Raw genomic sequence first — 57,671 nt, forward strand, 5'->3', positions numbered from 1 at the left:
TGCAGCGACTTGACAGCTTTTTCTAAGTGCTGGTCTTGAATCAGTACAGACACTTTGATTTCGCTGGTCGATATCATTTGGATATTGATGTTGTTTTCAGCCAATGTCTGGAACATTAGGCTAGCAACCCCTGCGTGTGAACGCATACCAACACCGACTAGTGAGACTTTGACAACTTCACTATTGCCTGAGATTTCTTTGGCACCAATCTCGTCTTTGACTTCTTCATTGAGCACTTTTAGGGTCTTGTCCAAGTCAGTGCGGTTTACGGTAAAGGTAAAGTCAGTAGTGCCATTGTCTGATAGGTTTTGGACAATCATATCGATTTCGATATTGGCGCGACCAATGGGACTCAAGATAGCAGAGGCGATACCAGGATGATCGGGCACACCGCGTACTAAGATTTTTGCTTCGTCTCGATTAAACGCGATACCTGAGATGATTGCCTGTTCCATATTGTCTCCTTCGTCTATCGTAATTAGGGTGCCCACATTGTCTTGAAATTCTTGGTCAAAGCTGCCGTCAGTATTTTCATCAAAGCTAGATAGTACGCGTAGAGGTACACCGTACTTGCCAGCAAACTCTACTGAACGAATCTGTAGAATCTTTGAACCAAGGCTCGCCATCTCTAACATTTCTTCAAAGGTGATTTTTTCGAGTTTTTTGGCTTTTGAGGTCACACGAGGATCAGTGGTATAGACGCCATCGACATCAGTATAGATCTGACACTCATCAGCACCCAAAGCTGCTGCAATCGCCACACCTGTCGTATCAGAGCCGCCGCGTCCGAGTGTGGTCGCGTTGCCTTCTTCATCAATACCTTGAAAGCCTGCCACAATAACGATATTGCCAGCATCTAGTTGCTCGCGTATGTTTTTATCATCGATGCTTTCGATACGTGCTTTATTATGGGCGTTGTCAGTTTTGATAGCGACTTGACGACCAGTAAATGAGCGAGCACCAATACCAAGCTCTTTAATCGCCATAGCGAGTAGAGAGATAGAGACTTGCTCACCCGTTGAGACCATTTGATCGTATTCACGTGCGTCAGGATTGTTGCTAATTTGGCGTGCTAAATCAATTAAGCGGTTGGTTTCGCCGCTCATAGCTGAAACCACAACGACCACTTGGTGACCATTGTCATGCCAGCGTTTGACTCGTTTGGCGACGTTTTTGATGCGGTCGATACTGCCCATCGAGGTGCCGCCGTATTTTTGTACTATTAACGCCATAAAAATCTACCTATTATTCAATAATGACTTTTTATGATCAGTGATGAGTGTCAATGTGAGACTTATCAATGCTTGTATACATAAAGCCAGATTATAAAAGTGATGCCCTAGGTTTTTGTTCATCTGGTTGTGTCTACCATCTTCAATGAACGAAAAACATGCCCAAACGTTGACCTTTATACCATATCTACAGCACAACTTTAAGTCTCAGTACTGCCTAGATATATGGCGATTGGTTATAGTGGTTATAACCAATCGCGTATTTGGTGCGTAGTCGAGTAAAGCTATGCGATAAATATAAGGTATATTATGACGCGCTATACCAATATACTCGCTGGTCTAATATTCACTAGCTTAGCTTAGCTTAGCTTAGCTTAGCTTAGCTTAGCTGGGTTTCAATCCAAGCAGGTAGAGCGCTAACGACCGCGTTGGTGTTGCCAGACTTCGGCGCGCCGCCTTGGGCGTAGTCAGGCTTACCACCGCCCTTACCACCAAGCTCACTCGCCAAATGACGAATGATATCACCAGCTTTTATCTTAGCAGTGACAGACTTCGCTACGCTCGCTGCGAGCGCCAACTGCTCGTCTTTATCACCGACGAGTACAATCACGCTATCAGGCAGTTTTGATTTGATATCGTCCATCAGCGTACGGATAGATTTACCATCGATGCCGCTTAGGGTGCTGATAAGAACTGGTGTACCTGCGATAGTCTGCACATCATCAAGTAAGTTAGCTGCTTGAGCACTGGCCATCTTTTGCTGCAGACGCTCTAGTTGTTTTTCAAGATCGCGCTGCTTATCTGCCATGGTGCGGACACGCTGCGCCACTTCAGGACGTTTTACTTTGAGCTGACTTGCCAATTCACCCAGTTGCTGCTCGCTTTGCTGCATGTTTTTGACAGCGTTCATGCCAGTAACTGCTTCGATACGGCGAATACCAGCTGCGATACCTGATTCACTGGTGATCTTTAGCACGCCGATATCGCCAGTACGCTGCACATGTAAGCCGCCGCATAGCTCAATAGAGAAAGGCTTTCGCTGACCGTCTACGATACTGTCTGTACCCATGGTTAGGACTCGAACGTCACTACCGTATTTTTCGCCAAACAGTGCCATAGCGCCTTGGTTCATGGCCTCATCAATCGACATGTGCTCGATGCGGGCAGGGGTGTTGGCTTGGATTTGTTCATTGACGAGGCGTTCGATTCGCGTGATTTCAGCGGCACTGACAGGCTTATCATAAGCAAAGTCAAAACGTAGTACTTCGCTTGAGACCAATGAGCCTTTTTGCGTAACCGCATCACCTAATACTTCTCTTAGCGCTGCATGTAATAGGTGAGTAGCAGAATGGTTTTTTGCACTAGCGGCACGGATGCTTGAGAGTACATGAGCGTCAGCCGTCTGCTTAGGGCTAATCTCACCCATAGTCACGACACCATAATGAATAATCGCCTGCCCAGACTTTTTGGTGTCTTGCACTTCAAAAACGCCTGATTCGGTACGAATTTCACCAAGCTCACCAACTTGACCGCCGCCTTCTGCATAGAATGGGGTGCGATCAAGTACGACAACGCCTTCCATGCCTTCTGTTAAGCTGTCTGCTGGGTTACCATCCTGGTAAAGGGCATCAACAGTGACACCTTCTTCTTCAAGCTGCTCATAGCCGATAAATGTCGTTGGCGTTTCTACTTGGATGACGCTGCTGTAATCAACGTCGAATTTGCCAGCATCACGGGCACGCTCACGCTGCGCTTGCATATGCTCATCGAATTCTGCTTCATCAATGACAATACCGCGCTCACGAGTGATATCGGCAGTCAAATCAAGCGGGAAGCCGTAAGTATCGTAAAGCTTAAAGGCAGCTTCGCCAGATAGGGTATCGCCATCTTGTAAGCCTTCAAGTTCGCTGGCAAGCAAACGCAAACCTTGGGCTAATGTTTTGGCAAACTGTGCTTCTTCTTTTTGAATGGCACTTTCAATGGCAGTTTGTTTTTCTTTTAAATCTGGATAGGCGTTGCCCATTTCTGCGACGAGCGGCGCAACCATCTTGTAGAAAAACTCACTATCTGCACCAAGTTTGTTGCCATGACGTACGGCACGGCGAATGACGCGGCGTAGGACATAGCCACGACCTTCATTGCTTGGCGTAACGCCATCAGCAATCAAAAACGCTACGGCACGAATATGGTCTGCAATGACTTTTAATGATGACTGTTGCTCATTATCAATCTCTAGGATTTCAGCCGCCGCATCCATCAAATGGACAAATAGGTCGATCTCATAGTTGCCATGGACGCCTTGCATGATGGCACTAATACGCTCAAGTCCCATGCCGGTATCGACACTCGGGGCAGGTAGCGGTAATAGAGTGCCGTCTTTTTGACGATTAAACTGCATGAAGACACAGTTCCAAATCTCAATAAAGCGGTCGCCATCTTCTTCAGGAGTACCTGGCAAGCCGCCTTCGATATCGGCGCCGTGGTCATAAAAGACTTCGGTACAAGGACCACAAGGACCAGTATCACCCATGGTCCAAAAATTATCAGAAGCGTAAGGCGCACCTTTGTTATCGCCAATACGAATGATGCGATCGCTTGGAATACCGATGTTTTTATTCCAAATCTCAAACGCTTCATCATCAGTTTCATAAATAGTGACATACAGACGATCTTTATCAATCGCGAGCCACTCTTTTGACGTCAAAAACTCCCAGATATACTCGATACCTGCTTGTTTGAAGTAATCGCCAAACGAGAAGTTGCCTAGCATTTCAAAGAATGTATGATGGCGGGCAGTGTAGCCGACATTATCTAGATCGTTATGCTTGCCGCCAGCACGGACGCACTTTTGAGAAGTTACAGCACGGGTGTAGTCACGTGGTTCCATACCCAAAAAGGTTTCTTTGAACTGATTCATACCGGCATTGGTAAATAGTAATGTCGGATCATTATGAGGAATCAAGCTAGACGATGAAACTTGGGTGTGCTGCTTGCTTATGAAAAAATCGATAAAGGCTTGGCGAATATCGGCTGAGCGAAATGGCTGGCTCACAGCGGCTCCTTACTGACGGATAGAATTGAGTAAATAACATAAAATAATTTTGCAAGCGATTTTAGCACAAACGCCTAAGCTCTTGGTACAAGAGTTATAACTGCTAGGTTATTATGCGCATGCTTACCGCTGCTTGATTGGTAGCGCATCAAGATTGGCGGTTTAAACAAGCCAGTCGTGCAACCAGGTCAGTCCAATGGACAAGCTAGTTGGTCAAAATAGCAGCATCAGTTTCATCTAGTTTATCTTTTATCACGGGGTCAGACTCAATCACTTGCACGGGCAGATAGCGTAATTGCAACTTGATGGGTAGATACTCAGGAAAATTGTCTACCATATCTTGGGTAATGACTGCCTCGATTTTACGGACATCGGTTGAGGTTGGTGTCGTCTCACCGCGTACGACTGCACGTACGACTTGATTCTCATCTGATGTGTCAAATTGAGTATTGGTCAGCACGTTGCCTTGATCGATAAAGTAGCTGTTGATGGCTTCTTTTACACTACTTTCAAACACCTGCTGCTTGGCATTGGTCTGTAGGTTGATGGTCAAATAGGTACCCAAACCACCCAGTAATAACAAAGTCACCGCGTTACGCTGCAAAAAAGTCAGATAGTTGTTTGATTTATAGTCGTTGTCGACCAAGCGGCGAAAACCCAAAACCCATAACACAAGTGCATTAGTAAACTGAATAGCAATGATGTTGGTTACTGCCAATAAAAGCGCACCAAATCCAAGCTGTAGCTCACCGTTAGCAAATAAAATACCACTAGCAGCAAGCGGTGGCACCAACGCAGTGGCTACTGCAACGCCGACTACCGCGACTGATAAATGCGGAGACACCATCGCATAGGCACCAGCCGTACCACCTGCCAATGCAATCATAAGATCCATAGAGGTGGGCTGGGTACGCGATAGTATTTCAGCGGTCAAGGGTTGATCTTTGTGTAGCCAGCCGACGATAAAGCCGACGACTAATACCAATGACACACCTAAAAACACGGTGACTAGTGACTTACGTAGTAGGGGCATACGGTAGTCGATGATCGCTAACGCGACGCCAGTGATGGGACCTAGCATCATCGCCACCAGCATCGCGCCAATCACGACCGCTGCTGAGTTGGTTACTAGACCATAGCTTGCGATGATGGCAGAGAGGATATTCATAATGAAGTACATTCTGCTGGGCAGTGCATTGGCTTCAATCCTAACCCGCACCTCTGGATAATCTACTTTTTTGTTATTGAACTGCTCAGCGACAAACTGCTTATAAGACTCGAGCTTGGCTTCTTTTTCTTCCTGAACCTCTTCTTCATCGCTTTCGTGTTCTTTATGTTCATCTACATTGGGGCTGTTGTCTTTTTCCTCGTTCTGATCGTTACTTTGATCATTGTATTGATCATCGCTTTGCAAACTATCGTGCTCATGTACACTTTTATCTTTCAATGTATTATTCGTTTTCGCTTGACTGTCTGCTTGCTCATCAGAGCTGTCTACGGGTGCGTGTTGAGCATCGACAGTTAGGTCGTCGTCTGTTGATTCCGTTATGTCAGCATTTTTTTTGTCTTGAGCGCTCATCTCTGATGTATCAGTCGCATCTGACTGAAAGAAATCTGATTTGGATTCAGATGAGTCTTCAGGGTTCTGCTGTTTAGGATTGGACTGCTCAGAATTGGGCTTATTAGGGTTAGGCTGCTCAGAGTTGGACTGGGACATAGGTTCAGTTGTCTCCAGCGTGGCTACCACTACATCTTCACTGATTGACTCTATCTTAACATTGGCTTCAGGGTTTTCAGCACAGGCTAGATCTTCATTTTCTAGTGCTTCTTGAGTCATGTTGGTCATTTCAGTGTCACTTATCGCCGTATCCGCTACTGAATCAGTCAAAGCATCTTGATCGTTTTTAGGATCAGCATTGGCTGAAGTTTTATTCTGCTGAGCTGAGTCAGTAGATACGTTTTTTTTAGATGAGGTCATAACAGATAACTTTCTCAACGAATGAAGAAAGTCACTATTGTAATGATAAACGGACAAAGGTATAGGGGTTTTTTGCGATTAGGCAAAGGAGAGTATAGATAGGTAAGCGTGTGATAAAAGAGCAGTTTATTAGCATTCATCTAAAACCTTAAAGCTAACATGGTTTTGAATAAAAGTCATCTGATATAGGTGATATAAGCGTTCAGATTAAATACTTACTAAAATTGTGGAATTAAAGTATAAATAGATTATACCCACAAAAAAAGTAAGGATTAAATCATGAATTGGTCATTATTTGCTGTCATTTACATCATAGCAGGCACGGTCACCACAGGCGTTGTCATCATTGGTACGCTCATTATGGGGTTCGATGAGATTGCTCATATGCAAATAGCGGTCGCGGTGGGGGCTTTGGCTTCTATTCCTGTAACGATGTTCTTTGCCAAAAAAATTGGCAACATTACGGGTGATGAGGAGGGCTACGAGGCGTAGTTAATAAGACCTACGTTTTGTAAGTGAGAAGCTGTGCTAAAACGCTTTGATTCTAAGGCAGCTTTACAACAAAGTGATTCTATAAAAGGTCGCTATATATAAGGCGACTATATGGAAAGTGATGTTATAAATAAGCAGAAAAAAACAAGTAGGTATCAAAAAGACCTCACGATGGAGGTCTTTTTTGTCATGATTTTTATGATGGATTGGGATAGTCAGTCAGACTTACTGAAGTTCGACAACCGCGCCATTTTCAACATTGGCATAAACCTCTAACACATCCCAGTTGGTCAAACGAACACAACCTGCTGATCCTTGGCGACTGATACCTTCAGGTACTGGTGAACCATGTAACCCATAAGAGGGCTTAGATAAGCCCATCCATACCACACCCACTGGATTGTTCGGTCCTGGTGCTATCATATGGACTTTCTTTTGAGCGCCTTCACCGACAGTTGATTTATACCAAGGCATTTTTACTTTATTGATGATCTTAAATGACCCTTTTGGTGACGGTGTGGCGTCACTACCGACGGTCGTTGGGTAGGTAGCAACCAGTTTATCACCGTTATATGCATAAAGTGTCTTATCTGCTTTGTTGGCAACGATACGGTTGATACGTTGGTTGAGCTTGCCACGATTGTTCAGTACGGTGATCGTCTCACCAACTTTGTACTCTTTATTCTTATTCAATTTATCAAGGTAGCGTACGTCCATATGGAAACGTTCACCTAGCATCTCTTTGATGTCTTGATAATACAAACCTTTCATTTTTGACTTGGCTTCTGAACCAGAAGGCGTGGTTGCAAAATTGGTATTAAGATCGTCTTCAGTCAGGGTATAAGTGACCAATACAGGTTTGGTTGCAGGAATATTTTTTACTAAGGCATCCCACGTTTTTTGGTCCATTTTACCTGTCTTTGGCAGGCCTCTCATCGCTTGAAAGTTGACCAAGGCTTTTTTGCTGTTCATGCCCCAACCGCCATCGATAGGACCAGGAGACGCATGGTTCCAATCAAGTAGTGCTTGTATTTTGATGGTCATTGCTGAGTTGACGTTCATGTTTGGTGACCAGACAGCACTATTCACTTGCTTAGCATAGTTTGATAAGTTTAGTGTGGTGTGTCGTTTACCATCTTTGTCTTCAATGCTTTTGATGGTTGGATCATCACTGAAGTCTTGACGTTTCTCACTCTCTGGCAGCTCAAAAGCAAGTGGATCAGATGAATTGATAGATGACAAATCGCTAGGAGCAGCAACAGCTTGGCCTTCAGTTATATCATCATCACGGTCAGCTTGCTCATCTTTACGTGTCAATTCTGCCGCGCTCATGTTGTCGGCAGCCTTTGACTCACTCTTTGAATCAATAAGCTGAGTCATACGATCAGCTGGCAAGCGACTGTCTAACGAGCTGCTACGATTTTCTTGTACATCCAAGCTCACCTTTTGGGCAAGGCTCGGCATCGTATCTGATGTGCGTACTGGCAATGTGCGAGTAGCATCAGCAGGCGCAGCTAGCGCGGCAACGCTAGCACTTATGGTGGCAATAGATATAGCAGTAATAATAGGCTTTATTTTCATCATGTTGAATCACTTGTGGTTGCTACTAATGCGGCTATTATGCGCATAATTTGTCGCCATCGCAAACTTTTGACACATGTTTTTGTATTTAACGGTTGCCAAACGTCAGCTGCTGACGTATTCGCTACAGTTGGGTAATAATTTAACGAATATATGTATGGCATGGTGCGCGATTCTTACGCAAATGATCTGATACTGCCCCTGTTTTTTGTTGCAGTAATAGTGACACTGATTGGCGCTATTAGGTGTTTACGTCTATAATGTAGGATTAAATTTTTGGTTAATAAACCGACTTTTAGCAAAAAGCAGTTTTTAGCAAAAAGCAATTTAATCCGCTATGTAGTTAATCCATAAGGTGCGATATGTCAGAAGACCAAACAATGAGTGCAGAAGAGTTTCAAAACCAATACTTTAACGATGAGTCTGAGGGCTTAGACGGCGAGATGGAGTATGATTTAGAGACTGGACTTCTTGGTGAGCACGATGAATTTGCTAACCTACAAGCAGAGCTGAATGAAGCGCGTGAGCAACTGGTAAGTATCCGCGACTTTATTCGTTTTTCGGTCACGCAGTTGCGTAACTATGATGTGGTTGTCGCGCAAGGCACTACAGATGAGTTTGCAGAAGCCTCAGCCATCGTATTGCATTCGCTATCGTTAGACTGGTCAGCCAATGAGCAAATTTTAGACTGCCGTTTGACCACGTCAGAGAAGCAGGCAGTACTTGGATTATTAGAAGAGCGTATCGCTGAACGTAAGCCATTGAGTTATCTGATTAACTTATCTTATTTCTGTGATTTGCCTTTTTATGTGGATGAGCGTGTCCTTATCCCTCGCTCGCCAATCGCAGAGTTGATTCGCCAGCAGTTCCATCCATACTTTGATGTGACTGAACTTGCCAAGCCTCTAGGCGTTAGTCCAAATGAGCAGTCAGCGGTGTTTTATGACCATGGTTTAGACGTGAAGCAGTTGTCACAGCCTGAGCGTATCTTGGATCTGTGCACTGGTTCTGCTTGTATTGCGATTGCGCTTGCGACCCGTTTCGTCGACGCGTTGGTTGATGCGGTCGATATCGACAAGGGCGCGTTAGAAGTGGCCATGGTCAATGTCGATCATCATGACCTTGGACATCAAGTCAATGTGATTGAATCAGATCTGTTTGCTAAGATACCTGCTGAGAACCAGTATGAGCTTATCGTCACCAATCCGCCATACGTCGATGCCGCTATCATGGCAGATTTGCCCCCTGAGTTTTTGTATGAGCCTGAGCATGCGCTAGCCGCGGGTCAAGATGGTTTGGACTTGGTGCATCGTATCTTGTTTGAAGCGCCAGATTATCTGAGCCCAGAAGGATTGCTGATCTGTGAAGTGGGTGATAGCGAATGGGCATTAAAACAAGCTTATCCTGAAATTCAGTTCGATTGGTTGAAGTTTGCACATGGCGGACATGGGGTGTTTGCCATCACTTATGATGAGCTGGTATCACATCGTCAACTGTTTGCCTCTTTTGTTCAGCTATTGGACAGTATTCAATAGCCAAGCATTGGGTTGCATAGATATCTGTAATCGATAATTATAAGCACTAATCATAAAAGATGAATCAAATAGTCATCAGTAACGTTTACTTGTTTAAGGATAGTTATGGCAGGCAATAGTATTGGGCAGGTTTTTACGGTTACCACTTGCGGTGAGTCGCATGGCGCAGGCCTTATGGCGATTGTTGACGGTGTGCCACCAGGTTTGGCGTTATCTGCAGAAGATTTGCAAGTAGACTTGGATCGCCGCAAGCCAGGATCGTCTAAGTACTCAACCCAGCGTCGCGAGTCTGATGAAGTCGAAATCATCTCTGGTGTTTTCGAAGGCAAAACCACGGGGACGTCTATCGGTCTATTGATTCGTAACACCAATCAAAAATCAAAAGATTATAGCGACATCAAAGATACCTTCCGCCCTGGGCATGCTGATTATACTTATAGCATGAAATATGGCTTCCGTGATTATCGTGGCGGTGGTCGTTCATCTGCTCGTGAGACTGCCATGCGTGTGGCAGCGGGTGCTATTGCAAAGAAATACTTGCAAGAACGTCTGGGCGTACAAATTCGTGGTCACGTGACCCAAATCGGTAGTGAGCACAGTAATGTCCTAGAGCCCAGCCAAATCGATTGGGCGTTCGTAAATAGCAATCCGTTCTTTTGTGCTGATAAAGAAGCGATTGGCCGTTTTGAGACTCTCATTGATAGTCTGCGCCGCGAAGGGACCAGTTGCGGTGCCCGTCTTGAAGTCATTGCAAGCGGTGTACCCGTAGGTTTGGGCGAACCAGTGTTCGATCGTTTAGATGCCGATATCGCGCATGCGATGATGAGTATTAATGCGGTCAAAGGGGTTGAGATTGGTGATGGTATGGACGTGGCAGGTCAATTCGGACATAGTGCTCGTGATGAGCTGACGCCAGATGGGTTTGCGGCCAATCATGCAGGTGGTATCTTGGGCGGTATCTCATCAGGGCAAGATATCCGTGTGAGTATTGCGCTAAAACCAACGTCTAGTATTACCACGGCTGGTAAGAGTATCAATACGCAAGGCGAGGCAGTCGATATGCTGACTAAAGGTCGCCATGACCCATGCGTTGGTGTACGTGCGACGCCCATCGCAGAGGCGATGCTAGCAATTGTAGTGCTCGATCACTATCTGCGTCACCGCGGTCAAAACGCGGACGTGAAACCACCAGTGCAATCAATCACCTAGTATTTCCGTCGTAGAGTAATCAGCCCTTCATCGTTTTTAGTATTCAATTACTAGAGGCGATAAAGGGCTTTTTTGTGGCTCGTTATAATATCGATTATGTTTAAATACATTCAGCGTGTTGAACTGTTAAGGTATTAGGCTGCCAATTGATACGCATCAATAGCCACATATTGCTGATGCCGAAAGACCAGTAATAATCGCTGACTGGGAATTGCTAACCAGTGCCCAAAATCAATGCTACTCAGCCCTTGGTTTGATAATATCTCTATACAATGATAACGGCTATGACCTACTAAATTTCTAATAGTAAGGCTGTCAGTGAGTAATTTTGCCATTTGATATCTTTTCCTAATTTGCTTTACGAATTTGGCTGTTCAACAGCCTATAGCGCTATCGTAAAGTGAAGAGATAGAAATCATATGCAGTCATGATGGAAAATTGATGAACTGCCGTATATGTTTATTTTTAAGCCAATGGCAGGGTGATGCTAACGATAACGCCAGAACGTTGCTTTTGATGGGTGCTGAGTTTACTAGCACTAGGTTTACTCTTGTCGGCATGGGTGTTGCTAATAGTGACTTGACCACCGTGATGTTCGATGACTTGTTTTACCAAAGTCAGTCCAAGCCCTGTACCTTTTTTGAGCGTACTACCAGCGTTAGTAGCCGGTTTTGATTCAGCGGTTTGGTAAGTGGGTTGGCTCTGATGCGATAAGCTAAAATAACGCTCGAAAGCTTTTGCGATAGCATAATCCGGTAATAGCTTGCCATCATTAAATATGTCGATAGTTACCGTCCGCGCTGTACCATGCAAAGAAACTTCAACAATGCTGTCAGCAAAATGAATGGCATTATCTAGTACGTTCTGTAGCACTTGTATCAACCAAAACTCATCAGCGAACACGCTAGTAGACGCTAAGATATCTGCTGGCAAGTCTATGTTGTTGGTCACTTGCTCATTATCAATATAGATATCAATAGGTTTAAGGTTCTGCTGCTGCTGTTTAGCTGTATTGTCTTTTATCAGGCTCTGCAATAATGGCAGTAGGGACGTTGGCTGACGATTGAGCTTAAAGGTAGGCTGCTCCACTTTAGCAAGTAATAGCAGTCGATCGATAAGCTGCTGCATTTTTATACTTTGTTCACCTATCGTTTCGATAAGCATCTGCCGATCATCATGATCAAGGGCATTTCCATCGATGCCATCATCCTCTAATAGCTCACCACTGGCGCGTATCGCAGTCAGCGGGCTTTTAAGCTCGTGCGTCAACGTATGCACATAGTCAGTGACGTAAGCACGATTCTCCAAGCGATGTTTCATGGATTCGATGGTGTCTGTCAGGCTGTTTAGTTCATGACCGAGATAAAAGTAGGGCTTTTTGGTGTCTTCTGCCAGTGCGCTGGTATATTGGGTGACTAAGGTGATACTTTGCTTAAGCCACCATGCTACTAGTCCTGCCAGAATAAGGGCTGCGATGCTCATAAATAGCGCGGTGATGAGCATGCGATTACGCGTATCGTCTAAGTAGGGCAATATGCTAGCGACAGGCTTGCCGACACTGACCACGCCCATAATGTCACCAGACGGATTTTTGATGGGCTGAGCCACATACATGACTGAACCATCACGCCGTTGGTAATCTTTTAGCGTACTTCTTGCGCCGTACTGACCTCTTAGTGTGAGATAGACATCGTTCCAGCGTCCGTAATTCTGTCCTTCGTTGTTATCAGGTTTGGGGAGCGAATCGTAAATGACCTTGCCACTACTGTCTGTCACATATACTCGAAAGCTGGTATGGTTTTTGGTCTGGTAGACAGGGCCCAGACTATCGTCAGTCGTTGACATATCAACAAACGCAGCATCAAGCTGTGCCTGATAAGCTTCATCATAAAGCTGACCTGTAGATAGAGGTACCTGTAGACTAGCAGCAAGTAATTTACTGGTATCTAGTAGGGTATCTTCAATGACTTGCTGTGCAGTGGGCTTGACGTAGCCAAATAACTGAGTAAAGGCAACCACACCGCAGACAATGAGTACCAAAGCGACCGCCAACCAAATTCTAAAGAATATACTCAGATTGAGCAGTCGTTTGCGTTTAGGGACTTGCTGCGCAGTACCAATAGGGTGCAGCTTGGCATACCAATTGCTTTGATCATCGTCGATGTTGTGATCACGATTGATGTCACTATTGCTATTACTATCACTACGGTTATCGGCTTTGTGATTCATAGGTTCAAAGCCATTATCAAGCAGGACATAGTGCGTAACCCAGTCCGCGATGTGTGTGAATCACATCGATACTCGCATCGACGGTCGCCAACTGCTTACGAATCGACTTAACATGACTGTCTATGGTTCGCGCCAAGCGATGATCGGGATAGTCACTTACTGCATTAAGCAGTTGTTCGCGACTAAACACTTGGTTCGGTGCTTGTAATAATGACAGTAAGATTTTGCGTTCTGTATTACTGAGCTCAAGCTTTTGTTCTTGCCATCTCAATGAGTAATTAAGCGGCTGATAGTGCCAAACACCAGATTGATTTTCGAACGTCAGTGCCTGCCCAGTTAGGTTGCTTGCGGGCGTGTTTTCAACTTTGTCATTAGTTGTATAAGATTCAGACTGCTGAACCAGTAACTGCTCACGTCGCCAAATGGCTTTTAAGCGTGCGACTAGTTCACGTGGACTAAAGGGCTTGGCACAATAGTCATCACCGCCCATCTCCAACCCCAAAATACGATCGACCTCATCGCTACGAGCAGTCAAAAAAACGATAGGTAAATCTTTTAGCGTATCGATATCAGTTGCATGGCGTATTTGTTGGCACAGACTCAGACCATCACCATCTGGCAGACCGACATCCATAATAATCGCCGATAGGTCGCGAGCCTCATCACTATGCAGCATGGGTAACACACTACTGGCATTATCTAACCATGTCATATCCCAGCCTTCACGCTTGCAAGTCACTTTGAGTGACATGGCAATAGCAGGATCATCTTCTACTAGTAAAATATGGGTCATAGTCTCTACATCGTCTTATAAGCTTATTAAATTATCGTAGCACAAAAGCGTATATTGCTATTGCTGCCATGAGTCAAATGATGTGAAAAGTTAATGGAAAAGGGAGGTGCTAAGTAAACCGTTTATGACGTTACTCCCTTAATGCATTCAATAAAAAAGGTCAGCTCAATGAACCAGCTGACCTTGATAATAAAGATTAAGCGTGATTGTCTATTAACAGATTAAGCGAAAACCTATTTCAGACCTTTGCAGTTGGCATAGTAACTCACTGTAGCAGGCCAATCTGAAAAAATACCCTGAACACCAACGTCTTGTGCTAGTACGTCAATATAATTCATCATATCACCATCATTGTTGATAGCATCACCAAGACCGCTATAGTACCAATCACCACCATCAGTTAATGGTCCTGAACGCTCTATTGACCACGTAATGATTTTAAGACCATTAGCTTTGGCTTGTTTTGCGTATTCTGATGGTTGCATATTTCCCTTACCGTCAGTAGTGACTAATAGCCAAAGTGCTGGTGCAATGGTGTTGATGCCACGTGCTTTGATATCAGCCAATGAGTGCTTCCAAGTGGTTGCGTCATCTTTATCAAACGTTTTATCGTCAGCGGTCTCGTTGCTGTCATCAATGAGGTAGACGGCATTGGCGCCATAAGCTGGCTCTTTTTTGATCCAGTAATCAAGATCTTCTATATTGAATGACTGAGCAAACACATCGCTTGCAGGTACGTTGGCAGCTTTATAAGTGTCTATCAGCTGTTGGCGATAGTCATCTAAACGATAGCCATTAAACGGCATAGCTACTGCAGGCGCTTTTAGCTCAGGTGTGTGCTTCATACCCAGCTGGCGTGCCAATGCAATATGCTCTTTTAACGTCATCACCTTGCCGTTTTGTGAGTACAAATCCGTTCGCCAAGGCGCGGTTGCATTCATATAGTCACTAATGCTGGTCGCTTCTTTATTGGCAGCATCCATTTTACCTGTCAAGGTTTTAAACTCAGCACCGCTAATATCTGAGGTGCGGCATTCGATACTGCCGGCATTGGTAAGTTTGCCTTTAGCATCTAAGATGGGCGGTACGGTACATTGCTTGGCCAGCGGCGTGGTCAAAATATTAGTAGTGGTGTGCAAATCGTTTTGGGCATGACGACAGACAAGCTCCCCATCATTGGTAAACGCCACATCACATTCCAAGATGCCAGCACCCATTTGCGCTGACGCCACGTAGCTGTCATAGGTATGTTCAGGCAGTTGTAATGGCGCACCTCGATGGGCAATAGAGAAGTCAGTCTTACTTGGCAGTTGCCCTCTGCAGGCCTGTAGCTCTTCTTTTAGTGGTCCCTCGTCCATATCATTGATCAGATAAAACGGACGCACGCCATAGGTGTATGCAATAGGTGAAGACGATTGCGGTTGCGTCGTCGATGAAGGGGCTTTTGATGTGAGCATTGAGCGGCTATCGGCAGTGCAACCTACTATCAATAATGAGCTGATCAGCGTTAAAGGTAAGGCGAGATTAATCTTATTAACCTTGGCCGGCGTCTGCTTACTCAGCTCAAGCGCTGATTTATTAGAAATTGTCATGTAAAATGTTCCTGCAAAATTATAAAAATCCCATCGGTTATATGGATAGGAATTAAAAAAATAACGTTTTGCTAAAAAGCACTAAAGTCAATGTATTCTTGTAAAAGCTTAACCGTGTAAGAATTTAGCATTAATGCGGACACTATTGTAGGCAAGTGTACTAAAGAATAGACAGTTAACAGTATTTAAGCTTGATAGTATTGAACCTATCGGTCTTAAGATCATATGTGTCTTTTTCTAGAGTTCACATTTTTGCTATGGTCTGTTTCATGCTGCACTATTGACCATACTCTCAAACTAACAGATGATATTGACCATATAATGACACACACATTATTTTGGCAAAAAAGATAGAAATGCTTAAGGCATATCTCACTACATTATTAAGGATAACTATGAGTAACTATTTAGACGCAGTCGTCGTTGAGCACAATCCCTCTCAAAAAAAGATAGATCGCGCAGTGATTTGGCTGCATGGCTTAGGTGCTAGCGGTCATGATTTTGAGCCAGTGGTACCGCAGCTTGGCTTGGCTGATGATATGGCAGTACGTTTTATCTTCCCACATGCACCTAAACGCCCAGTCACGGTAAATGGCGGCATGGTGATGCCAGCATGGTACGACATCATAGAGATGAGTCTGGAGCGTAAAGTAGATGTGGCTCAGATTGAAGAGTCTGCTCAGCAGATACAAGATTTGATCAGTCGTGAGATAGAGCGCGGCGTGTTACCAGAGCATATCGTTATTGCAGGGTTTTCGCAGGGCGGGGCAGTGGCATATCACGTGGCACTTGGCTATCCAGAACGTTTGGCTGGCTTGATGACGCTCTCTACCTACTTAGCGACCAATGATAATATTGAGTATAGTGCCGCGAACAAAGACATGCCCATTTTGATTGAGCATGGTTCTCATGATCCAGTCGTGCCTGTCATCCTAGGTGAGCAAGCGAAGCAGTTATTGTCAGCAAAGGACTATAATGTGTCTTACAATACGTATCCGATGGCACATCAAGTTTGTATGCCGCAGATTCAAAATATTGGTCAGTGGTTAAACACTGTTTTGGCGTAAATTATTAAGCTGTAACGTAATGTAATGCAGGCTACTTATAGGTTGAAACATAACCGATATCTCCTATATAATAGGCGACCTTATTGGGGATGTTCTGGCTTCGACGCTGGTGATGAAACTCAATGATGCATGTCGAGAGTGTATGTCCTCTCGTTAATCAAACATATATTGTTATAGTCGCAAACGACGAAACTTACGCTCTAGCAGCATAAACCCTGCTTACTTAGTTGCTGATCACCTACAGTTGGTTAACTAAGTTGAAGCGTCCGCATGTAGGCTCGCCACAAGGGATTGTCTCAATCGCTTGGGTTCAAAAGTAGAGAATCGTCCAATCCATCCTGACTGTCGGATCGGTGCGGACTAAAATTAAAGACAGAAACTAAACATGTAGATTCATGAGCGTAATGCTGGCGGACGCGGGTTCAACTCCCGCCATCTCCACCAAACATTGATAAAGGGCTGACCGTCATAGACGATCAGCCCTTTATTTTGCCTGTTTTTTAGGTTTTAATTTCTATCTTGTTCTATAATGATCTATATAGAATGTTGGTATTACTAGTAGTACCGAATATTATAAACCTGCTCAATATCAACAAAAATAGTTTGACCCTCCCACGCTATCCTATCATCAAATCGCATAGTTTCTGGTCTAATAAATCATGTCAGTTGTACCATTTTAATCAACGAAATCTCTATCTTAAGTGATGAGGTTTGCGCTCTAATACGCCCATTCAAAACTTCTGAGTCTAAAAAATATATTGCAGAAAGTGAATTTATAGGTAAAGTAGAGACTCAACGGGTCATATTTTAAGGATTAGAGATGATTATCGAACTACAAGGAAGTAGGTTGACACAAGCGATCCTAGAACGCAGCGATACCGGTGTATGGTGTGCTGTGAGCAATGTTAATGACGATCATGCGATGGCAACTATCGATAATGAGTATTACGAATTATTGGTCACTATCGTATCTTTTGAACAAGATAAGTTTTTCTGCGATCAAGGCAATTTATGGCGCTATGCTGTACCGATTAAAAAAGTTGAGCTTACTCAGGATGAAGTAGGACTATAAGCGGTTATTGTCTAAAACAGTTAGGCCTTGTGGGTCTGAGCATGAGGATTTATAGTCATTCAACGATGCGCTTGGACTACTTTAGTTGCTTCTTTAGCGGTTAATTGTATGTCATGATGTTTATGTAGAATAACAATGGCACGCATAAAACAGTTAGGACATCGGAACTCTAAGATATATTCAGGTGGCTGCTCCTATTATCCCAATTGTTTAACTGAACAATCATATTCATCGTAGGAGTCGTCATTATGGATAGGGGAGTTGTAGGAAGCGAGTTGACCCGTTCAATGCTTAAGAATGGTCACCAAGAAGTATGGTGTGCAGTGAGCGACATAAGCGATGAAGATGCGTTAGATGACCAAGCGGATAACGATTTTACAGCTTGTATTGTAAATTTTGAAGAGGGGCAGTTTTATTGTAATGCTGATAGGACGTGGCTTTATGCTGTGCCAATCGAGATAAGTGAACTGACACAAGATGAAGCTGGTTTCTGAGTAATAGACATAAGTCAGATAGTTGTTGATGAGAGTCATTTGTAGTGATATATTTTCGATTATATTGCGCAACTATTGAGGGTGTTATGATGAAATTGTGGTCAGCGTTTATTGTATCGTTATTACTCATGGCACCCGCCATGCAGGCGAATGCTCAGAATAAGCCATGCTCTGGTAAAATGGGCGGTGTGTCTCATTGCGAAGGTGGCAAGTTCGTGTGTAAGAATGGCAAAATTAGCCAGTCGAAGAGAGTATGTAATGGCTAATAACGCAAACACATTTCGGCATCGTCTGTTACCTTTGTAATTAAAAAAGTAGCTATAGCGCCCGGCTCAAAAGTATGTCGCACCATACTTAATTTTGATGACATTATAAGTTGAGCACTCGTTTACTGTCTTTGCTCATGACTACTAAATATCAAAAATCCGATCACTTAAGGTGGTCGGATTTTTTGTTTTACTATTACTTGTTGAAAGCGTTAACAGCAGGGGGGCTTATAAATCTCTGTTAGAGAAGTCATAAATAAAAGGCGTGATTTTAATAATCTAGCACTAGATGCTTGGTAGTAGGCTTTTGTTATCTAATCAGCTCATAATATTCACTTGTCATCATCCATAATTCTGATTATTCTTAGTTGTGGCCTAATTTTAGCATCAGAAGATGTACTCATAAGAGTAAGGTGACATTAAAACAACTACAGGGAATGTACTATGTTAGGAAAAATGATGTATCAGCCATTGCTGATCAGCGGTCTTATCGAACACGCCGCGCGCTACCATGGCGATACGGCGGTTTTGTCCAAAGAGGTAGATGGTCAGATGACTCATACCAATTGGCAGAGTATTTCGGATAACTCAAAACGACTGGCTAATGCCTTGTCTGCCCTTGGACTCAAGTCTTCAGAGCGCCTTGCGACACTAGCGTGGAATAACCATCGTCATCTAGAAGCGTGGTACGCCATTTCAGGCAGTGGGATGGTTTGTCATACCATCAATCCACGCTTATTCCCTGAGCAGCTAAGCTACATTATCAATGATGCTGATGATCGTGTGCTTTTCTTTGATGTCACCTTTTTGCCATTAATTATGGCAATTAAAGAAGATATTAAAGGTATTGAACACTTTATTTGTCTAAGTGATCGAGATGATGATGTTGTCGCAAAGCTACCGAATGTATTATTCTTTGACGAATTACTAGCAGATCACTCTCCTGACTTTGAGTGGCCTCAGTTCGATGAGTCTACTGCCAGCTCGTTGTGCTACACCTCAGGTACGACAGGCAACCCTAAAGGGATATTGTATACCCATCGCTCGTCTGTACTTCATGCGATGGCACTGTGTATGCCTGATGTCTCAGCGCTATCTGCTCAAGATGTCTTGCTGCCTGTCGTGCCTATGTTCCACGTCAATGCGTGGGGCACACCTTATGCCGCTGCGTTGACTGGTTGTTCCTTGATGCTTCCAGGTCCCAATCTTGATGGCGACAGCTTAGTTTCCCTCATTGACGATTATCACGTAACCGTCGCTTTGGGTGTCCCAACAATTTGGCAAAGCTTATTAACGGCAGCTAAAGCCAGAGGAAGTAAGCTAGACAGCATGACACGTACTATCGTTGGCGGGGCTGCCTGTCCACCATCAGTAATCAAAACCTTTAGAGAGGATTTCAACTGCGATGCGGTACATGGCTGGGGTATGACGGAGACCAGTCCGCTTGGAACAATGAACCAAATCAAAGCTAAGCATAAATCTTTGAGTAAAGATGAGATTAATGAATTACGTAACTCTCAAGGTCGTCCGCCTTATGGCGTGCAGTTACGCCTCATAGATACTGATGAGCCGCTTAAAAAAGTGAAAGAAGATGGTATCTCACAAGGTCGCCTACAAATCAAAGGTCACTGGATTATCAACGACTACTATACAGAAAACCCTGATGCCATTACGGAAGATGGCTGGTTTGATACCGGTGATATTGCCACCATTGATTCTGATGGTTATATGAATATTCGTGATCGATCAAAAGACTTAATCAAATCTGGCGGGGAGTGGATATCTTCAGTAGAACTTGAGAATATTGCAGTAGCACATCCACAGATAAAAATGGCAGCCGCAATTGCTGCAAAACACAAAAAATGGGGTGAGCGTCCAGTATTAATTGTAGTTAAAGAAGAAAATGCAGAGCTCGACGAGGCACAAGTACTGAGTTTTTATGAAGACAAGATTGCTAGCTGGCAAATACCTGACAAAGTTATCTTTACAGACAGTATTTTGCTCAATGGTGCTGGAAAAATGGTGAAAAAAGATTTACGTGATGACTATGGTGATGCATTACTAGAGATGTGATGGCGTGTTCTTAGACCATGGCATCAGTATCATCTTAAAAGGCTCTAATATGATAACGACATAGGTTTTGCTGAGTGTAGTGGTACAGGTTAGGATATTTAAATGTTTTCTGACTTGTACCGCAACTTTAATTGCTATGGCAATGGCGCATGGAAAATTAATGGACGGCGCTTTTGAATAAACTTCGATAGAGCAGGACAGTATAGAACGCCAGATACAACAAAGCCCCTGATATCAGGGGCTTTAGCTGTTCTATAAGATAGTATAGGACTATGTAATGGTACCCGGAGCCGGACTTGAACCGGCACGCTATTGCTAGCGAGGGATTTTAAATCCCTTGTGTCTACCAATTTCACCACCCGGGCAAAACTTGTTTTATCTAATATGTAAACCAGCTGATAGACCATCTGGTTACTAGATAAGTGGTCGCTATTATAATCGGTTGGGATAATAATGCAAGCCAAAATTAACGTAAAGTTAATAAATAATTGGAGGCTGGAGTCGGAATCGAACCGGCGTTAACGGAGTTGCAGTCCGCTGCATGACCACTCTGCCATCCAGCCAATCAAGGTGGACTATATTAGCAAAAATATGCCAAATTACAAGTCATTTTTCATGCAAACAAAGGTTATTTTTGATTAATATATATTTACCCTTTATTTTCAACTGGTTGAGTCGCTAGTCATTTAGTTATGATTAGATAATAAAAGGATAAAGATGTGTTAAATATCAAATGTCAATTTGATGACCAATCTCTTTATCATTACCTTTAGCCTTTTTATTTTTTTTGGCGTCGTTTGTATCTATGGATAATCATACCTGCGAGTAGTAAGTGACTCGGTTATTACGCAAAAATCCCGCTAATCCAAGACCGTAACGTTCAGCGACACGCACGGCTGTACTGGTAGGAGCAGACATACCGACGAGCCAAGGTATGCGACTTCGAATAGACTTCTGCACCAGCTCAATCGATAGGCGTGAGGTCATGAGTACGCAATCCACCGCTACTTTTTGGCGTAGTTGCCAACCGATTAATTTATCAAGCGCATTGTGGCGCCCTACATCCTCAAACAAGTATAACTGCTGATTATATATTGTTGCTGCAGCATGCACAGCACCCGTTAATTGATGGGTGTGCTGTGCGGCATCCACTTGCTGACGTAATGCCAATAGATAGTCAAGGCTTGGTGCAGTCGCCTTAGAACTATGTATGTTTGCTCGTGAGTGATGGCTCAAGTCGGGCAACGCCTGTGTCAGGCCAGTAATACCGCACATACCGCAGCCTGTACGCCCTGCTAGTTGACGTTTCTGAGCTTGAATGCGTTGATGGCAACGCTGGCTTAAGACCAGCTCTACGACATAGATATCATAATCTTGAAATTGTTGTAAGCTTTGCTCCAATGATGATGGTTCGAAATTCTCATCTCTTGAAGCCTGAGCAAACTTTTGGTAGCTATCAATATCCATAAGATGAGTTACTTCCCAGTCGAGTAACTCGTGACTGTGCTGGATCAATCCTTCACTAAATAAGAAGCCAACAGCCAGGTACTCTAGCTGATAAGGGCTAGCCATCAGTACCGCATAATGAATCCCATTAATGATAATTGAAACCGCTGCTTCTATGGCCAAACTGGTGGTCTGAGATTCGATATAAGCTTGAGCAGTATGGTCCTCACTATTAAGTCCGTCATTATCTGATGAGTAATAATGCTTATGCGCTAAGTGGTTACGAGCAAGCAGCATCTCAGATACTACGTTATCCTCAGATGCGCCAGTCATAACCACTTTAGTTTCAGCTGTATCATTGATCATAGCAGTAGTGCTAGGCAACTCATTTTGCTCAATGCTATCTTCAGTTATCGTAGTCATTTACGCAGGCTCAGCTATTCGAGCACCTGCATTGACGCGCTCCAAAATAACGGTCGTCGACTTGTACGCTGGAATATGAGAGTCTGGCGCATGTGTGTCTAAATCGAATAGGTCATTACATTCAGGATAGTAAGCGGCAATGGCGTTAGAGGCAATGTCCATCTCCGTTAATATCAGTGGACCTAGTATGCGTGGTTGTCCTGAACGGTCTTTAGCACGTTGGCGAGTCACCATAATATGGTCACCTTTTTGCCAGCCTAGGCGGCTTATCTCATCTGGATGCATAAATAGCACATCGCGGCGATTGGTTTGGCGATAGCGGTCTTTGAACCCGAATATCATGGTATTGAACTGGTCATGACTACGGACGCTGGTCAATTGCCAAACTTTTTGCGTTACGTTCTGCGTTGTATTCTCGTCATCAATGCCCTGCGCATCTTCCATTTGGGCTGCAACATACGTAATGGGGTACTGCGGTATTTCAAACTGCGCTTTGCCGCTCTCAGTATTCCATACGCGGTGACGCGCCGCATGATACAAATGAAAACCGCGTTCCGAGTTGCGAATGCGCTGATTGAAATCTTCAAAACCGTTAATAGCTTGGGCGATATAGTCGCGAATAAGGTCAAAATCTTCGCTCATCGCAAGCCAAGGAATAGAGGAGTCGGCGCCGAGCACATGAACCGCGATATCTGCCACAATTTGTGCTTCAGATTTTAAAGTGTCGCTCACAGGTTTTAGCTTGCCTTGAGTGGGAACGATCTGACACATTGAGTCTTCGATCGTGGCAAACTGCTCACCTTTTGTCGTCGTAATGCGCTCAGTACGACCTAGGCACGGCAAAATTATATTATTTGCACCTGGATATAACATCGTCTCATTAAGCTTAGTGCCGACAAATATATTGAGCTGAGTAGTGGTTAATGCTTGTTCTATAGCGCTCGTATCAGGGGCTGCTACCGCGTAATTACCGCCCATACCCATAAAGACTTTTAATTGACCCGCGATAAGCGCTTTGGCACCTGTGACGACGTCGTAGCCATGCTCTTGCGGCATAGGGCGCTCAAAGACACGTTCAAGATTGTCCAGTAGGCTCTTGCTAGGGCGCTCGTGGATACCCATGGTGCGATCGCCCTGTACGTTGGAGTGACCACGAACGGGAGAGGCGCCTGCACCATCAATACCGATCATACCCATCAGTAGCAGCAAATTGGTAATCATTGCGACATTGTCATCGCCTTGCACATGCTGGGTGATGCCCATGCCCCAAGTACAAATCGTCGCTGGGCTGTCAGCAACCAACTTAGCGAGATTAACAATATCTGTTTGAGTGATACCGCATCCAAGCGTGATATCTTCCCAAGTTTGCGCTGTTAGCCATTGTTTTAGCGGTTCAAAACCTGAGGTATGAGTGGTGATAAAGTCATGGTTGATTCTATCGTTTTCAATCAGCCATTTGGCAATGCCCGTCAATAGCGCGGCATCCCCGCCGATTTGAATCTGAATGACATCATCAACCATGTCAGCACTTTGACCAGCTGCCATATGCGTTGGTTTTTGCGGATTTCTAAATTTATTTAAACCTTGCTCACGCATCGGATTGATTGAGATGATTCGGCACCCTTGCTCATGTGCGTATGCAAGCATCTCCAGCATACGTGGATGGTTTGTTGCTGGGTTTTGCCCAAACATCAAAATAAGCTTGGCTTGCTCAAAGTCTTCTAGCATGACCGTCGCTTTACCAATACCTAACTGTTTGCTGAGCATGACCGATGTGGGCTCATGACACATATTGGAGCAATCAGGTAAATTATTGGTACCAAAACAGCGTACAAATAACTGATATAAAAAGGCTGGCTCGTTGGTCACGCGCCCTGATGTGTAAAATAGGGCTTCATCGGGTGAATCAAGCTGTCCTAGTTGTTCAGCGATCAAGCTATAAGCCGTTTCCCAAGGAATAGGGACGTAGCGATCTTGCGCGGTATCATAATAGACAGGCTCTGATAAACGACCACTATGCTCAAGCTCGTAGCCAGACCATCCTTGTAACTCGGTGACGGTATGCTTCGCAAAAAACTCAGCATCTGCTTTGTGAGTCATGGTCTCACTAGCAATGACCTTGATGCCGTTTTCACAAACATCGATGGCTTTATGCGACTTATGATCAGGCCATGCACAGCCTGGACAGTCAAATCCGCCTTGAGGTTGGTTACTTTTGAGCACGCTAAGACCACCTCGTAAAAACGTCTGATAGTCCATCAGTTTTTGAGTCGATGAGATCAGCGCAGGCCAACCAGCAGCAGGGTGGGAATAAATAGGAATTTTGCGCATGACAGACCTCATAGATAGATGACAATAGCGAAGCATTGATAGACAACAACTATATAATGGTCAACAGAAACTTCATATGATCATTAACTATAGATAACAAAAAACCTTCAAGAAAAATCAATTCTCTTGAAGGTTTTAGGAGTTGCTAAAACAGTTATATCTGCTACGTAAGATTTATAAGTTGAAAGGTTTTAGCTTAAAATTAAGCTGTCGTCTTCAACCTTTTCGCCGCGTGTTTGCTCAAACATATCTAGTAGATCGTGTACGGTCATGCCTTTACGAATATCTCCAGACACATCCAAGACCACTTGCCCTTGGTGCAGCATTACGGTACGCGTACCATGTGCCAAGGCTTGCTGCATAGAATGCGTCACCATCATGGTGGTGAGTTTGTTGTCGGTGACGATTTTATCTGTCAATTCTAAAACGAAAGCGGCGGTTTTTGGATCGAGGGCAGCAGTATGCTCATCGAGCAATAAAATCTTAGAGGGCTGCAATGATGCCATAAGCAAACTTACGGCTTGACGTTGACCACCAGAAAGTAAACCCATACGGTCTGTCAGACGATTCTCTAGACCTAATTTCAATACTGATAACTTTTCTCGGAACAAGTCACGGTTGTCTTGGTTAAGTGCAAACTTCAAACCGCGCTTGCCGCCACGCTTGTAAGCCAATGCCATGTTTTCTTCGATGGTCAGCGCTTCACAAGTACCTGCCATCGGATCCTGAAAAACGCGAGCAACCCAGTGTGCACGTTGATGGGCGGATTTTTTGGTGACATCAATGCCATTTAGCAAGATTGAGCCACTATCGACGCGCGTTGTACCGCTGACGGCATTCAAAAAAGTCGATTTGCCTGCGCCATTGGTACCAATGACGGTAACAAACTCACCATCAGCGATATTCAAACTGATACCACGTAGGGCAGGGTTTTCGATAGGTGTGCCCGGATTAAAGGTCAGCTGTAAATCAGTGGCTTGCATCATAATCGTTATTCCTTATTGTCTCTTCAAGCATTGCAAGTGCTGTGAGCACTTGCTTTAACTGTCATTAGGCGCGAACCCTGCGTGATAAAAACTTCGTTTTTGCTTTTGGCAATACTAAAGCCAATACCACGAGTAGAGCAGTAATCAAGTTCAAATCCTGCGGACCAAAACCGATACTACGTAAGGTATCGCTTGATAGCGCTACCTGAATGAACAGCTTGTACAATACCGCACCGACCACAACAGCAAAGGTAATCAGCCAAATACGCTTGGCAGGAATGATGGTCTCACCAATGATGACCGCTGCTAGACCGATGACGATGGTACCGATACCGATAGAGATATCAGCGCCGCCTTGGGTCTGGACAAATAGCGCACCCGCTAAGGCAATCAAGCCGTTAGAAATCGCCATACCGATGATGGTCATCCATGAGGTATTGATACCTTGCGCCTGTGCCATTCTTAAGTTTGAGCCAGTAGCGCGCATCGATAGCCCGGTTTCGGTGCTATAAAACCAGTTTAAAAATAACATCGCGAGCGCGACGACGACACCGATAATCAGACAGCGCATCCAATAGCCATTACCGTCAGTGACTAAGCTACTAAATACTGTCGTTTCACCAAGTAAGGGTAGGTTTGGCGCACCCATAATACGTAGGTTGACAGAATATAGAGCGACCATCACCAAGATACTAGCGAGCAGTTGCAGGATACCGAGCTTGACGTGCAGCCATGCGGTGACGATACCAGCGACTGACCCTGCTAACATACCAAAAGCACAGGCGATCCACGGGTTGATACCAGCGACGATAGAGATACCAGCGACGGCGCCGCCTAACGGAAAACTACCGTCAGCGGTCAAATCAGGAAAGTCGAGCGTACGAAATGAAATCAGCACACCGAGTGCGACTAGGCCGTAAATCAGACCACTTTCAAGCGCACCAAAAAAAGCAATTAAAGACATAAGAGATCAGTAAGTCATAACCCAGTGTCTAGCGTATGGTATCAAGATAGGTAAGTGGCAATGGCCAAAACCTCTACATGCTAAACAGCTAAGCGGTGAATTTAACAGATTAAGCAATCTGCGGTTAGGGTAAACCAAAACAGGTCACGATTAATAACGATCATAAGTTACCTTGGTTTAAAGCTCTGATTCAAGCAACAGCAATATTCGATGAGGTAAAGTGTATTTTACGCAACAAGTACCAGATAAGCCACAAGCTAAATACCGCAATATACGAAACAAGCTTATTGAAATAGGCGTTACTGAAACAAGAAGCCCAGCCTACTGATTCATAGCTGGGTTTCTTGTCTAACATTTAACATCGAAGCATAAGATAGACGATCAATTAATAAGCGTTACGGCTATCTTATAACGGCTGCTACTCTGAGCCAAATATAAAGGTGCGTTATTCTACCACTTCTTTTGCTTTATCGATAACCGCTTGTGACAAAGTAATGCCTTCTTCTTTGGCATGTTTTGGGCTGACATATAGATTAAGCGCTTGCGGGGTATAAACAGGGATAGCGCCTGCTTTTTCACCGTTCAGGATACGCACGACGATTTTGCCCGTTTCACGGCCAAGCTCATAGTAGTCCACGCCTAATGCTGCAACTGCACCGCGCTCAACCGAGCTGGTATCCGATGCGATAAGCGGGATTTTGCTTTCTCTTGCGATTTGATAGAGTGACTCGTACGCAGATACCACGTTGTTATCAGTCGACGTATAGATCATATCGACCTTGCCTTCAAGACTACGGGCTGCCATCGCAATATCATTACTACGCTGTGCTGGCGCTTCGAGTACATTGATACCTAGCGGCGTTAGTTTCTCTTTTAGGTTCTTTAGGATAATAGTCGAGTTGACCTCGCCTGGGCTATAGACATAACCGACGTTCTTTAACTCTGGAATGATTTGACGCATTAACTCGATTTGTGGCTCATATGGTAGGGCGTCTGATGCGCCTGTGACATTGGTACCAGAACCATCTAGAGTAGGTACGAGCTTGGCCGCTACTGGGTCAGTCACAGCAGAGAATACTAGTGGAATGCTGCTAGTAGAAGCGGCAACAGACTGTGCAGATGGTGTGGCGATGGCAACGATAACATCTGGTGCATCAGCGACGAATTGCTTGGCAATCTGTCCTGCAGTCGCCGTATTACCCTGCGCGCTTTGGAAGTTAACCGTTAGGTTTTCGCCGTCCTTGAATCCTGCTTCGTTCAGTTCATCAATGACCCCTTTACGCACATCATCAAGCGCTGGGTGTTCGACGATAGCAGTGATAGCGACTGTCTTCATCGCTACCGTATCACCGCCTACTGCACCATCAATAGTATCTGGATCATCTGTGGGTGACTGATTACAGCCTGTCAAGATAGCGGTGCAGACGCCGCCTAATAAGATAGCTTTGCCAAAATTAAAACGACCAAAACGATTTTGAGACAACATGGGTTTTACTCCTAAAATAATAGTGTGTCCATACACTATATAAATAATGAATGTGCTAATGGATAGCTGAATACTTTTTATTTGGTATCAGTATCAACATTGATGGCATTTTTTAACAAGTCTGCCGGCAAGTTGGCACCTTGTGTTTTAGCGTGCTTAGGACTGACATACAAGGTCAGATCGTTCATGACTTCAGGTTCGATAGTATTGACGGCTTCACCGTTTAATACACGATATACCATTTTGCCTGTGGTACGTCCAAAGTCATAATCGTTGACACCCAAAGCAGCGGTGGCGCCGCGTTTCACACTGAATTCATCAGATGCGATAATCGGTAGCTTTAGCTCATTTGCTGCTTGCGTCATTGCTTCAAAGGCAGATGCAACGTTGTTGTCAAATGAGGTATAAATAATATCTGCACGTCCCTGCAAACTACGTGTTGCCATACCGATATCGGTTGGGCGGTTGGCAGGAATATCTAATAACGACAGACCTCGTGCTGGCAAGGCTTGTTTGAGACTCTCTCGCAATGATACTGAATTGGCTTCGCCTGGACTGTAGACATAGCCTATCGTTTTTAGGTCAGGCTTTATCTGCTGCAACAAATCTAACTGCGGCTCTAGCGGGAGCTGACTTGATAGTCCGGTCAAATTGCTTTGAAAAGGCTTGCCATCTTCGGTGATGAGCTTGGCACCTAGTGGGTCTGATACCGCGGTATAGATAATAGGAATCGTGGTGGTCGCCGCTACAATCGACTGAGCTGATGGTGTAGAGATTGCCACGATGGCATCTGGATTGTCTCCTGCAAACTGCTTGGCAATCTGTCCGGCTGTCGCTGTATTACCTTGCGCACTTTGAAAATTAACCGTTAGGTTTTGACCTTCGACATAACCATTATCTGCCAATTCATCAATAATACCGCGGCGCATATCATCTAATGAGGGGTGCTCAACAATTTGGGTAATGGCAATGGATTTGGCGGGTTTGTCTGTAGCGCTACTATTTTCAGTTGTCGCTGCAGTATCAGTAGAGGAGTTTGAGCAGCCGATGAGGCTAAGTGTGCTAACAGCACTAAGAGCAACGCCATATAGGCTCAAGCGTAGAGTAGAAGCAATAGTCATTATTAGATTAACTCATAGGTTATATCAATCACAAAAGTCAAATGAGTGCTATCAGAGTGGTCGTGACTACTTGTAGTAGTGCTCAAACCATCTGTCAGGCTCTTTTTTTGATTGTTGAAAAAGGATATTGGAGAATGCAGATTAGTCGAGTCAATGCTACGTCGATAACAAGATAGCCGGCTAACCATTAAATACAGTAATCGTTCCATCGATTATTATGTTTATATTATGACAGCAATGTAAGTTATCGCAATAAAAAATTAAAGCGCATTCGTCATAGGAGTAATAGGTAAACACGTTGACGAGCAGCGTAAAGGCTTATTTTAGAGAGGTCATCATAAAGTAATACCTTTTGACTGAACTTTATACTCAAAAAAATGATAATAAAAAACTTACATGCGCGCAACCTATCTATCACGTACCCGCTTCATTGTTAATGTAAGCTCATTTTAATACGGTAATGCTAATGCGCTAATGCATATAACATTCAAATCATCATTGTAATGAAATAATAGATATGTGATGCGCTCTACTGCTTACCTACTAATTTTTCAAATAACTATTTTAAGGATGACATGATGAATATCGCTAATCTCAAGCTATTAACTATCGCTGGTATTACGGCCACTTCTTTAGTTTGCCTACCTGCTATGGCAAAAGATAACAATGGCAATGGTAACGGTAATGCCAAAGGCAAATCTACTTATAGTAGTAAAGGTTATAAACAAAACGGTAATGCCCAGCCTAATATTAACGCTTATCGTAATGCGAGCCCAAACGCTTCGTTCAAGCGTGATCTTGATAAGTACGGTTATAGAGTAGTCGGCAAGATTGATAGAAGAGATTATGATCGTTCTGTCATTTTAGATCGTTATGATGATCGCTACGTTCGTATCCGTACGCCAGATAATAATATTGTGACCGTAATCAATGACACGTTGCAGATCATCGATATTTTAAGTAGATAAGATTTCAAGTAGATAGTATCTTACATAGATAACAACAATCTCTAGTCTTTTTAAGTAAGCCACAAAAAAACGGTCTAAATAGACCGTTTTTTTTGTTCTTTAATGATTACTTACATCATTAGTGAAGCCAACATTTTTATGCGAGGACATCACCAATGACACAGTTATCAGGTAGCGTAACGACCGTTAGCTGGGTTTTTGGATTACCCGTTGATAGCACCATGCCTTCTGATATGCCAAATTTCATTTTACGCGGGGCAAGGTTGGTCACGCAAATGACTTTCTTACCCGTCAATTGCTCAGGCTCATAAAACTTGCGAATACCACTGAATACGTTACGTGGCTTGTCTTCACCGACGTCTAGCGTGAACTGTAGTAACTTGTCTGCGCCTTCTACATGACTGCACTCTAAGACGTGTGCTACTTTCATCTCGACTTTGGCGAAGTCTTCGATGCCAATGTAGTCCGTTTGCTCAGCATCAGCATCTGTTGCAGATGCTTTATCTTTTGCGGCAGACTTGCTACTTTCAGTTGCGGCAGGTGCGTCGGCTTGAGTTAACGATGCTTTGGAGTCTTCTACCATGGCTTCGATATCTTTTTCTTCGATACGCTGCATCAATGGTTTGAACTTATTGATTTTATGACCTAATAACCATTCATTACGACTGGCAAAGCTTAAATCATCAATGTTCAAAAACTCTTTAGCATTATTAGTCAGCTCAGGCAATACTGGCGCCAGATAGACCATCAATTGACGGAAGATATTAATAGCAACCGAGCACACATCTTGAACTTCTTGTTCAGTACCTTCCTGCTTCGCTAGCGACCATGGTTTTTTGGCATCGATATATTCGTTAGCTTTGTCCGCACATTGCATGATGAGACGCATTGCACGTGAGAATTCACGATTCTCGTAAGCAGCGGCAATTTCATCGCCTGTTTTGGTGATGTCTTCTAATAGCGCTGACTCGACGCAAACCTCTGACAGCATACCATCGTATTTTTTAACCAAGAACCCGGCGCTACGACTGGCGATATTGACGACTTTACCCACCAAGTCAGAGTTGACCTTTTGCATAAAGTCTTCTAGATCTAAGTTGATATCTTCAACTTTGTCAGACAGTTTGCTGGCGAAATAATAACGCAGATATTCAGGATGTAAGTGCTCAGCATAAGTTTCGGCCTTAATAAAAGTACCGCGTGACTTACTCATTTTTTCGCCATTGACCATCAAGAAGCCATGGGCAAAGACACCAGTTGGTGTACGCAATTCGCTACCCGCTAGCATCGCTGGCCAAAACAGAGCATGGAAGTAAACGATGTCTTTACCAATGAAGTGATAGACTTCGGTTTTGTGCTCGTTTTCTTGTGCCCAGTAACGGTCAAAATCAAGCGCTTGGTCCGTGCCTGCGCGCTTGTCACACAAGTTCTTGAAGCTTGCCATGTAGCCAACTGGCGCATCTAGCCATACATAAAAGTATTTGTCTGGCTCATCGCTTGGCGTATCTGGAATTTGAAAACCAAAATAGGGCGCATCACGTGAGATGTCCCAGCTGGCAAGTCCGGCATCAAACCATTCTTGGAGTTTGTTAGCGACTGAGGTTTGCAGGCGATTGTCACTGCGTGTCCAGTCCTGCAAGAACTGCTCAAATTCTGGCAAATCAAAGAAGTAGTGCTTGGAGGTTTTGAGGACAGGCGTTGCATCAGACAAGGTTGAGTAGGGATCTTTTAGCTCAGTAGCATCATAAGTCGTACCGCAGACTTCGCAGTTATCGCCATACTGATCTGGTGAGTCGCACTCAGGACAAATACCTTTGACAAAGCGATCCGCTAGAAACAATTGCTTTTCAGGATCAAACAGCTGCTCGACATCTTTGGTACTGATATGACCTGCGTCATTGAGGCGACGATAAATTAGCTCAGAGAATTCTTTGTTTTCTTCTGAATGGGTGGTGTGATAGTTGTCAAAATCGATTAGAAACTTTGAAAAATCTGCTTCATGTGAGGCTTTAACTGAGGCAATTTGCGCCTCGGCCGTTACGCCATTGGCTTCTGCCTTTAGCATGATTGCCGTACCGTGTGCATCATCCGCGCAGACATAGGTGACCTGATGGCCTTGCGCTTTCATCGCACGCACCCAAATGTCAGTCTGAATATATTCTACAAGATGCCCCAAATGGATATAGCCATTGGCGTAGGGCAGCGCACTGGTTACTAGAATCTCACGCACTTTTGTCACCTATACTTTTATATAAACGGATTGGTTATCGAACATCTCAAGTGATTCATCACTCATCGATGCGATGTTATTCATACTAAAAACTTCTAAAAATAATAAAAATTAAAAAAGTGTGCCTATGATACCGTAATTCAGATAATTTTGTGATATTCCTTAGTAATTACTTCTCATTTACCAGCTATTTACGAGTTGTAGACAGTCGATTTTCACTGTGTTTATAGACGGTGTGCTGCCACAAAAAACCCACCAAGCATTGAGCTAAGTGGGTTTTATTTGTGATGCGATGCGCTTGAACACTAGGAGCACATATCAACTTGCAACTAGACTGTCCTAGAATGAACCAAACATTGTACCTAGCGTGATCACAGCAACCACAGCGACCAATGGAATGACCATGGTGACCATTGCCAAGTTTAGATAAGACTGCTTGTGGGTGAGACCACAGATAGCCAATAGCGTAATGACAGCACCACTGTGCGGCAGCGTATCAAGACCACCCGCCGCCATAACGGCAACACGGTGCATGAGTTCAGGGTCGATACCCGCATTGACAGCCATTCTGAGATAGTCTTCGCCCAACGTCGATAGCGCAATACTCAAACCACCAGACGATGATCCTGTGATACCAGCCAGCGTGGTCATAGCGACTGCTTCTGATATCAAAGGGTTGTTAGGGTTTAGGTTCAGGATGCTATCACGGATAAGAAGAAAACCAGCTAGTGACGCGATAACTGCCCCGTAACCGACTTCTGATGCAGTGTTAAAAATAGGCAGCATAGAATCATAAGTACCGCGGTTGATGGTTTTTTGTAGGTTATTCCAATGTCCGATACGAAGCAAAATTAACACCACACAAGCCACAACTAATGAGATGATAATCGACCACAGCCCAAGCGATCCTGCGACATTTAAGTCCGGAAACTGAGTTTGCAGACTACCAAAATCTATCGTTGGAAAAATCACATAGGTCAATAAAGCGTTCAAGCCAATAACCAATACGAGTGGAATCATAGCAACAGTGAATGAGGTTTGATGAGTGTTTAATACCTCAGCTTCTTTCTCAGCTGCACCTATACCACCTACATCCTCTTCATCATGCTGACCATAACCTTCGCCTGCTGCATTGGCTTTTTTGGCGCGCGTTTGTAGCCACATCCACCCACCGATGAACATGATCGTACCACCAATAATACCCAAAATAGGGGCAGCAAAGACGTTGGTATTGTAGTAAGGGATAGGAATAGCATTCTGAATCGCTGGTGTGCCTGGCAGTGCAGTCATCGTAAAGGTAAATGACCCTAGAGCGATGGCTGCTGGAATCAAACGCTTTGGAATGTCTGCGGCTTTAAATAGGTCTTTGGCGATTGGATAGATAGCAAAAGCCACAACAAACAACGATACACCGCCATAGGTCAAGATGGCACAGACCAAAATCACAGCGAGTATGGCTTTACTTGCACCGAGCTTTTCGACAACCGTATTGGCAATGGCGGTTGCTGCACCAGAGTCTGCCATCAAACGCCCAAACAGTGCGCCCAGCAGAAATATAGGGAAGAATTTGAGTAAGAATCCACTGAGTGCGCCCATAAAGATGTCGGTATAGGCGGGGATGGTACTTAAGAAATCACCTGATAGTAAGACTGCTAGTGTCGCCATAATCGGTGCGAGGATAAGCACTGAATAACCGCGATATGCAAAAAACATGAGTAATAATAGGGTAATGACAATAGCAAGCGTACTAAACATGACTGGCCCTCCTTGGCAAAATTGGCAAAAAAATAAGGCAGCGAGTATGCCGTTCTTATCGTTATAGGTCAATAAAATTAATCAAAATAAGCCTATTTCGTCTGTTTTATCAAACATAAATCCAGATTATCACTTAATTAATAACAGCTATTCTGTCGATCTATATAGCGCATTGCATTGACTCGCGTGCTTTTGGTGTTATTTTCTAGTCGCTACGAAAATAATATGTTAAGTTAGCACAACTGTTTCATGCATGATATAGCGATATAGAATGTATTATTATAAAAAATACGATAAAATATAATGTTTGCTACTTATCAGATGCAGAGCGCAGTAAGTGAGCTTGAGTCTGATAGTTACGCAAAGTAAGCGTTAAAAATAAGCAGTAGTCATCCTCAGAACCAAACATCAAATTTACAAGGAATGTGAATATGTTTAGTGCCATTACCAACATGAGCGTGCAGTTAGTCAATCGCTACCTGCCATCTCCATTTGTCTTCTCTATTGTGTTGACACTCATTGCCTTTGCTGTCGGTCTTGCGATTACTGGTCAAGACATGATCGCGATGGCAGGACACTGGGGTAATGGGCTTTGGTCGTTACATAGCTTTGCGATGCAAATGGCGCTTATTTTAGTGACAGGTTATGCGTTTGCCAGTGCGCCATTCATTCAGCGTTTATTGGATAATTTAGCCAGCAGAGTCCATTCTCCTACGACTGCCATTATGGTATCGACCTTGGTCGGATTGGTGGGTTCATGGATAAACTGGGGGTTTGGTCTGATTATTGGTGCTATTTTTGCCAAAGCACTAGCAAAAAAAGTCGCCAACGTTGATTATCCTTTGCTCGTCGCTGCTGCCTACTCAGGATTTGTGATTTGGCATGGGGGTTTTTCAGGGTCGATACCTCTAACGCTTAGCTCTGGTGGTGATACTTTGCTGACATTGTCAGGCAATACTATGACGGAGGCAGTACCGTTATCGGAGACTGTTTTTGCTGGCTATAATTTGCTGATCGTGGGTCTGCTTATCGTTATTCTGCCAATTCTAAACCGCTTTATGCATCCAAAGAATCCTACGGTTATTGATCCTAAGCTCATCAAGGAAGAAGTGTATGTCGCGCCGCAAAGAGACACGCCTGCGCAAAAGCTAGATGATAGCCGTATTATCGCGGTGGTATTATTAACCTTGGCATTGATGTATTACATTAGCGAGTTTGGTACCAATGGTTTTAATCTAGGACTAAACATTGTCATCGGTCTATTCTTGTTCATAGGTCTGCTGTCGCATGGGACACTAGAGCGTTATTATCGTGCCGTCAATTCAGGGATAGGTGGTATCACCGGTATTGTGTTATTGTTCCCGTTTTATGGCGGTATCATGGGCATTATGACGGGCGCAAACGCTGATGGCATCTCTATTAGTACCCAAGTGACCCAGTTTTTTGTCAACTCCGCCTCTGCAGACAGCTTTCCGATTTTTGCATTTTTGAGTGCTGGATTGGTTAACGTTTTTGTACCATCGGGTGGTGGGCAGTTTGCGGTACAGGGACCTGTCATGATACCTGCCGGTATTGAGCTGGGTGTGAGTCCAGCCGTTACAGCAATGGCCGTAGCATGGGGTGATGCATGGACCAATATGATTCAACCTTTTTGGGCCTTACCGTTACTCGGTATTGCAGGTCTGGATGCGCGAGCCATTATGGGCTATTGCTTGATCGTACTTGCCGTATCTGGAGCCATTATCATGGGTGTATTTTGGCTAGTGGTATAGCCACTCCACTATAAAAGTAATACGGCGTTAACCTCGCTTATACTATTTTTAAATGGAATCGACTGTATAACGTTATAACGCTCAAAAGAAAAAAGCATGATTCATTTTCGCTGTTGGTTTTTGCCAAGAGCATCACTCAAATGGATAATTGAAACACTTAATTCAGCATTAGTTTGCGCAAGAATTAAAAATATAAACGATAATTATAGGAGACTAGCATGAGTCAATCAAAAGTATATAGCAGTGCTGAAGAGGCGCTAAAAGATGTCGTCAGTGACGGACAAACGCTTGCTATCGGCGGTTTTGGTCTGTGCGGTATTCCAGAGGCATTAATCGAAGCATTACGTGATAGCAAAGTTAAAGAACTGACCTGTATCAGTAATAACGCTGGTGTCGATGACTTCGGTCTTGGTCTGCTGCTACAAACGCGTCAAATCAAAAAAATGATCTCATCATATGTGGGTGAAAACAAAGAGTTTGAGCGTCAGTATTTGGCAGGCGAGTTAGAAGTTGAGCTGACGCCGCAAGGCACATTGGCTGAAAAGCTGCGTTCAGGTGGTGCTGGCATTCCTGCTTTTTATACTGCAACTGGCGTAGGCACACTAGTTGCTGAAGGCAAAGAGACGCGCGATTTTGATGGTCGCACTTACGTGCTCGAGCATACCTTACGCGCTGATGTTGCACTTATAAAAGCGCAAAAAGCTGATAAAGCGGGTAATTTGATATTTAACAAAACCGCTCGTAACTTCAACCCAGACTGTGCGATGGCTGGCAAAGTCACCATCGTCGAAGTAGAAGAAATCGTCGAAACAGGTACATTTGATCCAGATGAAGTGCATCTGCCAGGTATTTTCGTTCAGCGTATTGTGCTGAATGCTAATCCTGAAAAACGTATCGAAAAAACCACGACTAAAGCGGTAGAAGGTGCGTAGATAGAAAAACGATCGAAGCTTAATCGTATATAACATTGATAGTCAGTTTTAAATGAATCATAGTTCATACAGCTTATCGATTAAATAACTGGCTGTCTAAATAATAACAATCGAATATTGCAAAAATAAGGAAATCGACATGGCATGGACAAGAGAACAAATGGCGCAGCGCGCTTCACAAGAGCTACAAGATGGCTACTATGTGAACTTGGGAATTGGTCTACCAACGTTAGTTGCCAACTATATCCCTGAAGGCGTTGATGTGTGGCTACAGTCAGAGAATGGCTTATTAGGTATTGGTGAGTTCCCTACAGAACAGAACGTCGATGCGGACTTGATTAACGCCGGTAAGCAAACGGTCACCGCAGAAGCAGGTGCCAGTTATTTTAGTAGTTCAGAGTCTTTTTCAATGATTCGTGGTGGTCATGTCAATTTGGCTATATTGGGCGCTATGGAAGTCTCAGAAAAAGGCGATCTTGCCAACTGGATGATCCCCAAAAAAATGGTCAAAGGTATGGGCGGGGCGATGGATTTGGTCGCAGGCGTACAGCGTGTCATCGTATTGATGGAGCAAGTCAACAAGCACGGTGACCCTAAAATTTTAGCCAACTGTGAACTACCATTAACCGGTAAAGGCGTGGTTGATCGCATCATTACTGAGCTTGCCGTATTAGATGTCACGGATAGCGGGCTGAAGCTGGTAGAGTTGGCAGACGGTGTGAGCTTTGAGGAATTACAAGAAAAAACGCCAGTAAACATTATCCAGTAAGCATTGCACGGTAAGCTCTTTATAGCAATGCAACTGTTTTAAATAAATGAGCTTTACTACTAAATAAATACGCCACTATGATTATAGTGGCGTATTTATTCAGCTCTGTTTTTATAGTATTCAAATAATATGTTAGACCATGATAAGGAATATATATGGCGACCCAATTACAACAAGATTTGACAGGTAAAGTAGCGTTAGTCACAGGCTCTGCAAGTGGTATCGGCCGTGATATCGCTGAGACTTATGCTCAGGCAGGTGCAGCTGTTGGTATTGCCGATATCAATCTTGAAGCAGCACAAAAAACCGTTGATGCTATCGAAGCTACTGGTGGCCGCGCGCTTGCGATTGCTATGGATGTGACGTCAGAGCAGGCAGTAAACGACGGTGTACAAAAGCTGGTCGATGCTTTTGGTGGTATTGATATCTTGGTCTCTAATGCTGGTATTCAGATTATTGATCCTATCGATAAAATGGCATTTAGCGATTGGAAAAAAATGCTCGATATTCATTTAGATGGCGCATTTTTGACCACCAAAGCCGCAATTCAGCATATGTATAAAGCTGATAAAGGGGGCACCGTCATTTATATGGGCTCTGCTCATTCGCATGAGGCTTCATTATATAAAGCCCCTTACGTGACTGCCAAACACGGACTGCTGGGTCTGTGCCGCGTTTTGGCTAAAGAAGGCGCCACGCACAAAGTACGCTCGCATGTGATTTGCCCAGGGTTCGTTAAAACACCTTTGGTCGAAAAACAAATTCCAGAGCAGGCTGCCGAAAAGGGCATCAGTGAAGAGTCGGTCATCAACGATATCATGCTGGTGAATACCGTCGATAAAGAGTTCACGACAGTCGAAGATATTGCTCAGCTGGCGCTGTTTTTAGCGGCTTTCCCAACCAATGTATTTACAGGGCAGTCTATCGTTGCCAGCCATGGCTGGTTTATGAACTAGGATTGATATCGAGTTGTAGCAATATGACTCTTGTATACCACAGCGTCAGACCTACTGGCGTTGTGGTTTTTTTATGCGTCCAATTCAGCTACACTGTCACGGTAAAAGGTTTGGTGAAATGCTCATCGACGCTATCGCATCAACAGATGCGCTAAGATATAAGATAAGCCGTTCACTAAGCCCACCCACTTTTATAGGCAACAATAATAGCTATGTTTAATTTTATGAAGAAAAAACCCACAAAAACTGAAACGCCTGAGCAGCAGGCAGAGCGTGATAGCGCCGTTGACAAAGTCCTACTAGGATATGAGATAGGCACCGTCAGTATCGCAACGATGGTTACAGGGCTTGAGCGTGATGGCGAAGCACTCACCTTAGACTTGCGTCTACCGCAAGACAGCAACCCTGAAGCTATTCAGCAGGAGCTTGGACAACTGTTACATCCGCACGGTATTACTACGATTCATATGAATGTGCGTCTACCCGCGCCAGAAAAAGGGGCAGGCTCAAGCTTGCCAAAGCAAATGCCGAAGACAACGAACGCGATGGAATCACAGTCCAAGCCGACGTCTAATGCTAATAGTAATGCTAACAATGCTGAGCCGCCGATCACTAAGGCTGCACCTACCCAAGCCTCATTGGCCGCGCACCCTCGTATTCGCCATATTATCGTTGTGGCATCAGGTAAGGGCGGCGTTGGTAAATCAACGACAACGGTCAATATCGCACTAGCACTACAAAAGCTCGGCAATCGCGTGGGTGTGCTCGATGCGGATATTTATGGCCCTAGTATGCCAACGATGCTGGGCGTCGCTGATGTAAAGCCGCAGCTAGAGAACGAGCAATTTGTGCCAGTCGATGCGCATGGCATGGCTATGCTTTCTATTGGCAGTCTGCTCGATGGAGACAGCACGCCTGTTGCATGGCGTGGACCAAAAGCCACAGGCGCACTGATGCAGCTGTATAATCAAACCAACTGGCCACAGCTAGATTACTTGGTGATTGACATGCCACCAGGTACAGGCGATATACAGCTGACATTGGCACAGCGTATCCCAGTCACGGGAGCAGTGATTGTGACAACACCGCAGCATGTTGCATTACTAGATGCACAAAAAGGTGTGGAGATGTTTAACAAAACCAACATACCTGTGCTAGGAGTGGTTGAGAACATGGCACTACATACCTGTAGTAATTGCAATCATACCGAAGCGATCTTTGGTATTGGCGGCGGTGAGTTTATCGCTGAGCAGTACCATGTGCCATTATTGGGTCAATTACCGCTTGCCAGTGGTATCCGTGCACAAGTAGATAAAGGCGAGCCAAGCGTATTGGCTAATGATGAGTTTGCGACTTATTATTTGAACATCGCCAAAAACATCGAAACCAATATCAATAAATTTGCAAAACCTGTCGATGATAAGCGAATTTTCTAGTAGGTAATAATAAGATAGGGTGTTGGTTACTTAGTCAGTTTAAAACCAATATAGGATAAAGCAGCCATCACGCTATAAATCTAGCTGTCAATTCCGTATAATCGTCGCTATTAAATATTTGCTAAGGAACAACAATGTCTATTAAGTCTGACCGCTGGATTCGTAAAATGGCCGAAGAGCACGGCATGATTGAACCGTACGAGCCAGGTCAAGTGCGCTTTAATGATGCAGGCGAGCGTTTGGTTAGCTACGGCACCTCAAGCTACGGTTATGATGTGCGCTGTGCTCCTGAGTTCAAAGTTTTTACCAACGTGCATTCAGTGGTCGTTGATCCTAAAAACTTCGATGATAAAAGCTTTATCGATATCGTTGGTGACGAGTGTATCATTCCACCAAACTCATTTGCGTTAGCGCGCACGATGGAATATTTCCGTATTCCGCGTGATGTACTGACTATCTGCCTTGGTAAATCAACGTATGCACGCTGCGGTATTATCGTCAATGTAACGCCGCTTGAGCCTGAATGGGAAGGACATGTAACGCTAGAATTTAGTAATACGACCAACCTTCCAGCCCGCATTTATGCCGGTGAAGGGGTGGCGCAGATGCTGTTCTTCCAAAGCGATGCTGATGACGTCTGCGAGACCAGTTATAAAGACCGTGGCGGTAAATACCAAGGTCAGCGTGGCGTGACACTGCCAAGAACCTAGACAGTCAGCTTCTATTCATCATATTAAGAGCCTAAGCCTTTAAATAGGTAACAAAAAAGCCAGTCATATTAATTATGGCTGGCTTTTTTTATGTCAAAAAGAATAGATATGGTGTTCCAACTACTTCAATACTTTTAGACCTGCTTTATTATCACGCTTTGGTTTTGGTGCTTTTGTAGGGCTTTGGCTGGCTTTTGGCATTGAGTCATCTTCTGGTACATAGTCATCATACTCTTTAGGATCAAAAAACATTCCCTGTGAGTTTTCTTTGGCGTATATACCCATTACTGCAGTGAGTGGTACCCAAATCTCTTGCGAAACGCCGCCAAAACGGGCGCTAAAGTGTATGTAATCATTTTCCATACTCATATTACCTGTCGCACGACTGGCAATGTTGAGTACGATGCGACCGTCCTGTACATGCTCTGTGGGTATCTGAACATTATCGGCAGTGGCATCTACCATCAAATAAGGCGTCAAAGCGTTGTCTTCTATCCATTGATACAATGCGCGTACCATATAAGGACGGGTCGGTGTGATAGAGGTGGTTTCGCTCATCTAATGATTTCCTATACTAATGATTTTTAAGAATTGAAAAATATGTTTTTTCGTCATGTATCAAATGACAAATGCTATTTAACACTTTTCTGAAAGCTACTACGTTCAAAGACTCTCGTTTGGTACTCGAACAATGGACGGCTGATCGCACGCGGCAACTCGATACCCATCTCATCCAATCGCCATAACAACGGTGCCAACAGTACATCACACCAGCCAAACTCATCAGCCATAAAATAAGGCTTATGAGCAAACAAAGGCGATAAAGTAATCAAAGAATCGCTCAGTTGCTTTTTGGCAGCACCAGCTTGCGCTTTATTAAAGCTATCTGGATGTGTCAATAAGCGCTTGCCAAGTACTAGCCAATCACGTTGAATGCGCCAAGCCAGCTGACGAAACTGTGCACGCTCTTGCGGCGTGTCAGGGAGCAGTTTATTAGTATGATAACGCTCTTCAAGATATTCAAAGATCACGTTGGTTTCATAAAGAGCGATCTCACGCTGCTGTAATACAGGCAAGGTATGATAAGGGTTAAGCTCAGTCAAATCTTCAGGGCGCTCAGAATGCAGACGAGACAAGTAATAAGCGAGCTTTTTTTCTTCAAGTAACAGGCGTACCACATGACTGTCGTAGCCGTCATCAGCATACAGAATTAGCTGACTACTTGGAATGTCATTCGCATCAATCATGAAAGCCTAATGTTAAGAGTGAAGGCTGTCATCGTAAACAAACTCGCTCTGTTTATCAAGGTAGTGTACGTAAACATTGCCCCTGAGAGGCTTGTTTTTCAGCTTATCTGGCATTTGGACTTAATACCAAAGCATAAAAAAGCACTACCGAAGTAGTGCCTTTTTCATTTCTAAGAAATATCTATCAATAATGACTTATTTGACGTCTTTCCAGAATTCTTTATTCAATAAGTATACTGGGATGAGCAACACTAATAAGAATAAAATCACAAAGAAACCGATGACTTGACGATCATGACGAGCAGGCTCACCCATCCATGCCATAAAGTTGACCAAGTCACCAACTTCAGATTCAAACTCTTCTTGGCTTAGCTCTTCTTGCATATTGTGCAATACATGAGGCATAGCAGCATTTGCCAGTACTAAGTTATTAGCACCCCAAGGACGACTTGGATCTTCATAGAACGATAGTAGGTATGTGTATACCCAGTCATCACCGCGCAAGCGCGTCTCAAGTGACAGATCGGGAGGTGCAGCACCAAACCAAGACGCTTGAACTTCAGGATCGATCTCAGCATCGATATGGTCACCGATTTGATCAGTGGTAACCATCAGATATTTTTCGACCAACTCAGGTGGTATCTCTAAATCTTTGGCAATGCGCGAATGACGAACATACTTTGCTGAGTGACACCCAGCGCAGTAGTTCATAAAGATCTTTGCACCGTTCTGTAACGAGCCCTTATTAGTAAAATCAATAGGGGCAGTGCTACAGGCCAATTGCTCGTCAACACCTTCAGCATTGGTGAACGTACCACATCCACCACCAGCTGCTTGGGCAGTACCAGCAGTTAAGGTCAATGCCGCGCCTAAGCCTAGACCAGCTAGGGATTTAATTAGCGTGTTCATTAGTGACCTCCGGTGACGCGTTCTGGTGGCTGTTTACACTTCTCGATAGCAGTGTAGAACGGCATCAGTAAGAAAAACAAGAAATATAGAACCGTGAATATACGAGACATCAACGTTGCTGTTGGCGTTGCAGGTGTCGCACCCAAGTAACCCAATACAACAAAGCTAATAGCAAAGATAGTCAGGGCAATCTTAGACAAGATACCTTTGTAGCGCATTGAGCGAACAGGAGATCTATCTAGCCAAGGCATTAAGAACAATACCGCAATAGCCGCACCCATCGCAATCACACCGCCAAGCTTATCTGGAACTGCACGCAAGATGGCATAAAATGGTGTGTAGTACCATACTGGTGCAATGTGCGCTGGCGTTTTCAGTGAGTTTGCCGTTTCAAAGTTTGGTGGCTCAAGGAAGAAGCCGCCGCCTTCTGGGAAGAAGAACACCACTGCAAAGAAGCAGATAAAGAATACAACGATACCAACCATGTCATGCACAGTGTAGTAAGGATGGAATTCGATACCGTCCAGTGGCACACCGTTTTTGTCTTTTAGTTTCTTGATGTCGATGCCATCAGGGTTGTTTGAACCCACATGGTGTAGCGCTACAATGTGCATAAATACTAAGCCCACTAGGACTAGCGGAATAGCAACAACATGTAGAGCGAAGAAGCGGTTTAGGGTGATACCAGAGATGATATAGTCACCACGTACCCATTCAGCAAGACCGTCACCAATCACTGGTAGCGCTGCAGGTAGGTTCAAGATAACCTGTGCACCCCAAAATGACATGTTGCCCCACGGTAGTAGGTAACCGAAGAAACCTTCAGCCATCAATGCTAGGTAAATACCCATACCGATAAGCCAGATAAGCTCACGAGGTTTTTGATATGAACCGTACAGCAAGGCTCTAAACATATGCAGGTACACAACCACGAAAAACGCAGAGGCGCCAGTTGAGTGCATATAGCGAATGAGCCAACCGCCTTTTACGTCACGCATGATGTATTCAACAGACGCAAATGCCCCTTCGGCACTTGGGTTGTACATCATCGTCAGCCATATACCAGTCACCAATTGGTTGACCAGTACAATCATCGATAGCACGCCAAAGAAGTACCAGAAATTGAAGTTCTTTGGTGCGTAGTACTTCGACATATGGTATTCATAGGTTTCAGTCGCCGGAAAACGCGCGTCCACCCAGTGCATTAACTTTTTACCTATACTCATGTTAAGCCTCCCCAACCGTCAAAATGGTACCATCCATACCATATTCTGGAACGGGTAAATTAAGCGGTGCAGGAACGCCACTGTATACGCGGCCTGCTAAGTCATATTTTGACCCGTGGCACGGACAGAAAAACCCGCCATACCAATCATTACCACCTAAATCAACCGCGCCCACATCAGGACGGTAGTTTGGTGCACAGCCTAAATGGGTACAAACGCCTTCCACAACCAATACGGTTGGTTCTAAAGAGCGAGTAGGGTTTTTGCAATATTCTGGCTGTAGAGACGCATCAGACTCAGGATCAGATAATAAAGGTTTGACTGATTCTAGTCCTGCGACCATGTCTTCTGTGCGTTTAACCACATAAATAGGTTTACCACGATATTTGACAACGATCATTTGTCCATCTTCGATAGAACCAATATCTTGGGTTACTGCAGCCCCTGCAGCCTCAGCTTTAGCGCTTGGGTACCAAGAACGGACAAAAGGTGTCGCCACGGCAGCTACCCCAGCTGCACCAATTGCGGCAGTTGAGGCAATAAGAACTCTACGGCGTTGTACATTAACGCCTTCGGCTTGGCTCATTAATACTTCCTCCAGGTGAATGAAATGGGATTATCCCACACTGGGTTTGTGGCTTAGAAAATATACAATATCAAGCCACTTTAGCTGTGCCTAATTTTGCTAATTGTTGCTATTCTAAGCTATTTCGGTGATAAAATAAATTATTGCGTTAAAAATAAAGCAACCTTGATAGGACATATTATAAGGTTGAATATGACAATCAAACCAAAACAGCTGGATTATCAATGTGTAACGTCAACTTTATTTTGATCAGGGTTGTAAGTGCGATGACCTTATAATTAATAAGGATTTTTAGCAACAGCGAATGATACTTGAAAACTAGGCAATGTTCACTAACTTTCACTACCTAACTGTTTTGTAGAACGCTGTAAAATAGACATCACCACTATATATAATGAAGTGGTGATGTTTGTATCATGACAGACATCATCTTTATCTAGATACAAATACCTATCTATTGCAGCGTGCTATTTAATATAGCCTGAAGCCTAAATAAGGCATACCCAAACAAAGACAGCTAGCGAGTTGCTACTAGCCTTCAAGCGCGCTCCAGCGTTCAAGCTTAACCATCATTTCATCTTCAATCGTTAATAAACGCTCACTTGCGGCAGTCGCAGCATCTACGTCGGTATTGAACCAAGACCCATCAGCCAGTTTTTCTTGCAACTGAGCTTGTTCAGTCTCGAGCGCCGCGATTTCTTTCGGCAGATTATCCAGCTCGCGCTGTTCATTGAAATTTAGCTTCTTAGTAGCTTTATTTGGCTTGGTATCTGTGCCAGATTTATGTGCTGCTTTTTTGCTAGTGACATTGTTGGTTGGTGCTTTTGCCGCACGCGCGGCTTCTTCACGGTTTTTTTGCACCAGATACTCTTGGTAGCCACCTACATATTCGCTGACCACCCCTTTACCATCTTCATCTTCGCCAAACACCCATGTAGAGGTGACAACATTATCCATGAATGAGCGATCATGACTGATCAGCAATATTGTACCGCCAAAGCTGGCTACTGATTCTTCTAGCAGTTCAAGCGTTGCCATATCCAAATCATTGGTTGGCTCATCGAGTACTAGAATATTGGCAGGCTTTAGCAATTGCTTGGCAAGTAAAACACGGTTACGCTCACCACCTGACAATGCTTTGACAGGGGTACGCGCACGCTCTGGTGCAAACAAGAAGTCTTGCAGATAGCTCATGATGTGTGTCTTGCGACCGCCAACTTCGACAAAGTCAGAACCTTCTGAGACGTTTTGCGCCACGCTTGCTTCTAAATCTAACTGATCGCGCAACTGATCAAAAAAGGCGATCTTTAGATTAGTACCCAGCTCAACATTACCAGTCTTGGTAACTTCATCATCAGACATATCGAGTAGGGCCTTGATAAGGGTAGTCTTACCAGCGCCATTAGGACCAACGATACCGATTTTATCGCCACGCATGATAGTGGTCGTAAAGTCATTTACTAATACATTACCATCGTATTCAAGGTGCAAGTTTTTAACCTTACAAACGAGCTTGCCGCTTTTTTCGCCTTGACCCATTGTGATGTTTACGTTGCCCACTTGCTCACGGCGATCGCTGCGCTCTTCACGTAGGGCTTTTAGTTCGCGGACACGGCCTTCATTACGGGTACGGCGTGCTTTGATACCTTGGCGAATCCATACTTCTTCTTGTGCCAGCTTTTTATCAAAGTTAGCGTTGTTCTTTTCTTCAGCCTGTAACTGTAGTTCTTTTAGCTCTTGATAACGAGCATAACCCCCTTCGCCTTGTGTGACGTCGTAGCTGGTCAGTTGACCGCGATCAAGCTCAATAATTCGAGTCGATAGCTTGTTTACAAATGCTCTGTCATGGGTCACAAACAATAAAGTCAGACCTTGCCAGTCAAGCAAGAAGCGCTCAAGCCATTCGATACTTTCAACGTCCAAATGGTTGGTTGGCTCATCAAGTAGGAGTACATCAGGCTTAGTCACTAGTGAGCGCGCAAGTAACACGCGGCGCTTACGGCCACCCGAGAGTGATGACAAATCATCGTCCGGATCAAGACCCATGGTGGTGATAAGACGCCTAGCATCGCGTTCTAAATCCCAGCCATGTACCGCATCAATATCATGTTGTAATGTCGCCATATGCTCGCAAGCATCCATATCGCCATTGGCACACATATCGACTTGCTTGTTATAGTTAATGAGCAAGTCAGCTGTACGGCGACTACCGCCCATAACGATGTCTAATATACGACCACTAGACTCAGGAACATCTTGTTCTAGCATAGCGACACGCATGCTGCTATTGGTGATAATCTCACCGCTATCAGGCTGCAATGAGCCATTGATAAGTTTGAATAGAGTTGACTTGCCTTCGCCATTACGGCCAATCAAACAAACACGCTCACCTGAGTTGATAGAAAAATCAATACCATCAAGGACAGGGGCGACGCCAAAGGCTAAGTGAATGTCTTTTAAATGTATCAGTGCCATAGAGTATCTTAAGCTTATATAATAGTGAGGTAGGGGTTGTTGCAAAATTGCCAGCAGTATAACATGCCACCGTCTAACTGTAGTGCGCGTAAATGGTTTTATCAGTACTATTTATGGCGATGACCAACAACTGACATTTTGTGATTGTCATCATAGGCTTACCGCTGGTGTCCAGTATTTATCGACCACTGTGCTCGCTTGCCCTCCGACCTATACTCACTATACCGTAGAGAACCATATGAACCAATTCGATAACAAAAACGAGGCTTACAATATGCAAGATGACCTGCAAAACCAAGTGATTGACCTGCAAATGAGCTTGACGCATCTTGAGGTTACAGTAGAGCGACTCGATGAGGTTATTGCACGTCAAGATAAGGACATTCAGACCCTACAGCGTCAACTTCAGCTGATTTACAAACAAATTGAGGGACAGGATACAGATAATGGTATTGCACCATTCGATGTCATGGCAGACCGCCCACCACATTACTAACAAGTGCAAAAATAGACGTAAATAAGACATACAGCTGGTAATTAATCAATACTATATGAGCATTTTTGAATAATAGTAACGTCTGGTGACTATGAAGTCATAATTCGGAAATAATGTGTTTTTGCAGTTGTTTTGGTGTTAAAAAATCTTTACTATCTTCCACCTCGGATACTGCTTATCTAAAAAATCGGATATAGCGGTAAAACAATGCGGATGTTTGGAGATATAAAATGCGCGCCACTTTTCATTTAAAAACTCTTGCAGTAGCTATCGCTGCTCTTTCTGTTGCTAGCGTCGCTAGTGCTGCTGGTCTTGATCGTTCAGGTCAAGATGTCACCGCATTCCTACAAGATGGCACCTATGCTGAAGCTGTTTATACTTATATCGACGCTGATGTAACGGGTGAAGATACTTCAGGCAACAAGCTCGATGATATTGCAGAGTCTTATGACTTTTTCCGTTATGGTGTAAAAGCAGACATCAACGAAACCTTTAGCATTGGTGTTTTATATGATGAGCCTTTCGGTGCAGCGGCTGATTATGTAGGCGATAGTAACTTTGTAGATGCAACAGGTGAAGGTACGAATGTAGAAGTACGTACAGAGAGCATCACTGGTATCCTTGGTGCAAAACTTGGTCAAAACAAAAACTTCCAAATATACGGTGGCCCAGTTGCTCAGCGCGTAGAGGCAGATGTAAAGTTACGTGGTCCTGCTTATAGTGCTGCAAATGGCTATACAACACATATTAGTGCTGATCAAGATTACGGTTATATCGCAGGTGTGGCGTATAGTAAGCCTGAAATTGCATTAAAAGCAGCATTAACGTACCGTTCAGAAATCGAACACAATACGCAAGCGGCTGAAATTTATCCTTTCGCTCCAAGAGTAGGGTTATCAACAGATAGCACCAATACTATTGAGGTTACTACTCCTGAGTCGATAAACTTTGATTTCCAAACAGGTATCAACCCTACAACGCTAGCGACTGCAAAGGTGCGTTGGGTGCCATGGAGCGATTTTGCAATTACCCCATCGCTATATAATGGTGTCAGCCAAGTACTTGCAACAACACCTGCTGGTGCTGGTATACCTTTAGATGGTTTAGATTTAGTCAGTTATGACGACGACCAGTGGCAAGTAGAATTAGGTTTGGCTAAGCGCCTCGCACCAGCATTGGCTGTTAGCGGTACTGTAGGTTGGGATAGCGGAGCAGGTAACCCTGTAACTTCACTAGGACCTATCGAAGGCTATTATAGTGCGGGTCTTGGTGCCAAATACAACGTGACCGAAAACTGGGCAGTATCTGCTGGTGGTAAGTACTTATGGTTCGGTGATGCCGAAGGTCAAATCCCAAGTAAAACCATCGTTAGTGATTTTGAAAGCAATGACGGTTTTGTATTGGGTGTAAAGGTTTCTTACCAAGCTCAGTAAATTATAGTTTCACTATAAAATGATTTTTATCGTCTAGTAATAAAAAGAGCGACTCTGTTAAGGGTCGCTTTTTTATGCTGTATTTTTCGACAAATCCCGTTTGAAATATTTTATGCCAATATATTTAGATTGTTAATAGTACTCGGCAATGTAAATATCAAAGTGAAATAAAAACTAAAAAACAATGTTTCACTAATATCTTATTTGTACTGTCCGGTCATAATTGAGAAATAAAGCACTTTAATTGTTGTTTTAGTGTCAAAAAGGCATTAGTATTCAACTTAGGACACGACTTTGATAGTTTCAATGTTTGGTAAATCCATGCTAAATACTGATTATTAGAGTAGTAATACAACAAGGACCGTTGGAGATACATAATGCGCACTACCTTTCACTTGAAAACCCTTGCAGTAGCAATTGCCGCTCTTTCTTTCGCTAGCGTAACCAACGCTGCTGGTCTTGATCGTTCAGGTCAGGATGTCACCGCCTTTTTCCAAGATGGTACCTATGCAGAAGCTGTTTATACTTATATTGATGCTGATGTGAGTGGCTATGATAGCTCCAATAACAACCCATTCGATAATACCTATGTACGCGGTAATAAAACGGGTGATATTGCTGAATCATATGACTTTTTCCGTTATGGTGTAAAAACGGATATCAATGATACCTTTAGTATTGGTTTACTATATGATGAGCCTTTTGGCGCAGCAGCTGAATATACTGGGGATAATAACTTCGTTGCAAACACAAATCCAGCTGACTCAGCTGCCGAGTTCGCAAATGATCCAGCACCTAGCGGGCCACTAGGTAATGCGATAGTTGGAGCCGAAGCTGGAAACGCTGGCGAAAACACTAACGTAGAAGTTCGTAGCCAGAGCTTGACTGGACTACTTGGTATGAAATTTGGCGCCAACAAAAACTTCCAAGTTTATGGCGGTCCAGTAGCACAGCGTATTCAAGCAGAAACAAAACTACGTGGTCTTGCTTACGGTCCTGCTACTGGCTATACGTCAAACAGTAACCCTGATATGGACTATGGTTATATCGCAGGTGTGTCTTTTAGTAAGCCTGAAATAGCTTTAAAAGCGGCTTTGACTTATCGTTCTGAGATTGATCATAATGTTGACATATCTGAGACCTATCCTCTAGCACCAACCATTGGTGGAATTGGAGTTCCTCCACGTGTTCTTCCAAGCACTCAAGATAGTAGATATGAGATTACTACTCCCGAATCAATTAACTTTGACTTCCAAACTGGCATCAATCCAACAACCCTAGCTACTGCAAAAGTGCGCTGGGTACCGTGGAGCGACTTTGTTATCACGCCGCCACTATATAACGAAGTGAGTACTAATGCAGCACGTCCTGACGGTTTAAACTTGGTTGAGTATGATGATGACCAGTGGCAAGTAGAGCTAGGTCTTGCTAAACGTATTGCTCCAGCATTAGCTGTTAGTGGTACGGTTGGTTGGGATAGTGGCGCTGGTGACCCAACAACATCATTAGGTCCTGTTGATGGCTACTATAGTGTCGGTCTTGGTGCCAAGTACAACGTAACTCAAAACTGGGCAGTATCTGCTGGCGGTAAATACTTGTGGTTCGGTGACGCACAAGGTCAGCTACCTAGTGGAAAAATCGTTGCTGATTTTGAAGACAATGATGGCTTCATCGCTGGTGTAAAACTGTCTTATCAAGGAAAATAGTTTCTTGATATAACTGTTAGATAATGAAAAAGCGACCTACAATAGGTCGCTTTTTTGTGGACTGTAATATTGTGATTGTTATGAAAGGTTTTGAGTGCAGGTGGTTATGTGATCATAGTCAGTTAGAGGGACGAGTGCTATTTCAATAACAACGTTTGGCTTCGTAGCTACTATCTCTTGTTTATCTATGTGTTGATGCTAGCTTTATATTTATAAAAGATATCTTTTAGTTGCTCAATGAGTGTCACGATAGTCGTCTCTATTAATCGCTAACGTATTCATAATACTAGTCAGTTACTCAGACTCTAGTAGAGTATACGTCTAGCGCCATGATGGCTAGATCATTATTCGCTCAGGAATAGATGCCTATATAGTGCTTCAGATCACCACCTCACTTACCTCAATTACTTCACTTGTTGCAGCTGCTTAGCTTATAGTTAAGAGTTACTGATAAGCACAGTCAAAAAAACCTCGCCACTAATGGCGAGGTTTTTTAATCATAAAATAAAGCGAGTGTATCAACTTATTTATTTAAGTTAAGCTCCATCTCTTTATACTTAGCAGATACTGAAGGTCTTGGACCACCAGTCATAATACTAACGGCAAAGATAGCGATAGTGCTTAAGATAAAGCCTGGAACGATAGCATATAACCAGCTGTTAAGCGCCATACCATCGACTTGGAACGGACCATAGATCCATAGGATAACTGTCAACGCACCAACAACCATACCAGCGACAGCACCGTTACGGTTCATACCACGCCATGTTAAGCTAAAGATAACCAACGGACCGAAGGCTGCACCAAATCCTGCCCATGCATTAGAAACCAAGTTTAATACTGAACTATCTGGGTTAGAGGCCAACATAATGGCGACAACAGCAACGACTATCACTGAGATACGACCAACCAGTACCTGACGAGCTTCTGGCGCATCTTTATCAAAGAATAGCTTGTAAACATCTTTTGTTAGAGAACTTGATACCACCAACAGCTGTGATGAAATTGTGCTCATGATGGCAGCTAGAATAGCCGCTAATAAGAAACCTGACACTAATGGATGGAACAAGAACTGAGTAAATACTAAGAAAATCGTCTCAGGATCATCAAGCGTCATCGCTGTTTTTTGTACATATGCGCGACCCGCAAAACCAGTCATTAATGAACCGATAAGGCTGACAACCATCCAGCTCATACCGATATTACGTGCTGTTGGTACATCTCTAACCGAGCGAATGGCCATAAAACGTACGATGATATGCGGCTGACCGAAGTAACCAAGACCCCATGCCATGAGTGAGATAATACCGATGACACTCATACCGCTAGTCACATTTAATAGGCTTGGATCAATATTTCTAACTGCTTCACTTGTAGCAGAAATACCACCAAGATCAGTAAAGGCAACGACAGGTACGATTACCATTGCAAAAAGCATGATAACACCCTGCACAAAATCCGTCATTGATACCGCTAGGAAGCCGCCGAATAACGTGTAAGCAACAACGACACCAGCAGTAACCCACAGACCAGTACTATAGGATAGGTTAAGTGAGCTTTCGAAAAGCTTACCGCCACCTACTAAACTTGCAGCGGTGTAAACGGTAAAGAATAAGATGATAACCACTGCAGAGATGACGCGTAGCATATGCGACTTATCTTCAAAGCGGTTGGCAAAGTAATCTGGTAAGGTGATAGCATTGTCTGCAACTTCGGTATAAACACGAAGGCGAGGCGCTACAATAATGTAGTTTAGAAGGGCACCAAGGGTCAAACCAAGTGCAATCCATACACTGACGACACCGTCAGCATACATATAGCCTGGAAGACCAAGTAATAACCAACCTGACATATCTGAGGCGCCTGCTGATAGTGCAGTTACCGCTGGGCCCAAGTTACGACCCCCAAGCATGTAGCCTTCAGTATCATTGGCTTGCTTAAAGTAAGCATAGACGCCAATGCCGATCATCACTAAAAAATAGGCGCCAAGCGATATCAGCACGCCACTAGAAACTCCGTTCATATAAATTATCCTTAACCAACATGGTTGGCTGTAATTATTTTTTAACTATAAAAGTCTTCATCCTACAAGGCGATGTTCAAAACAATATCTAAAGACAAAAAAAGCCATTAATGTGAGACATAATGGCTTTTTTCAGTATCTAATGTAGTTTTATATGATTGAGATGGCTCTATGGCTAGCACTCATATAGAGATAGAGAACAACGGGAATGTCGCATTCCGCTTATTTATTATTGCTCGCATCTGCTATTTATATATGAGTATTAGCAACCTACATAATCAATCAGATGAAACCATTAAACTTACTGTTAACCATCATATCTTACTAGAAGTATTCGATATATGACTATCAGTGTCCCTGTGGTAAGTTTTTGTTATTAAAGCAACGTCAAGCGCATTATAACGCATGGCAGTCACAAATGCGAATAGCTTAATCTGATAAATTGTTATAGCAAACGGTTTTTACTCGATAGGTGCAAGCAGGTCTAATAATGCAGTCACGCTACTAGATTGGGTTAACTTTGGATTGATAACCACACCTAAATAGCGTTGTAATTCGATATTGTCAGCCATATCGATACGTTCTAAATCTTGACTGACCATTGTTTGTGGCAACACGGACCAGCCAAGTCCAACAGAGACCAACATACGAATGGACTCAAGAGGGTTGGTGCTCATCGTGGCATATGGCTTTAGGTTATGCTTAGCAAATTCAGCCAAGGTGATCTGACTGGTAAAAGTATTGGCAGAGGGTAAAATGGCAGGGTAACGCGCTAGCTGCTCTAGTGTGACATTCGATTTGGTAGCCAAAGGTGATAACGTACCGGTCATAAAGTAGAGCGGGTCTGACCATAGCGTGTGATACGTTAGACGCTTATCATATACAGGAGGTAGTGTCACAAATGCCAGCGACAGATCACCATCCAATACCGCTTTGTGCGCTTTTTCTGAATCGACAAAATGCACTTCTAACTGAACTGCTGGATAAGTCTGGATAAAGTGCTTCAGTACTGGTGCTAAGTGATGTAGGCCAATATGATGGCTCGTACCAATCACAAGCTTTCCAGATACAATATGCTGAGAGTGCTGTAGATTAATCTTAAAATTCTCATAATCTTCTAACCAGCGCTTGGCATGTGGTAACATCTCGCTGGCTGCTTGAGTAGGTACAATCCCGCGCCCTACAGTATCGAACAGAGTAATATTAAATTCATCTTCTAGGTTTTTGATGCGCTTGCTGACGGCCGGCTGAGTGATAAACAGCTTTTCTGCTGCACCTGATATACTGCCGGTGTGCATAACGGTAACGAATGTCGTCAAGTTTGTAGTGTTCAAGCGGGTGTCCTTAGCTACTTTATGAGCTATAAATAAAAGTTGGCGTATCTAATTATAACGTATTAGAAATAAAAGTTTGCATCTGGTTAAAAATCATCAATTATTATTATAGGATTTGCCTGCTATAATCACAAGACATCAAGACGTATTGTCACATATTTATTCTACAAACCTGATTATTTACGACACAAAGACATGCTTTGAGCACTGATAATCGTCATAGAGTGCAAGTTATAGGTAAGCAATCTGTACTACTGGTTTAACTACGGGTCTAAAAATAGCGATTGAAAAATTAGCAGTCTTACTTTTGGCCTTAAAAACCATAGCCTAAAGAATATAATTTAAAGGGTATAACCTAAACAGCATAGATAATTATCACGCTTGTAGAGACAACGTTATAGACCAGCATAATATTTAAACAACCATTCAAATAGATAAAATCCCAGCTTGCCATTGAGTAAGTCTGCGAAAATTAAGTCATTAGTCATCAATAAAGGATAGCATCATGGCCGGTCAAACATTATATGACAAACTTTGGAACGCTCACGAAGTCACCAAGCGCGATGATGGTTCGAGCTTAATCTATATCGATCGTCATCTTTTACATGAAGTAACCAGTCCACAAGCCTTTGAAGGGTTAGAGCTTGCCAATAGAGCACCATGGCGCCTATCTGCCAATATCGCAAGTCCTGACCATAATGTACCGACTGTCACCAAAGAGCGCTCAGAAGGTGTGCCTGGTATTAAAGACAAAGTGTCACGCTTGCAAGTTGTCACTTTAGACGAGAACTGTACCAAGTTTGATATTGCTGAGTTTACCATTAATGATGCGCGTCAAGGCATTTTGCACGTCGTTGGTCCTGAGCAAGGCTTAGTACTACCTGGTATGACCGTTGTCTGCGGCGATTCGCACACAGCCACCCACGGGGCGCTTGGTTGTTTGGCTCATGGTATCGGTACCTCTGAAGTTGAGCATGTATTGGCAACGCAGTGTTTGATTCAAAAGAAATCAAAAAACATGCAGATCCGTGTTACTGGTCAACTGGGTACTGGTGTGACATCAAAAGATGTCGTATTGGCTATTATCGCTAAGATCGGTACGGCGGGTGGCACAGGACATGCGATTGAGTTTGCAGGCCAAGTATTTGAAGACATGAGTATGGAAGGTCGTATGACCGTCTGTAATATGGCCATCGAAGCCGGTGCCCGCGTAGGTATGGTAGCAGTTGATGATACGACGATAGATTATGTCAAAGGTCGTCCGTATGCGCCTGATGAATCACAGTGGCCACAAGCGGAAGCTTACTGGCGCACACTATATTCAGACAATGATGCGGTATTTGATACTGTGGTTGAAATCGATGGTAGTCAAATAGCGCCTCAGGTGTCTTGGGGTACCTCACCTGAGATGGTGGTAGATATCACGCAATCTGTACCAACGCCTGATCAAGCTATTGATGAAGCGCAAGAAGAGGGCTGGTTACGCGCTTATACCTATATGGGGCTAGAGGCAGGTCAGAAAATAACAGATATCCAGCTTGATCGTATCTTTATTGGCTCATGTACCAACTCTCGTATTGAAGATCTGCGTGATGCAGCAGCGGTAATTAAAGGCCGTAAAGTTGCTGATAACGTCAAAGAAGCTATCGTCGTTGCAGGCTCTGGACAAGTAAAATTGCAAGCAGAAGCAGAGGGTTTGGATGCTTTATTTACTGAAGCGGGCTTTGAGTGGCGCGAGCCGGGTTGTTCAATGTGTCTTGCGATGAATGCAGACAAACTTGAGCCACAAGAGCACTGCGCTTCAACCTCTAACCGTAATTTTGAAGGTCGTCAAGGCAATGGTGGACGTACGCATTTGGTGAGTCCAGCAATGGCAGCCGCTGCAGCATTGGCCGGTCATTTTGTGGATGTTCGTACATTTTAGGCCCGATGAAGATGAGTTGAAAACTGGTATATATAGTTATTACTTATGCCAGTATATTGTTTGAATCAGTGAGAGATTGATTGCCGTTTTACTGACTCATCAAAGTCTTCCGCCAGCAAAAATACAATTGATAGGGAATTTTATGCAAGCTTATAACACCCAAACCGGCATCGTTTGCCCACTTGATCGCGCAAATGTCGATACCGATCAAATTATCGCAAAACAGTTTTTGAAATCTATTAAACGTACAGGCTTCGGCGTAAATCTATTTGACGATTGGCGCTATCTGGATGAAGGCTATCCAGGTCAGGACAATAGTACACGCGTTATTAATCCAGACTTTGTATTGAATAAGCCGCGTTATCAAGGTGCTACTATATTGCTGGCACGCAGAAACTTTGGCTGTGGCTCTAGTCGCGAGCATGCCCCTTGGGCGCTTTCAGAGTATGGCTTTCGCACCGTCATTGCGCCAAGCTTTGCAGATATTTTTTATAATAACTGCTTCAAAAACGGTATGCTCCCGATTGTTTTAGACGAAGCTATTGTAGATACTCTAATGAAAGCCACGATTGCCAATGAAGGCTATGAGCTTACCGCTGATTTAGAGCGTCAGGTGGTTATCACGCCAACAGGCGAAGAGTACGCCTTTGATGTCGATGCTTTTCGCAAACATTGCTTACTCAATGGACTTGATGATATTGGCTTAACATTGCAGCAAAGTGATGCTATCAAAGACTATGAGCACAAAATGATGCAAAAAACGCCATGGATATTCAACAGCGTACGCGCTTAGCTGGTGGGTCGACGATGAGTTTATGGGTTATTGCTTACAAAACTACCGGACAGGCGTAACGCAGCGTTGAGTTATGGCGGTGAACTGGCTAAAATGAAAGGTAGTTTTTTACAATATTTTATTATCTCTCTTATAAATAGTAGCCGCCATTATGAATAAAAAACATTATGCTCTATGGACAAGCACCATTGTTACTGCAAGCTTATTTTTGTCAGGCTGTCAGCTGCTGACGGGTTACCAAAAAATAGACGAGGCAAAAAGTGCGCAGGCGTGGGTAGGTAAAATTCAACCTATCGATGGGGAAGTAAACATCGCATGTGTAGGCACTTATCACTGTGAAATTGTGCAAATAGATAAGACGCTCATCATCGCGCCTGACAGTCACAAACCAGTCAATCCTCAGATTGTAGTAGATATGCCGAGTTACCAAGGTGCGATAAACGCCCCTGCAAGTATGGATATGACGCCTCTTATCAATAAAAACGCTATAAAGATAGTGCCACTAGCAGCGTCTAGCATGCCTGGGTTGACCAATTACTATGCTCGAGTACTGCCTGCAAAACACGAAG

The 57,671-nt window shown here is 43.8% G+C and carries 45 protein-coding genes, 2 tRNA genes and 1 other RNA gene (2 of these 48 only partly in view); 22 read left to right on the forward strand and 26 right to left on the reverse strand.

Annotated features, from left to right (window positions below):
• The 3 genes from AC5JPY_RS12155 to AC5JPY_RS12165 form a co-directional block, all read right to left on the reverse strand.
• Positions 1 to 1,232: the 5' portion of an aspartate kinase gene (locus tag AC5JPY_RS12155; RefSeq protein ID WP_493852598.1), read on the reverse strand. Its footprint begins 55 nt before the window's first position; 1,232 of the gene's 1,287 nt are visible here — the first part of the coding sequence; its start codon is at positions 1,230 to 1,232; the stop codon falls past the left edge of the window.
• 379 nt (positions 1,233 to 1,611) lie between these two features.
• Complete coding sequence (alaS, locus tag AC5JPY_RS12160) at positions 1,612 to 4,284, reverse strand: alanine--tRNA ligase (RefSeq protein WP_493852599.1); 2,673 nt, start codon at positions 4,282 to 4,284, stop codon at positions 1,612 to 1,614.
• 205 nt (positions 4,285 to 4,489) lie between these two features.
• Positions 4,490 to 6,262 carry a TIGR00341 family protein gene (locus tag AC5JPY_RS12165; RefSeq protein WP_493852600.1) on the reverse strand — a complete coding sequence of 591 codons (1,773 nt, stop codon included), beginning with the start codon at positions 6,260 to 6,262 and terminating at the stop codon, positions 4,490 to 4,492.
• Positions 6,263 to 6,541: 279 nt separating this feature from the next.
• Between AC5JPY_RS12165 and AC5JPY_RS12170 the strand changes: the two genes are divergently transcribed.
• On the forward strand, positions 6,542 to 6,754 hold the full coding sequence (locus AC5JPY_RS12170; protein WP_443524476.1) for a hypothetical protein: 213 nt from the start codon (positions 6,542 to 6,544) through the stop codon (positions 6,752 to 6,754).
• A 225-nt stretch (positions 6,755 to 6,979) separates the two neighbouring features.
• On the opposite strand, the gene AC5JPY_RS12175 is transcribed toward AC5JPY_RS12170, so the two are convergent.
• Complete coding sequence (locus AC5JPY_RS12175; RefSeq protein WP_443524474.1) at positions 6,980 to 8,338, reverse strand: L,D-transpeptidase family protein; 1,359 nt, start codon at positions 8,336 to 8,338, stop codon at positions 6,980 to 6,982.
• 359 nt (positions 8,339 to 8,697) lie between these two features.
• Between AC5JPY_RS12175 and prmB the strand changes: the two genes are divergently transcribed.
• Both prmB and aroC read left to right on the forward strand, forming a co-directional pair.
• Positions 8,698 to 9,870 carry a 50S ribosomal protein L3 N(5)-glutamine methyltransferase gene (gene prmB, locus AC5JPY_RS12180; RefSeq protein ID WP_319050120.1) on the forward strand — a complete coding sequence of 391 codons (1,173 nt, stop codon included), beginning with the start codon at positions 8,698 to 8,700 and terminating at the stop codon, positions 9,868 to 9,870.
• A 105-nt stretch (positions 9,871 to 9,975) separates the two neighbouring features.
• A complete protein-coding gene (gene aroC, locus AC5JPY_RS12185) occupies positions 9,976 to 11,079 on the forward strand; it encodes a chorismate synthase (RefSeq protein WP_493852601.1) in 1,104 nt (367 codons plus the stop codon).
• Between the two features lie 134 nt (positions 11,080 to 11,213).
• Here the strand turns inward: aroC and AC5JPY_RS12190 are convergent, their stop codons facing one another.
• From AC5JPY_RS12190 to AC5JPY_RS12205, 4 genes are all read right to left on the reverse strand, one after another.
• A complete protein-coding gene (locus AC5JPY_RS12190; RefSeq protein WP_493852602.1) occupies positions 11,214 to 11,414 on the reverse strand; it encodes a hypothetical protein in 201 nt (66 codons plus the stop codon).
• A gap of 130 nt (positions 11,415 to 11,544) precedes the next feature.
• Positions 11,545 to 13,308: a two-component system sensor histidine kinase CreC gene (gene creC / locus AC5JPY_RS12195; protein WP_493852603.1), complete on the reverse strand. Its 1,764-nt coding sequence runs from the start codon at positions 13,306 to 13,308 to the stop codon at positions 11,545 to 11,547.
• Between the two features lie 16 nt (positions 13,309 to 13,324).
• Positions 13,325 to 14,101 carry a response regulator gene (locus AC5JPY_RS12200; RefSeq protein WP_493852604.1) on the reverse strand — a complete coding sequence of 259 codons (777 nt, stop codon included), beginning with the start codon at positions 14,099 to 14,101 and terminating at the stop codon, positions 13,325 to 13,327.
• Positions 14,102 to 14,334: 233 nt separating this feature from the next.
• The gene (locus AC5JPY_RS12205; RefSeq protein WP_493852605.1) at positions 14,335 to 15,693 is read right to left on the reverse strand and encodes a glycerophosphodiester phosphodiesterase family protein; all 1,359 of its coding nucleotides are present in this window, start codon (positions 15,691 to 15,693) and stop codon (positions 14,335 to 14,337) included.
• 395 nt (positions 15,694 to 16,088) lie between these two features.
• Here AC5JPY_RS12205 and AC5JPY_RS12210 point away from each other — a divergent pair, with 395 nt between their 5' ends.
• The 6 genes from AC5JPY_RS12210 (at position 16,089) to AC5JPY_RS12235 (ending at position 20,665) form a co-directional block, all read left to right on the forward strand.
• The gene (locus AC5JPY_RS12210) at positions 16,089 to 16,760 is read left to right on the forward strand and encodes an alpha/beta hydrolase (protein ID WP_493852606.1); all 672 of its coding nucleotides are present in this window, start codon (positions 16,089 to 16,091) and stop codon (positions 16,758 to 16,760) included.
• 85 nt (positions 16,761 to 16,845) lie between these two features.
• Positions 16,846 to 17,204, forward strand: a transfer-messenger RNA (tmRNA) gene (ssrA, locus tag AC5JPY_RS12215).
• Between the two features lie 376 nt (positions 17,205 to 17,580).
• A complete protein-coding gene (locus tag AC5JPY_RS12220) occupies positions 17,581 to 17,832 on the forward strand; it encodes a hypothetical protein (RefSeq protein ID WP_493852607.1) in 252 nt (83 codons plus the stop codon).
• A 248-nt stretch (positions 17,833 to 18,080) separates the two neighbouring features.
• Positions 18,081 to 18,326, forward strand: a complete 246-nt coding sequence (locus AC5JPY_RS12225; protein ID WP_443524460.1) for a hypothetical protein — start codon at positions 18,081 to 18,083, stop codon at positions 18,324 to 18,326.
• A gap of 179 nt (positions 18,327 to 18,505) precedes the next feature.
• Positions 18,506 to 18,592, forward strand: a complete 87-nt coding sequence (locus AC5JPY_RS12230; protein ID WP_493852740.1) for a YdcA family protein — start codon at positions 18,506 to 18,508, stop codon at positions 18,590 to 18,592.
• 444 nt (positions 18,593 to 19,036) lie between these two features.
• Positions 19,037 to 20,665 carry a long-chain fatty acid--CoA ligase gene (locus tag AC5JPY_RS12235; protein WP_493852608.1) on the forward strand — a complete coding sequence of 543 codons (1,629 nt, stop codon included), beginning with the start codon at positions 19,037 to 19,039 and terminating at the stop codon, positions 20,663 to 20,665.
• Between the two features lie 278 nt (positions 20,666 to 20,943).
• Here the strand turns inward: AC5JPY_RS12235 and AC5JPY_RS12240 are convergent.
• From AC5JPY_RS12240 to AC5JPY_RS12275, 8 genes are all read right to left on the reverse strand, one after another.
• A tRNA-Leu gene (locus AC5JPY_RS12240) sits at positions 20,944 to 21,030 on the reverse strand.
• Between the two features lie 124 nt (positions 21,031 to 21,154).
• Positions 21,155 to 21,228: transfer RNA gene (locus tag AC5JPY_RS12245), tRNA-Cys, on the reverse strand.
• Between the two features lie 250 nt (positions 21,229 to 21,478).
• Positions 21,479 to 22,444 carry a formate dehydrogenase accessory sulfurtransferase FdhD gene (gene fdhD / locus AC5JPY_RS12250; RefSeq protein WP_493852741.1) on the reverse strand — a complete coding sequence of 322 codons (966 nt, stop codon included), beginning with the start codon at positions 22,442 to 22,444 and terminating at the stop codon, positions 21,479 to 21,481.
• Between the two features lie 90 nt (positions 22,445 to 22,534).
• A complete protein-coding gene (locus AC5JPY_RS12255; RefSeq protein ID WP_493852609.1) occupies positions 22,535 to 24,865 on the reverse strand; it encodes an FdhF/YdeP family oxidoreductase in 2,331 nt (776 codons plus the stop codon).
• Positions 24,866 to 25,056: 191 nt separating this feature from the next.
• Positions 25,057 to 25,851, reverse strand: coding sequence for an ABC transporter ATP-binding protein (locus AC5JPY_RS12260; protein ID WP_443524455.1), 795 nt, complete (start codon positions 25,849 to 25,851; stop codon positions 25,057 to 25,059).
• Positions 25,852 to 25,915: 64 nt separating this feature from the next.
• Positions 25,916 to 26,815: an ABC transporter permease gene (locus tag AC5JPY_RS12265; protein WP_493852610.1), complete on the reverse strand. Its 900-nt coding sequence runs from the start codon at positions 26,813 to 26,815 to the stop codon at positions 25,916 to 25,918.
• A 445-nt stretch (positions 26,816 to 27,260) separates the two neighbouring features.
• The gene (locus AC5JPY_RS12270) at positions 27,261 to 28,301 is read right to left on the reverse strand and encodes an ABC transporter substrate-binding protein (RefSeq protein ID WP_493843470.1); all 1,041 of its coding nucleotides are present in this window, start codon (positions 28,299 to 28,301) and stop codon (positions 27,261 to 27,263) included.
• A 77-nt stretch (positions 28,302 to 28,378) separates the two neighbouring features.
• Entirely contained in the window at positions 28,379 to 29,422 is a 1,044-nt protein-coding gene (locus AC5JPY_RS12275) for an ABC transporter substrate-binding protein (RefSeq protein WP_319050156.1), read from the reverse strand.
• A 578-nt stretch (positions 29,423 to 30,000) separates the two neighbouring features.
• Here AC5JPY_RS12275 and AC5JPY_RS12280 point away from each other — a divergent pair.
• On the forward strand, positions 30,001 to 30,390 hold the full coding sequence (locus tag AC5JPY_RS12280; RefSeq protein ID WP_493843469.1) for a hypothetical protein: 390 nt from the start codon (positions 30,001 to 30,003) through the stop codon (positions 30,388 to 30,390).
• A 136-nt stretch (positions 30,391 to 30,526) separates the two neighbouring features.
• Here the strand turns inward: AC5JPY_RS12280 and metG are convergent, their stop codons facing one another.
• Together metG and AC5JPY_RS12290 are read right to left on the reverse strand one after the other, a co-directional pair.
• Positions 30,527 to 32,629: a methionine--tRNA ligase gene (gene metG, locus AC5JPY_RS12285; protein WP_493852611.1), complete on the reverse strand. Its 2,103-nt coding sequence runs from the start codon at positions 32,627 to 32,629 to the stop codon at positions 30,527 to 30,529.
• Between the two features lie 330 nt (positions 32,630 to 32,959).
• Complete coding sequence (locus AC5JPY_RS12290; RefSeq protein WP_493852612.1) at positions 32,960 to 34,375, reverse strand: GntP family permease; 1,416 nt, start codon at positions 34,373 to 34,375, stop codon at positions 32,960 to 32,962.
• A gap of 431 nt (positions 34,376 to 34,806) precedes the next feature.
• Between AC5JPY_RS12290 and AC5JPY_RS12295 the strand changes: the two genes are divergently transcribed.
• The 6 genes from AC5JPY_RS12295 to dcd all read left to right on the forward strand — a co-directional run bounded on the left by AC5JPY_RS12295 (position 34,807) and on the right by dcd (position 40,950).
• Entirely contained in the window at positions 34,807 to 36,147 is a 1,341-nt protein-coding gene (locus AC5JPY_RS12295) for a short-chain fatty acid transporter (RefSeq protein WP_493852613.1), read from the forward strand.
• A gap of 218 nt (positions 36,148 to 36,365) precedes the next feature.
• On the forward strand, positions 36,366 to 37,079 hold the full coding sequence (locus AC5JPY_RS12300; RefSeq protein WP_319050161.1) for a CoA transferase subunit A: 714 nt from the start codon (positions 36,366 to 36,368) through the stop codon (positions 37,077 to 37,079).
• A 139-nt stretch (positions 37,080 to 37,218) separates the two neighbouring features.
• Positions 37,219 to 37,848, forward strand: coding sequence for a 3-oxoacid CoA-transferase subunit B (locus AC5JPY_RS12305; protein WP_493843465.1), 630 nt, complete (start codon positions 37,219 to 37,221; stop codon positions 37,846 to 37,848).
• 155 nt (positions 37,849 to 38,003) lie between these two features.
• Entirely contained in the window at positions 38,004 to 38,804 is an 801-nt protein-coding gene (locus tag AC5JPY_RS12310; protein WP_493843464.1) for a 3-hydroxybutyrate dehydrogenase, read from the forward strand.
• A 212-nt stretch (positions 38,805 to 39,016) separates the two neighbouring features.
• A complete protein-coding gene (gene apbC, locus AC5JPY_RS12315; RefSeq protein WP_493843463.1) occupies positions 39,017 to 40,240 on the forward strand; it encodes an iron-sulfur cluster carrier protein ApbC in 1,224 nt (407 codons plus the stop codon).
• A 134-nt stretch (positions 40,241 to 40,374) separates the two neighbouring features.
• Complete coding sequence (gene dcd, locus AC5JPY_RS12320) at positions 40,375 to 40,950, forward strand: dCTP deaminase (protein WP_058024138.1); 576 nt, start codon at positions 40,375 to 40,377, stop codon at positions 40,948 to 40,950.
• Between the two features lie 120 nt (positions 40,951 to 41,070).
• Here dcd and AC5JPY_RS12325 read toward each other — a convergent pair whose 3' ends face one another.
• From AC5JPY_RS12325 to AC5JPY_RS12350, 6 genes are all read right to left on the reverse strand, one after another.
• Positions 41,071 to 41,508, reverse strand: coding sequence for a ClpXP protease specificity-enhancing factor (locus tag AC5JPY_RS12325; RefSeq protein WP_493843462.1), 438 nt, complete (start codon positions 41,506 to 41,508; stop codon positions 41,071 to 41,073).
• Between the two features lie 74 nt (positions 41,509 to 41,582).
• Complete coding sequence (locus tag AC5JPY_RS12330; RefSeq protein ID WP_319050165.1) at positions 41,583 to 42,197, reverse strand: glutathione S-transferase N-terminal domain-containing protein; 615 nt, start codon at positions 42,195 to 42,197, stop codon at positions 41,583 to 41,585.
• A gap of 195 nt (positions 42,198 to 42,392) precedes the next feature.
• Complete coding sequence (locus tag AC5JPY_RS12335; protein WP_493843461.1) at positions 42,393 to 43,106, reverse strand: cytochrome c1; 714 nt, start codon at positions 43,104 to 43,106, stop codon at positions 42,393 to 42,395.
• A complete protein-coding gene (locus AC5JPY_RS12340) occupies positions 43,106 to 44,311 on the reverse strand; it encodes a cytochrome b (protein ID WP_319050424.1) in 1,206 nt (401 codons plus the stop codon). The genes AC5JPY_RS12335 and AC5JPY_RS12340 overlap by 1 nt, the downstream gene beginning before the upstream one ends.
• A gap of 22 nt (positions 44,312 to 44,333) precedes the next feature.
• A complete protein-coding gene (gene petA / locus AC5JPY_RS12345; protein ID WP_319050167.1) occupies positions 44,334 to 44,918 on the reverse strand; it encodes a ubiquinol-cytochrome c reductase iron-sulfur subunit in 585 nt (194 codons plus the stop codon).
• Between the two features lie 531 nt (positions 44,919 to 45,449).
• Entirely contained in the window at positions 45,450 to 47,393 is a 1,944-nt protein-coding gene (locus AC5JPY_RS12350) for an ATP-binding cassette domain-containing protein (RefSeq protein WP_493852614.1), read from the reverse strand.
• Positions 47,394 to 47,631: 238 nt separating this feature from the next.
• On the opposite strand from AC5JPY_RS12350, the gene AC5JPY_RS12355 reads away from it, so the two are divergent.
• The 3 genes from AC5JPY_RS12355 (at position 47,632) to AC5JPY_RS12365 (ending at position 51,028) form a co-directional block, all read left to right on the forward strand.
• Positions 47,632 to 47,889 (forward strand): SlyX family protein, encoded by a 258-nt coding sequence (locus AC5JPY_RS12355; RefSeq protein WP_493852615.1) that lies wholly within the window; start codon positions 47,632 to 47,634, stop codon positions 47,887 to 47,889.
• A gap of 230 nt (positions 47,890 to 48,119) precedes the next feature.
• A complete protein-coding gene (locus tag AC5JPY_RS12360) occupies positions 48,120 to 49,322 on the forward strand; it encodes an OmpP1/FadL family transporter (RefSeq protein ID WP_493852616.1) in 1,203 nt (400 codons plus the stop codon).
• Positions 49,323 to 49,699: 377 nt separating this feature from the next.
• A complete protein-coding gene (locus AC5JPY_RS12365; protein WP_493852617.1) occupies positions 49,700 to 51,028 on the forward strand; it encodes an OmpP1/FadL family transporter in 1,329 nt (442 codons plus the stop codon).
• A gap of 523 nt (positions 51,029 to 51,551) precedes the next feature.
• Here the strand turns inward: AC5JPY_RS12365 and putP are convergent.
• Both putP and AC5JPY_RS12375 read right to left on the reverse strand, forming a co-directional pair.
• Positions 51,552 to 53,051 carry a sodium/proline symporter PutP gene (putP, locus tag AC5JPY_RS12370; protein ID WP_493852618.1) on the reverse strand — a complete coding sequence of 500 codons (1,500 nt, stop codon included), beginning with the start codon at positions 53,049 to 53,051 and terminating at the stop codon, positions 51,552 to 51,554.
• Between the two features lie 461 nt (positions 53,052 to 53,512).
• Positions 53,513 to 54,385 (reverse strand): LysR family transcriptional regulator, encoded by an 873-nt coding sequence (locus AC5JPY_RS12375; protein WP_058023799.1) that lies wholly within the window; start codon positions 54,383 to 54,385, stop codon positions 53,513 to 53,515.
• A gap of 505 nt (positions 54,386 to 54,890) precedes the next feature.
• Here AC5JPY_RS12375 and leuC point away from each other — a divergent pair.
• From leuC to AC5JPY_RS12390, 3 genes are all read left to right on the forward strand, one after another.
• Positions 54,891 to 56,309, forward strand: a complete 1,419-nt coding sequence (gene leuC, locus AC5JPY_RS12380) for a 3-isopropylmalate dehydratase large subunit (RefSeq protein ID WP_493852619.1) — start codon at positions 54,891 to 54,893, stop codon at positions 56,307 to 56,309.
• Positions 56,310 to 56,451: 142 nt separating this feature from the next.
• Complete coding sequence (gene leuD / locus AC5JPY_RS12385) at positions 56,452 to 57,102, forward strand: 3-isopropylmalate dehydratase small subunit (RefSeq protein ID WP_319050174.1); 651 nt, start codon at positions 56,452 to 56,454, stop codon at positions 57,100 to 57,102.
• Between the two features lie 151 nt (positions 57,103 to 57,253).
• Positions 57,254 to 57,671 carry the 5' portion of a hypothetical protein gene (locus tag AC5JPY_RS12390; RefSeq protein WP_493852620.1) on the forward strand. It continues 299 nt past the right edge of the window, so only the first 418 of its 717 coding nucleotides appear in the window; its start codon is at positions 57,254 to 57,256; its stop codon lies beyond the right edge, outside the window.

The organism is Psychrobacter sp. H27 (genome assembly GCF_059072655.1).

Excerpts from the sequence above, each read along its gene's own strand:
- AC5JPY_RS12230 (WP_493852740.1), top strand. The coding sequence starts at position 18,506 with ATGGGCGGTGTGTCTCATTGCGAAGGTGGCAAGTTCGTGTGTAAGAAT.
- AC5JPY_RS12275 (WP_319050156.1), bottom strand. The coding sequence starts at position 29,422 with ATGACTATTGCTTCTACTCTACGCTTGAGCCTATATGGCGTTGCTCTT.
- AC5JPY_RS12355 (WP_493852615.1), top strand. The coding sequence starts at position 47,632 with ATGAACCAATTCGATAACAAAAACGAGGCTTACAATATGCAAGATGAC.
- apbC (WP_493843463.1), top strand. The coding sequence starts at position 39,017 with ATGTTTAATTTTATGAAGAAAAAACCCACAAAAACTGAAACGCCTGAG.
- prmB (WP_319050120.1), top strand. The coding sequence starts at position 8,698 with ATGTCAGAAGACCAAACAATGAGTGCAGAAGAGTTTCAAAACCAATAC.
- AC5JPY_RS12330 (WP_319050165.1), bottom strand. The coding sequence starts at position 42,197 with ATGATTGATGCGAATGACATTCCAAGTAGTCAGCTAATTCTGTATGCT.
- AC5JPY_RS12190 (WP_493852602.1), bottom strand. The coding sequence starts at position 11,414 with ATGGCAAAATTACTCACTGACAGCCTTACTATTAGAAATTTAGTAGGT.
- AC5JPY_RS12210 (WP_493852606.1), top strand. The coding sequence starts at position 16,089 with ATGAGTAACTATTTAGACGCAGTCGTCGTTGAGCACAATCCCTCTCAA.
- dcd (WP_058024138.1), top strand. The coding sequence starts at position 40,375 with ATGTCTATTAAGTCTGACCGCTGGATTCGTAAAATGGCCGAAGAGCAC.
- AC5JPY_RS12340 (WP_319050424.1), bottom strand. The coding sequence starts at position 44,311 with ATGCACTGGGTGGACGCGCGTTTTCCGGCGACTGAAACCTATGAATAC.
- leuC (WP_493852619.1), top strand. The coding sequence starts at position 54,891 with ATGGCCGGTCAAACATTATATGACAAACTTTGGAACGCTCACGAAGTC.
- creC (WP_493852603.1), bottom strand. The coding sequence starts at position 13,308 with ATGAATCACAAAGCCGATAACCGTAGTGATAGTAATAGCAATAGTGAC.
- petA (WP_319050167.1), bottom strand. The coding sequence starts at position 44,918 with ATGAGCCAAGCCGAAGGCGTTAATGTACAACGCCGTAGAGTTCTTATT.
- AC5JPY_RS12260 (WP_443524455.1), bottom strand. The coding sequence starts at position 25,851 with ATGATGCAAGCCACTGATTTACAGCTGACCTTTAATCCGGGCACACCT.
- AC5JPY_RS12205 (WP_493852605.1), bottom strand. The coding sequence starts at position 15,693 with ATGACAATTTCTAATAAATCAGCGCTTGAGCTGAGTAAGCAGACGCCG.
- AC5JPY_RS12175 (WP_443524474.1), bottom strand. The coding sequence starts at position 8,338 with ATGATGAAAATAAAGCCTATTATTACTGCTATATCTATTGCCACCATA.
- AC5JPY_RS12270 (WP_493843470.1), bottom strand. The coding sequence starts at position 28,301 with ATGTTGTCTCAAAATCGTTTTGGTCGTTTTAATTTTGGCAAAGCTATC.
- AC5JPY_RS12200 (WP_493852604.1), bottom strand. The coding sequence starts at position 14,101 with ATGACCCATATTTTACTAGTAGAAGATGATCCTGCTATTGCCATGTCA.
- leuD (WP_319050174.1), top strand. The coding sequence starts at position 56,452 with ATGCAAGCTTATAACACCCAAACCGGCATCGTTTGCCCACTTGATCGC.
- putP (WP_493852618.1), bottom strand. The coding sequence starts at position 53,051 with ATGAACGGAGTTTCTAGTGGCGTGCTGATATCGCTTGGCGCCTATTTT.
- AC5JPY_RS12300 (WP_319050161.1), top strand. The coding sequence starts at position 36,366 with ATGAGTCAATCAAAAGTATATAGCAGTGCTGAAGAGGCGCTAAAAGAT.
- AC5JPY_RS12310 (WP_493843464.1), top strand. The coding sequence starts at position 38,004 with ATGGCGACCCAATTACAACAAGATTTGACAGGTAAAGTAGCGTTAGTC.
- AC5JPY_RS12225 (WP_443524460.1), top strand. The coding sequence starts at position 18,081 with ATGGATAGGGGAGTTGTAGGAAGCGAGTTGACCCGTTCAATGCTTAAG.
- AC5JPY_RS12295 (WP_493852613.1), top strand. The coding sequence starts at position 34,807 with ATGTTTAGTGCCATTACCAACATGAGCGTGCAGTTAGTCAATCGCTAC.
- AC5JPY_RS12325 (WP_493843462.1), bottom strand. The coding sequence starts at position 41,508 with ATGAGCGAAACCACCTCTATCACACCGACCCGTCCTTATATGGTACGC.
- AC5JPY_RS12255 (WP_493852609.1), bottom strand. The coding sequence starts at position 24,865 with ATGCGCAAAATTCCTATTTATTCCCACCCTGCTGCTGGTTGGCCTGCG.
- AC5JPY_RS12265 (WP_493852610.1), bottom strand. The coding sequence starts at position 26,815 with ATGTCTTTAATTGCTTTTTTTGGTGCGCTTGAAAGTGGTCTGATTTAC.
- aroC (WP_493852601.1), top strand. The coding sequence starts at position 9,976 with ATGGCAGGCAATAGTATTGGGCAGGTTTTTACGGTTACCACTTGCGGT.
- AC5JPY_RS12290 (WP_493852612.1), bottom strand. The coding sequence starts at position 34,375 with ATGTTTAGTACGCTTGCTATTGTCATTACCCTATTATTACTCATGTTT.
- AC5JPY_RS12170 (WP_443524476.1), top strand. The coding sequence starts at position 6,542 with ATGAATTGGTCATTATTTGCTGTCATTTACATCATAGCAGGCACGGTC.
- AC5JPY_RS12280 (WP_493843469.1), top strand. The coding sequence starts at position 30,001 with ATGAATATCGCTAATCTCAAGCTATTAACTATCGCTGGTATTACGGCC.
- AC5JPY_RS12335 (WP_493843461.1), bottom strand. The coding sequence starts at position 43,106 with ATGAACACGCTAATTAAATCCCTAGCTGGTCTAGGCTTAGGCGCGGCA.
- AC5JPY_RS12360 (WP_493852616.1), top strand. The coding sequence starts at position 48,120 with ATGCGCGCCACTTTTCATTTAAAAACTCTTGCAGTAGCTATCGCTGCT.
- fdhD (WP_493852741.1), bottom strand. The coding sequence starts at position 22,444 with ATGACTGGCGCATCTGAGGATAACGTAGTATCTGAGATGCTGCTTGCT.
- AC5JPY_RS12365 (WP_493852617.1), top strand. The coding sequence starts at position 49,700 with ATGCGCACTACCTTTCACTTGAAAACCCTTGCAGTAGCAATTGCCGCT.
- AC5JPY_RS12305 (WP_493843465.1), top strand. The coding sequence starts at position 37,219 with ATGGCATGGACAAGAGAACAAATGGCGCAGCGCGCTTCACAAGAGCTA.
- AC5JPY_RS12165 (WP_493852600.1), bottom strand. The coding sequence starts at position 6,262 with ATGACCTCATCTAAAAAAAACGTATCTACTGACTCAGCTCAGCAGAAT.
- AC5JPY_RS12350 (WP_493852614.1), bottom strand. The coding sequence starts at position 47,393 with ATGGCACTGATACATTTAAAAGACATTCACTTAGCCTTTGGCGTCGCC.
- AC5JPY_RS12220 (WP_493852607.1), top strand. The coding sequence starts at position 17,581 with ATGATTATCGAACTACAAGGAAGTAGGTTGACACAAGCGATCCTAGAA.
- AC5JPY_RS12235 (WP_493852608.1), top strand. The coding sequence starts at position 19,037 with ATGTTAGGAAAAATGATGTATCAGCCATTGCTGATCAGCGGTCTTATC.